The 42,141-nt window shown below is 70.1% G+C and carries 35 protein-coding genes and 2 pseudogenes; 14 read left to right on the forward strand and 23 right to left on the reverse strand.

Annotation, left to right across the window (positions count from 1 at the left end; genetic code table 11):
- Nucleotides 1-231: 231 nt before the first annotated feature.
- Entirely contained in the window at nucleotides 232-2,412 is a 2,181-nt protein-coding gene (locus ACIRQ9_RS37730; protein WP_404184448.1) for a right-handed parallel beta-helix repeat-containing protein, read from the reverse strand.
- A gap of 150 nt (nucleotides 2,413-2,562) precedes the next feature.
- On the opposite strand from ACIRQ9_RS37730, the gene ACIRQ9_RS37735 reads away from it, so the two are divergent.
- Complete coding sequence (locus ACIRQ9_RS37735) at nucleotides 2,563-2,706, forward strand: hypothetical protein (RefSeq protein ID WP_404184451.1); 144 nt, start codon at nucleotides 2,563-2,565, stop codon at nucleotides 2,704-2,706.
- 290 nt (nucleotides 2,707-2,996) lie between these two features.
- On the opposite strand, the gene ACIRQ9_RS37740 is transcribed toward ACIRQ9_RS37735, so the two are convergent.
- Nucleotides 2,997-3,980, reverse strand: coding sequence for an aldo/keto reductase (locus ACIRQ9_RS37740; protein WP_404184550.1), 984 nt, complete (start codon nucleotides 3,978-3,980; stop codon nucleotides 2,997-2,999).
- Between the two features lie 154 nt (nucleotides 3,981-4,134).
- Between ACIRQ9_RS37740 and ACIRQ9_RS37745 the strand changes: the two genes are divergently transcribed.
- From ACIRQ9_RS37745 to ACIRQ9_RS37780, 8 genes are all read left to right on the forward strand, one after another.
- Complete coding sequence (locus tag ACIRQ9_RS37745) at nucleotides 4,135-5,154, forward strand: zinc-binding dehydrogenase (protein WP_404184454.1); 1,020 nt, start codon at nucleotides 4,135-4,137, stop codon at nucleotides 5,152-5,154.
- Nucleotides 5,151-5,912, forward strand: coding sequence for an SDR family oxidoreductase (locus ACIRQ9_RS37750; RefSeq protein ID WP_404184457.1), 762 nt, complete (start codon nucleotides 5,151-5,153; stop codon nucleotides 5,910-5,912). The genes ACIRQ9_RS37745 and ACIRQ9_RS37750 overlap by 4 nt, the downstream gene beginning before the upstream one ends.
- Nucleotides 5,913-6,836: 924 nt before the next feature.
- On the forward strand, nucleotides 6,837-8,207 hold the full coding sequence (locus tag ACIRQ9_RS37755) for an ABC transporter substrate-binding protein (RefSeq protein ID WP_404184460.1): 1,371 nt from the start codon (nucleotides 6,837-6,839) through the stop codon (nucleotides 8,205-8,207).
- A gap of 1 nt (nucleotide 8,208) precedes the next feature.
- Nucleotides 8,209-9,162, forward strand: a complete 954-nt coding sequence (locus ACIRQ9_RS37760) for a carbohydrate ABC transporter permease (RefSeq protein WP_404184463.1) — start codon at nucleotides 8,209-8,211, stop codon at nucleotides 9,160-9,162.
- Nucleotides 9,163-9,164: 2 nt separating this feature from the next.
- Nucleotides 9,165-10,067: a carbohydrate ABC transporter permease gene (locus ACIRQ9_RS37765; protein WP_404184466.1), complete on the forward strand. Its 903-nt coding sequence runs from the start codon at nucleotides 9,165-9,167 to the stop codon at nucleotides 10,065-10,067.
- A gap of 31 nt (nucleotides 10,068-10,098) precedes the next feature.
- Nucleotides 10,099-11,280: a mandelate racemase/muconate lactonizing enzyme family protein gene (locus tag ACIRQ9_RS37770; RefSeq protein ID WP_404184469.1), complete on the forward strand. Its 1,182-nt coding sequence runs from the start codon at nucleotides 10,099-10,101 to the stop codon at nucleotides 11,278-11,280.
- Nucleotides 11,277-11,615: an L-rhamnose mutarotase gene (locus ACIRQ9_RS37775; RefSeq protein WP_404184472.1), complete on the forward strand. Its 339-nt coding sequence runs from the start codon at nucleotides 11,277-11,279 to the stop codon at nucleotides 11,613-11,615. Before ACIRQ9_RS37770 ends, ACIRQ9_RS37775 begins: the two co-directional genes overlap by 4 nt.
- Entirely contained in the window at nucleotides 11,612-12,448 is an 837-nt protein-coding gene (locus ACIRQ9_RS37780; protein ID WP_404184475.1) for an amidohydrolase family protein, read from the forward strand. Before ACIRQ9_RS37775 ends, ACIRQ9_RS37780 begins: the two co-directional genes overlap by 4 nt.
- On the opposite strand, the gene ACIRQ9_RS37785 is transcribed toward ACIRQ9_RS37780, so the two are convergent.
- The 3 genes and pseudogenes from ACIRQ9_RS37785 to ACIRQ9_RS37795 form a co-directional block, all read right to left on the reverse strand.
- The gene (locus ACIRQ9_RS37785; RefSeq protein ID WP_093508582.1) at nucleotides 12,433-13,215 is read right to left on the reverse strand and encodes a FadR/GntR family transcriptional regulator; all 783 of its coding nucleotides are present in this window, start codon (nucleotides 13,213-13,215) and stop codon (nucleotides 12,433-12,435) included. The genes ACIRQ9_RS37780 and ACIRQ9_RS37785 overlap by 16 nt on opposite strands.
- Before the next feature lie 695 nt (nucleotides 13,216-13,910).
- Nucleotides 13,911-14,466 (reverse strand): annotated as a pseudogene (locus tag ACIRQ9_RS37790) (IS5 family transposase); the annotation flags it as partial.
- Nucleotides 14,467-14,589: 123 nt separating this feature from the next.
- On the reverse strand, nucleotides 14,590-15,015 hold the full coding sequence (locus tag ACIRQ9_RS37795; protein WP_404184478.1) for a peptidase inhibitor family I36 protein: 426 nt from the start codon (nucleotides 15,013-15,015) through the stop codon (nucleotides 14,590-14,592).
- Between the two features lie 480 nt (nucleotides 15,016-15,495).
- Between ACIRQ9_RS37795 and ACIRQ9_RS37800 the strand changes: the two genes are divergently transcribed.
- Entirely contained in the window at nucleotides 15,496-15,942 is a 447-nt protein-coding gene (locus tag ACIRQ9_RS37800) for a DUF6924 domain-containing protein (protein ID WP_404184481.1), read from the forward strand.
- A 176-nt stretch (nucleotides 15,943-16,118) separates the two neighbouring features.
- Here the strand turns inward: ACIRQ9_RS37800 and ACIRQ9_RS37805 are convergent, their stop codons facing one another.
- The 3 genes from ACIRQ9_RS37805 to ACIRQ9_RS37815 all read right to left on the reverse strand — a co-directional run bounded on the left by ACIRQ9_RS37805 (nucleotide 16,119) and on the right by ACIRQ9_RS37815 (nucleotide 18,831).
- On the reverse strand, nucleotides 16,119-17,141 hold the full coding sequence (locus tag ACIRQ9_RS37805) for an LLM class flavin-dependent oxidoreductase (RefSeq protein WP_404184484.1): 1,023 nt from the start codon (nucleotides 17,139-17,141) through the stop codon (nucleotides 16,119-16,121).
- Nucleotides 17,142-17,254: 113 nt separating this feature from the next.
- Nucleotides 17,255-18,334, reverse strand: coding sequence for an MBL fold metallo-hydrolase (locus tag ACIRQ9_RS37810; protein WP_404184487.1), 1,080 nt, complete (start codon nucleotides 18,332-18,334; stop codon nucleotides 17,255-17,257).
- A gap of 47 nt (nucleotides 18,335-18,381) precedes the next feature.
- Nucleotides 18,382-18,831, reverse strand: a complete 450-nt coding sequence (locus tag ACIRQ9_RS37815) for a hypothetical protein (protein ID WP_404184490.1) — start codon at nucleotides 18,829-18,831, stop codon at nucleotides 18,382-18,384.
- Between the two features lie 368 nt (nucleotides 18,832-19,199).
- Here ACIRQ9_RS37815 and ACIRQ9_RS37820 point away from each other — a divergent pair, with 368 nt between their 5' ends.
- Entirely contained in the window at nucleotides 19,200-20,171 is a 972-nt protein-coding gene (locus ACIRQ9_RS37820) for a pirin family protein (protein ID WP_404184493.1), read from the forward strand.
- 12 nt (nucleotides 20,172-20,183) lie between these two features.
- Here ACIRQ9_RS37820 and ACIRQ9_RS37825 read toward each other — a convergent pair whose 3' ends face one another.
- The gene (locus ACIRQ9_RS37825) at nucleotides 20,184-21,095 is read right to left on the reverse strand and encodes an alpha/beta fold hydrolase (RefSeq protein ID WP_404184496.1); all 912 of its coding nucleotides are present in this window, start codon (nucleotides 21,093-21,095) and stop codon (nucleotides 20,184-20,186) included.
- A gap of 150 nt (nucleotides 21,096-21,245) precedes the next feature.
- Entirely contained in the window at nucleotides 21,246-24,017 is a 2,772-nt protein-coding gene (locus ACIRQ9_RS37830) for an AAA family ATPase (RefSeq protein WP_404184499.1), read from the reverse strand.
- A 553-nt stretch (nucleotides 24,018-24,570) separates the two neighbouring features.
- On the opposite strand from ACIRQ9_RS37830, the gene ACIRQ9_RS37835 reads away from it, so the two are divergent.
- A complete protein-coding gene (locus ACIRQ9_RS37835) occupies nucleotides 24,571-25,524 on the forward strand; it encodes a helix-turn-helix domain-containing protein (protein WP_404184502.1) in 954 nt (317 codons plus the stop codon).
- Nucleotides 25,525-25,620: 96 nt separating this feature from the next.
- On the opposite strand, the pseudogene ACIRQ9_RS37840 reads toward ACIRQ9_RS37835, so the two are convergent.
- The 12 genes and pseudogenes from ACIRQ9_RS37840 to ACIRQ9_RS37895 all read right to left on the reverse strand — a co-directional run.
- Nucleotides 25,621-26,118 (reverse strand): annotated as a pseudogene (locus ACIRQ9_RS37840) (sigma-70 family RNA polymerase sigma factor); the annotation flags it as partial.
- Between the two features lie 207 nt (nucleotides 26,119-26,325).
- Entirely contained in the window at nucleotides 26,326-27,159 is an 834-nt protein-coding gene (locus tag ACIRQ9_RS37845) for an alpha/beta fold hydrolase (RefSeq protein WP_404184505.1), read from the reverse strand.
- A 128-nt stretch (nucleotides 27,160-27,287) separates the two neighbouring features.
- A complete protein-coding gene (locus ACIRQ9_RS37850) occupies nucleotides 27,288-27,650 on the reverse strand; it encodes a DUF1275 family protein (RefSeq protein WP_404184508.1) in 363 nt (120 codons plus the stop codon).
- A gap of 87 nt (nucleotides 27,651-27,737) precedes the next feature.
- A complete protein-coding gene (locus ACIRQ9_RS37855; protein ID WP_404184511.1) occupies nucleotides 27,738-28,610 on the reverse strand; it encodes an alpha/beta fold hydrolase in 873 nt (290 codons plus the stop codon).
- A 47-nt stretch (nucleotides 28,611-28,657) separates the two neighbouring features.
- Nucleotides 28,658-29,179: a cupin domain-containing protein gene (locus ACIRQ9_RS37860; protein WP_404184514.1), complete on the reverse strand. Its 522-nt coding sequence runs from the start codon at nucleotides 29,177-29,179 to the stop codon at nucleotides 28,658-28,660.
- Between the two features lie 93 nt (nucleotides 29,180-29,272).
- Nucleotides 29,273-30,094: an SDR family NAD(P)-dependent oxidoreductase gene (locus tag ACIRQ9_RS37865; RefSeq protein WP_404184517.1), complete on the reverse strand. Its 822-nt coding sequence runs from the start codon at nucleotides 30,092-30,094 to the stop codon at nucleotides 29,273-29,275.
- Nucleotides 30,091-30,900, reverse strand: coding sequence for an alpha/beta hydrolase (locus ACIRQ9_RS37870; RefSeq protein WP_404184520.1), 810 nt, complete (start codon nucleotides 30,898-30,900; stop codon nucleotides 30,091-30,093). The genes ACIRQ9_RS37865 and ACIRQ9_RS37870 overlap by 4 nt, the downstream gene beginning before the upstream one ends.
- A 137-nt stretch (nucleotides 30,901-31,037) precedes the next feature.
- Nucleotides 31,038-31,829, reverse strand: a complete 792-nt coding sequence (locus ACIRQ9_RS37875) for an SDR family NAD(P)-dependent oxidoreductase (protein ID WP_404184523.1) — start codon at nucleotides 31,827-31,829, stop codon at nucleotides 31,038-31,040.
- Between the two features lie 339 nt (nucleotides 31,830-32,168).
- The gene (locus ACIRQ9_RS37880) at nucleotides 32,169-32,648 is read right to left on the reverse strand and encodes a cupin domain-containing protein (protein ID WP_404184526.1); all 480 of its coding nucleotides are present in this window, start codon (nucleotides 32,646-32,648) and stop codon (nucleotides 32,169-32,171) included.
- Between the two features lie 14 nt (nucleotides 32,649-32,662).
- On the reverse strand, nucleotides 32,663-33,658 hold the full coding sequence (locus tag ACIRQ9_RS37885; protein ID WP_404184529.1) for an alpha/beta fold hydrolase: 996 nt from the start codon (nucleotides 33,656-33,658) through the stop codon (nucleotides 32,663-32,665).
- 369 nt (nucleotides 33,659-34,027) lie between these two features.
- Nucleotides 34,028-35,107, reverse strand: coding sequence for a helix-turn-helix domain-containing protein (locus ACIRQ9_RS37890; RefSeq protein WP_404184532.1), 1,080 nt, complete (start codon nucleotides 35,105-35,107; stop codon nucleotides 34,028-34,030).
- Nucleotides 35,108-35,115: 8 nt separating this feature from the next.
- Complete coding sequence (locus tag ACIRQ9_RS37895) at nucleotides 35,116-36,078, reverse strand: helix-turn-helix domain-containing protein (protein ID WP_404184535.1); 963 nt, start codon at nucleotides 36,076-36,078, stop codon at nucleotides 35,116-35,118.
- A gap of 433 nt (nucleotides 36,079-36,511) precedes the next feature.
- Between ACIRQ9_RS37895 and ACIRQ9_RS37900 the strand changes: the two genes are divergently transcribed.
- Nucleotides 36,512-37,165 carry a hypothetical protein gene (locus ACIRQ9_RS37900; protein ID WP_404184538.1) on the forward strand — a complete coding sequence of 218 codons (654 nt, stop codon included), beginning with the start codon at nucleotides 36,512-36,514 and terminating at the stop codon, nucleotides 37,163-37,165.
- 49 nt (nucleotides 37,166-37,214) lie between these two features.
- Here the strand turns inward: ACIRQ9_RS37900 and ACIRQ9_RS37905 are convergent, their stop codons facing one another.
- Nucleotides 37,215-37,490, reverse strand: a complete 276-nt coding sequence (locus ACIRQ9_RS37905) for a WhiB family transcriptional regulator (RefSeq protein ID WP_404184541.1) — start codon at nucleotides 37,488-37,490, stop codon at nucleotides 37,215-37,217.
- Between the two features lie 600 nt (nucleotides 37,491-38,090).
- On the opposite strand from ACIRQ9_RS37905, the gene ACIRQ9_RS37910 reads away from it, so the two are divergent.
- Nucleotides 38,091-41,990 (forward strand): carboxypeptidase regulatory-like domain-containing protein, encoded by a 3,900-nt coding sequence (locus ACIRQ9_RS37910; protein WP_404184544.1) that lies wholly within the window; start codon nucleotides 38,091-38,093, stop codon nucleotides 41,988-41,990.
- Nucleotides 41,991-42,141: the final 151 nt, after the last annotated feature.

The following is a 42,141-nucleotide window of genomic DNA, read 5'->3' on the forward strand; positions in this document are numbered from 1 at the left end:
ATTGTATGGGGGGGGGGTGCCACCCCCCCGACCCCCCCCCCCGCGCGGTGTGGGAGGGGGGGGGGGGGGGGGCCCCCCCCCCCCCCCCACGGCCTGACGGTCGACGACAGGTCACTTGGCACTCTGCTGCTCATACGCCCGCCGCCAGAGTCCGTGAACCTGAACCGTCACTCTGCCGGCGCGTTCCAGAACTCCTCGCCGCGCTTGCCGTCGCCCCCCCGTGAGTGGCGTCTACGGCGTCGTTACGGCCGTGACGGTGCCGGAGTCGAACTGGTTGATCGCCGACTGCGTGACGTCGTGGGACGTGGAGAAGATGCCCGCATCCTGCTTCGCTGCCGCCGAGGCCAACGTCACGGGCTGACCGATCGCGACATAGTTGGCGCCGTCGTAGGAGTACGAGGCGCTGAACGAGGTGCCCGATCGGGTGAGCTTCACCCAGATGGGGCGGTAGATGTCGACGCCGGCGCGGGCGTCGGTGTCCAGGTACCCGTCGCCGTCGGCGTCCCACTCGAACACGACGCCGTTGCGGGCGGTGACCGCGACGACTGCGTACCCGGCCGAACTGCCCGCCTTGGTCATGTCGTTGCGGGCCATGACCCCGGACTTGGACCAGGCGTTGGCGTCGTTGACCGACACGACCCGGGTGGACACGCTCGAGCCGGCCGCGAACGAGCCGGACCGGTAGATCGAGCCGAACTGGTCGTCGTGCTGACCGCCGGCGCCCCACACGTCGGCGCCCGCCGCCGCGATCCCGAAGTCACCGAAGCTCTGGCCGAAGTACGAGCTGACGGCCGACGCTCCGGCAGTACGGAGGCCGGGCGCGACCGGTCCACCCGACGGGCACCCGGTGAAGCCGAACTGGTTCGCGTTGAGGGACGTCCGGTACTGCGGCGCGACACCCGCCTGGCAGATCACGTCCCGTGCGCCTGCGGGCCAGTTGGCGCCGGCTACCTTCACGTTGTTGATCAGCTGATTATGGTGCGCCGCGGCGTTCGGCGTCGAGGCTCCGCCCGAGTTGTACCAGTTGTTCTGGATGAGATTGTCGCTGGTGTTGTTGCGGAGGCTCGACGCGTTGGTGAAGAGGAAGGAACCGCCCTGGACCACGTTGTTCTCGTACGTCATCGAGCGCGAGCCCTCGTCGAGGTAGAGGCCGACTCCTGAGATGTTGAACAGGTAGTTCTTGTCGACCACGGTTCCCGGGCTGGCGGAGAGGTTGTAGACCGATCCGCCGTCGGCGAAGCGCGCCTTCGTGTTGTGCACGAGGTTGCCCTCGACACGGTTGTCCTTGAGCGTGGTCGGCGTCGTGTAAAGCGGGTTCCACTTGTAGTAGCCGCGGTCCACGTAGTCGTTCGACCCTCCGGCGTCGTTGATGCCCCAGCCGTAGCCGGTGTCGATGCCGTCGTAGGGGACGTTGGAGACCTCGTTGTGCAGGATGCGGGCGTTGGTGACGTAGGTGCTGAGGATGCCGCTGTTGTCCTTGTAGTCCACCCCCACGCGATTGATCGTGTTGTTGGCGATCAGGATGTTCTGGTTGGTCATCCTCGGGTCGCTGGGGTGGTGCGCGTCAGGCAGCACGCCGCCGACCGCGACGCCGTGCCCACTGTCCTCCGTGAACCGGTTGCCGACCACGTCGATGTCGCTGGCGCCCAGCCCGACACCGGTCGTCGTGGCATTGGCGTCGTTTCCGACGCCCAGCGCCGACTGGCCGAGGTTGGTGAACGTGTTGCCGGTGAACGAGATGCGGCTGGCAGCGGAGACCTGCACGGCGGCGGGCTCCTGGTACCAGCTGGTGCGCGCTCGTTCGAACATCTCGCAGCCGCGCGAGCAGCTGGTGAAGGCGTCGGCGGGGCGGTAGTCGTAGGCGCCCTTGATGAAGAGGCCGTTCTGCTGGTCCGCGTACCCGTCGGTCGAGGGGCCGAGCCAGGAGGTTCCGGAGAACTGGATGCCCTCGAAGGCAAGACCGGTCACGGGCTTGTCGTACGTCCCGCCGATGCTGATCAGTGTCTCCAGACGGGGCAGCTCGATGTCGAGCTGGTTGGGATCGACCCCGCTCGCCGGCTTGTAGTAGAGCTTCCCGGCGTCCGGATCGACATACCACTGGCCGACCTGGGTGAGGAAGCTCAGCGAGTTGTCGAGGTACCAGGTCGGACCGGCCAGGAATGAGTTCTGGACGGTGTCCCAGCCCCACGTGTTGTTGTTCCACGCCGGCTGGGCCATCGTGATCTCGGTGGCAGTGATGCTCTGAACCGGCGAGTAGCGGTTCGTGAAGTCGCCGAGGGACTCGAACTCGATGCGCCGCTGGTCGGGGAGCGTGGCGAGGTAGCTCAGGGCCGGGTTCTTGAGGGTGAGACCCGTCGCGGTGGGAGTGACGTCCGCGTTGGCCAGGCGGATGGAGGCGCGAGGGGCGATCACGCCGTTCACGTAGAGCTGGCGGGTGTCGAGGCCACTGGGTGTATGCGCTTCCCAGATGCCTGACCCCGCCTCGGACTTGGACCAGTCGGTGACCTTCGAGGCGCCTGTGATGACGGGGTGAGCGCCCGGGGCGGCGGTCCAGTGGATGGTGTGGTCGCCGCCGTCATCGCCGGGTCCGAACCGGAGGGGCTTGGAAAGGCGATACGTGCCGTCGGCAAGCTGAACGCTTACGTCACCCTGCTTGGCAGCCGGGCCGACAACATGCTGAGCCCGCTCGAGCGAGCACGGCTGTGACTGGCTGCAGTGTCCGGAGTCTTTCCCGTCCGGCGCCGCGAAGTACACCGTCCGAGGCGCGGCTTGCGCCTGGAGGGGAACGAGCGCTGATGCGATGACGGCGCAGACGCCGAGGGCCGCAAGGGTGCCCGCCCTGCGCCTCCACCGTCTGCTCACCGAGCGTGTCGAGTCTGACGTCGATGTCATGTTCGATCGCTTCCTGTGACTGGGGCGTTGATGCCCGCCACAGGGTTAGCATACGTATGATGTTTGCCACAAGATTCGTACGATGTTTACTTGGGGCCCAGGAACTAACCTGTGCGGGCGGGGTCCGGGACCAGTCCTGTGCCGTGCAGCTCCTCCCACAGCGCCTCCGGGATCACCGCCCGATACCGCGCGACGTTGCTGCGCACATGCTGCTCGGTGCGCATCCCGGTCACCACGGAGGTGACCGCGGGGTGGCGCAGCGGGTACTGGACGGCGGCGGCGGGAAGTTCCACGCCGTGTCGCTCACAGACGGCGGCGATGCCGGCAGCGCGTTCGACGACGGACCGCGGCGCCGCCCCGTAGTCGTAGTGCGCCGAGCCGTTCGCGGCCGTATTGCTCAACAGCCCGGAGTTGTAGATCGCCGCGGCGACGACGCCCACGCCGCGGGCGCCGGCGACAGGCAGCAGGTCGTCCAGTGCCGATTGGTCGAGAAGAGTGAACCGTCCGGCGACCATCACCACGTCGACATCGGTCCGCCTCACGAACTCGGCCAGCATCGCCGCCTGGTTCATGCCGGCGCCGATGGCACCGACGACGCCCTGGTCCCGAAGCTCGGCCAGAGCGGCGATCCCGCTCGACGATGCCGCCTGCCAGTGGTCGTCCGGATCGTGCAGATAGGCGATATCGAGCCGGTCCGTCCCGAGCCGCTCCAGCGACTCCTCCACGGAACGAAGGATCCCGTCGCGGCTGAAGTCCCAGACCCGCCTCTTCGTCGCCGGGACGACGAACCCGTCGTCGTCGAGTCGGTGAGCCGTGTCCGGGCTGTCCACGAGCAGACGCCCGACCTTCGAGGAGATGACCACGCCGTGCCGAGTGGTCGCACGCAGGGCGTCCCCCAGGCGGCGTTCTGACAGTCCGAGGCCGTAATGCGGCGCGGTGTCGAGGTAGCGGATCCCTCCCTCGGCCGCAGCTTCGACGGCGCGACACGACTCTTCGTCGGTCGTCTCGGTGAACAGATTGCCGAACTGGGCTGCGCCCAGGCCCAGTTCCGTGAGCTGGTGCCCCGTACGCAGGCCCCGGACGGGCAGCGTCTCTTCCGCGGACGGGTGGTCGCGTGGCGGTTGCTTGCTGGTCACGAGGTCGAGTTCTATCACGACAGCATACGTATGATGTTTCATGCTAGGCTGCGCAACCTCCGGGGGCCGGCGCGGCCTGCGACATGGCGAGGAGGAACCGATCGGTATGTTGGCGGCAAGCTACGTGGGTGCCCGCACGATGACCGTCGAGGAGCAGGAACCGGCTGAGCCGCGTGCGGGGGAGGTCCGCATCGCCGTGGCGTACGTCGGAATCTGCGGCACGGACCTCCATGTGTTCCACGGGGACATGGAAGGCCGGGTCAGCAAGCCGGCGACGATCGGACACGAGATGTCGGGCACGGTCGTCGCCCTCGGCGCCGGCGTGGAGGGCTGGTCGGTGGGCGATGCGGTGACCGTCATGCCGCTGGCCTGGGACGGCACCTGTCCGGCCTGCCGTGCGGGAAACGAGCACATCTGCCAGAACCTGGACTTCATAGGCATCGACAGCCCCGGAGCCCTTCAGGAGTACTGGAACGTACCGGCGTCGACACTCGTGCGGCTCCCCTCGGCGATCTCGCTGCGAGACGCCGCGCTCGTGGAGCCCGTCGCGGTGGCCGTTCACGACGTACGACGTTCCGAACTCGCCGCAGGCGACAAGGCGGTCGTCATCGGTGCGGGCCCGATCGGCGTTCTGATCGCGATCGTCGCCGCCGCGTTCGGTGCCGAGGTCGTGATCGCCGAGATCGACCCGACCCGCCGGGCCGCCGCCGAGGAGATGGGGCTGACCACGCTTGACCCCCTGTCGGTCGATCAGGTCGCCTGGGTGGAGGAGTGGACGAACGGCGCCGGAGCGGACGTCGTGTTCGAAGTCTCCGGCTCGGCCGCCGCCGTGCTCGGCGCCACCAGCCTGGCGAAGGTCCGCGGCACGCTCGTGGTGGTGGCCATCCATGCGCAACCGCGACCCATCGACCTGCACCGCGTGTTCTGGCGGGAACTGAGGTTGCTCGGTGCACGGGTCTACCAACGCCGTGACTTCGAGCGCGCCATCGAGCTCCTGGCCGAGGGTGCCATCCCGGCAGGGAAGCTCATCACGGGCACCGTCCCCCTGAGAGAGGTGGAATCGGCCTTCGGCCTCCTTGAGACCGGGCAGGCGATGAAGCTGCTCGTCGAGGTGAGCGCGTCATGAACCTGTTCGACCTGACCGGGCGCCTGGCCGTCGTGACGGGGGCCAGGCGGGGAATCGGATTCGCCGTCGCCGAGGCTCTGGCCGCCGCGGGCGCCGACATCGTCGGACTCTCCGCCACCCTCGATCCGGCCTCATCGGCTATCGGAGACCGCGTGCGCGAGCTCGGCCGTGAGTTCTCGGGACACCGGGTGGATTTCGCGGACCGGCGGCAGGTGACCCGGCTCGGCGAGGAACTCGCCGCAGGCGAGCGCCCGGTGGACATCTTGGTCAACAACGCCGGGACCATCCGCCGCGCTCCCGCGGCCGAGCACCCCCTCGAATGGTTCGACGAGGTGCTCGAAGTCGATCTCACGAGCACCTTCGCGCTCAGCCAGATTCTCGGACGGCGGATGGTGGAGGCGCAGTACGGGCGCATCGTCTTCACCGCCTCCCTGCTCTCGTTCCAGGGCGGTATCAATGTGCCGGGGTATGCGGCAGCCAAGTCCGGCGTGGCGGGACTGATCCGGGCGCTCTCGAACGAGTGGGCCGGACGTGGTGTGACCGTCAACGGCATCGCCCCGGGCTACATCGCGACCGACAACACCCAAGCGCTTCAGGACGACCCCGACCGGTCCCGCGCGATCCTCGAGAGGATCCCGGCAGGGCGGTGGGGAGCAGCGGAGGACATCGCAGGCGCTGCTGTCTTCTTGGCGTCGGACGCCGCGCGCTACGTCTCCGGGGCGATCCTGCCGGTCGACGGTGGCTGGCTCGGTCGATAAGGCTCTCCCCTTGCCCTGGCCCTCAGCCGACTCGGCACGCGGCGGTCGCGGTGGGACGAGTCGGAGTCGACGCCTTCGGCCGGCGGGTCGTTCGCGACGTGCGAGAGCAAGGCGTCGGCGCAAGGGTCATCGTCGGTCCCGACGCGCCGACCGGCCCGCTCTTCCGGGAGAGGCGCACCCGCAGCCACCAGGGTGCAGGGTGCGGTCCCACCGGCGCGCGCCGGATCGGCGCGAGCCGACGACGGCCTGGCCGCCACCCTCATCCCCGCTCCCGCGGGTCACCGCCGCCGCAGCTGCCTCAGTGGTTCGGAGTTCCCGGCAGCGGCAAGGCAGGCGTCGGCATAGTCCCGCGCCGCGTTCGGGGCCGAACGGTGGAGGCTGCAGGGTCGAGAGGGGCTGTGGCACGGGGGTCTGCGGGAAAGCGGCCATGGCGCTGCCGTCCGTCACGGTCTCGGACTGCCGGAGTACGTCCCGCGCGTCGGCTGCGCTGCCAATTCGATGGCTCCCACCGGTGATTCCCGCCGGAACATCCGCTCGAGCGAGGCGGCGGGCCATAAGCCAGGGCATCGGCTGACAGGACGCATCCGGATGTACACCCCGGCCCCGCAGCCGGCGCCGTCGGCAGCGACCGGACACGGCCACTCCCCGTCCGTCACGAGCGACTCCATCGCGCGTCGGCGGGGCCCAGTTGAGCGTCTCCTGATCGCAGTCGGCTTCAGCAGGGCCGAGTTACCGAGAGAACCTGCCTGCAGACCCGAAGGCCAGGGCAATCACAAGGCCGCCGTTCGCTGCGGACCCCACAAGATCTCACCGACAGCAACTGCTCAAAGTGATACGTATCGAGCTCGTGACAAACATAATACGTATGCCCTACAGTCCTCGACGCGGAGTCGTCAACGAAGTCGACAGGACAAGGGACATCTCATGGTCGGAATCCACACAGGGGTGCGTTCGCGCCGTAGAGCATCGGCCGCCGCCGTGATGGGCGTCGCGACGGCGCTCCTGACCCTCGCCGGTTGTGGGGGCGGAGGAAGCTCGGTGAACGGGGTGTACGGCTTTCCCGAGGCCAAGCAGGAGGCCTCCTCGACGATCACCGTCTGGGTGGACGCGGACCGACAAGCTGCCGCGAAGGCGTTCCAGAAGGCGAACCCGGACATCAAGATCAAGGTCGTCACCTATGACGGGTCGGCCAACGGGTCCAACTCCTTCCGGACGAAGATGCAGCTCTTCGACCGCGCCGGCAGCGGCTGGCCCGACGTCGTCTTCTCCAGCCAGAACAACGACGCGGCGTGGGCCAGCCAGAAGAGCGGCGGCAAGCAGGCGTTCGCGGCTGTGCTGGACAAGGGCCTGGTCCCGAAGAACACGCTCGGCAACTTCACCGAAGGCTCGCTCAACCCCTGCACGGTGGACGGCCGCCTGTACTGCCTGCGCAACGACCTCGCCCAGGCGGTGCTCTGGTACAACAAGCCCCTGCTGGACAAGTTCGGTTACGCCGTCCCTACCACGTGGGAGGAGTACCAGGCGCTCGGCGAGAAGGTCGCCAAGGAGCACCCCGGCTACATCGTCGGAACGGCCGGCGACGCCTGGACGCCCGAGGTGTTCATGTGGGGAAGCAAGTGCCAGGCCAATGACGTGCCCGGCCCCAAGTCCCTCACCGTGAAGACCGACTCGAACGAGTGCAGGCGGGCGGCCTCGCTGCTCGACACCCTCCGCGACAACAAAACCGTGCCGGTGGTCAGCGTGTTCACCCCCGAGTTCCTGAAGAAGTACACGGGCAAGGTGCTGATGATGCCGGGTCCGGCCTGGTACGCCGGCGCGATCTTCCACAACCCCCAGTCGCTCAACGTGCCGGCCGGCCAGCTCGGCGTCGCCGCGCCGCTGCCGTGGAAGGGCGAGAGCGGGGCGGTGACGGGCAACGTGGGTGGCGGAACCTGGTTCGTCTCCAGCCATTCGAAGAACCTCAAGGCCGCCGAGAAGTTCGTCCAGTTCGTCACCACCGCCGACGAGTACCAGGTCGATGTCGCACCGGGCTACCCGGCCTACGCGCCCGCCGCGCAGAAGTGGGTCGCCAAGCAGGAGGCGAGCAAGTACTACGCCACCCCGCTGCAGCCGGTCGTGACCGCGGCGTCGCAGGTCTGGGACGGCTGGGGCTACCCCATGTTCAGCCAGGAGGCGATCTGGGCGAAGACGATCACCCCGGGGATCACCGGCGGTAAGTCGATCGTGGATCTGCTGCCGACCTGGCAGACGGCCATCGAGAACCAGGCCAAGGTCAACGGATACAAGGTGAACTGACATGACCCTGGCTCCTCCGGGTGACCGGCCGGCCGTTGACGCCTCCGGGCGTCGGCGGCCGGGCCGGGGCGGCGGCCGGGCGGCCGGCCGCGCCTCCGCTCGCAGTCCGATCGGCTATCTCTTCGTCTCGCCCTACGCCTTGCTCACCGTCGTCTTCGGGATCGCGCCGTCGCTCTACGCCGTGGTCCTCGCCTTCACGAACGCCGACGGCGGATTCGCCGGCCTCGACAACTTCACCACGGTCGTCGGCGACTTCCGGTTCTGGCCGGCGGTGTCCCACGTGACCGCGTACCTCGTCCTCTGGCTGCTCGGGCTGGTGGTCTTCGTCGTCGGCCTGGCGCTGGTGGTCCACGCCATCGGCGTGCGATGGGTGACCACGACCCTCCGCTTCGTCTACTACCTGCCCGGCGCGCTCGCGGGCGCGTCCAGCGTCCTGTTGTGGCTCTTCGTCCTCGATCCGACCGCGAGCCCCGTCAGCGGTCTGCTCAAGGCGATGGGGTTCGAGAGCTTCGTGCAGGTGATCCAGCCCGGCCACCTCCCGGCGATCTTCGCGATCATCGCGTTCTGGACCGGAGCCGGCGGATGGATCCTCATCATGTACGGCGCGCTCAACAACATCAGCACCGAGGTGATCGAGGCCGCACGCATCGACGGCGCGAACGCCGTCCAGATCGCGCTGCGGATCCAGCTTCCGATGCTGCGCAAGTGGGTCGCCTACATGGGCGTCATGTCGCTCGCGGCCGGCACCCAGCTGTTCGTCGAGCCGCAGTTGCTCAGCCAGGCCAGCAACGCGGTGGTGCCGAACGACTACTCGCTCAACCAGCTGGCCTACCAGTACGCCTTCCAGCAGAACGACTTCAACGGCGCGGCCGCGATCTCGCTGATCCTGCTGGTCGTCGCACTCCTGCTGTCCTGGGTGTTCGTGACCCGCGGCGGCCTGTTCGAGAAGGAATGACCATGGCAGCACTCTCCGCCGCACGCCGCCGGCCGAGCCTCAGCGGGTGGAGCGGCCGGTCCATCACAGGCGTCCTGCTCGTCGTCTTCGTCCTGTTCTTCGCCGTCCCGATCGTCTGGCTGCTTCTCGCGGTGACGAAGTCATCGAAGACGCTCGTCGTCGCGGACCCGTTCTCGATCGGGTCGTGGTCGGACTTCGTCGCCAACTGGCACCAGTTGTTCGACTTCCAGGACGGTGCGGTGACGACCTGGATCGGGAACTCCGCGCTGTACGCGATCGGCGCCCTGGTGATCACGCTTCTCGTGAGCATCCCCGCCGGCTACGCGCTCGCGCTCACGGAGTTCAGGCTCCGGCAGGCGCTGCTGGTGCTGACGCTCGTCGTCATGCTGATCCCCAACACCGCGCTGGTGCTGCCCATCTTCCTCGAACTGAACAGCGTCGGCCTGATCGGGAGCCCGCTGTCGGTGATCCTGCCCATGTCGTTCTTCCCGTTCGGCGTCTATCTCACCTACATCTACTTCTCGACCAGCATCCCCCGTGACATCCTCGCCGCCGCGCGCATCGACGGCTGCAACGGGTTCCAGGTCTTCACCCGGGTCGCGCTTCCGCTGGCCGCCCCGATCGTCGCCCTGGTGGCGTTCTTCAGTTTCGTACAGAACTGGAACAACTTCTTCCTGCCGTTCGTGATGCTGCCCTCGAGCGACGGCTATCCGATCCAGGTCGGGCTCACCTCGCTCCTGGCGTCGACCCCGGCTTTCAATCCCAGCTCCGCGGGATCCGACTCCGTCCAACTGCCCACCCTGGCGCTGGGGACGATCGTGTCGATCCTGCCCGTCCTGGTCGTCTTCCTCTTCTCCCAGCGCTTCCTGGTCGCAGGCATGACAGCCGGAGGAACCAAGGAATGACCACTCGCACCTCCAAGGAGAAACACCGCCGATGAAGATCACCGGGTACCGCAGTCTGAGCACCGTTCACGACTGGGGCAGAATCACCGGGGACGTCAACGGTGTCCAGCCCGGCAACTCCACGCCGGTCCCCGTCCTCATCATCGAGACCGACAGCGGAATCGAGGGAGTGGGCCTCGGGGCCCATGCCGACATTGCCCGCGTCTTCCCCGCGATCGAGGGCGACGACCCGCGCTCGGTCATGGCGCTCTACGACAGCATGCTCGACTGGGTGTTCAAGGCCGGTCACTCGGGATCCACCTTCGGCACCGTCGGCGCCGTCGACATGGCCCTCTGGGACATCAAGGCCAAGGCCGCCGACGAGCCGCTCTGGCGGACCCTCGGAGCCCGCGAGCGCTTCGTGCCCGGATACGCTTCCGGTCTCGAGTACGGCCTGACCGACGAGGACCTCGCGGTCCTCTACGGCCGGTTCGCGGACCGCGGGTTCAAGGCCGGCAAGCTGAAGGGCGGCCGCGACCTCGACCGCGACCTGCCCCGGCTGGAGATCATGCGCGACGTCCTCAGCCGCAACTCCCGCCGGCCGGCGCTCATGTTCGACGCCAACGAGTCGTGGAACCACGCCCAGGCGGCCCGGTATGTCGCGGCCATCGAGGAGCGCGTGGACCTCACCTGGGTGGAGGAACCGCTGCGCCGATGGGATGCGGCCGGCATGGCCTCGCTGCGCGGAAAGGTGCGCGCTGCGATCGCCAGCGGCGAGAACCTGACGGGACTGGAGCAGTACCGCCCTCTGCTCGACGCCAACGCCGTGGACATCGTGCAGGTCGGCAACGTATGGGGGATCACTCACTTCCTCCGCGTCGCGACGCTCGCCCACGCCCACGACCTGCCGGTGAGCCCCGTCGCGTACAACGCGAACCCGGTGGCGCACGCCGCCGCCGCCGTACCGAACCTGCTGACCATAGAAGTCCAGGACCTTCACTTCCCCGTCGGTCTCGACGTCGACCAGCAGTTCGACGACGGCGGCATCGTCCTGGGCGATCGGCCGGGAATCGGGATCGTCGTCGACGAGTCCCGGATGTCACCGGCCGACGCCGCTCCACCCCGGCCCGCGGCGACCGGCCCGCACATCCGGCCCGAACGCGCCGGCCTGCGGCTGGTGGCCGAACCCGACGTGATCGACGACCCGACGCACCGCGGAGGCCGAACCCGATGACCCGTCGACCCGAGCGCAGGGCCTTCGTCGTAGGTGTGCGGCCCGACAAGCGCGAGGAGTACCTGGCGCTGCACCGCGCCGTCTGGCCGAGCGTCGAACGCAAGCTCACCGAGTGCAACGTGCGCAATTACAGCATCTTCATCTTCGGCGACATCCTGTTCGCCTATTACGAGTACGTCGGCGACGACCACGAGGCGGACATGCGGCGGATCGCCGACGACCCCATGTCGCAGGAATGGTGGACGCACACCGACCCGTGCCAGGTGAGGATCGCCAAGGAGCGTGATCCCGGGGCGCTGTGGCAGCCTGTCGAGGAAGTGTGGCACCTCGCATGAGTGCGGGCGTCGACGCCCATGTGCACCTGTGGAACCGGGCCGTGGACCCGCAGGACTGGATCGACCCGGAGACCATGGCGCCGATCGCACGCGACTTCGGAGCCGCCGATCTGAGCGGGATGCTGGACTCGACCGGTCTCGACGGTGCCGTGGTGGTGCAGTCGAGCAACAGCCTCGACGAGAGCATCCGGCTCGCCGGGCTGGACTCGCCGGCCGTCGCCGGCCTCGTCGCGTGGGTCGACCTCGCGGCGGAGGTCGGACCCCAGCTCGGCCGGATCCGCGAGAACGCCGCTGTCCCCGTCGTCGGGGTGCGGCATCTGGTCCACATCGACCCGGACCCGGAGTGGCTGACGCGCGAGGAGATCGGTGCGGGCCTCGCCGTCCTCGAGAAGGAGGGCCTCTGCTTCGACCTCGTCGTGCGTGAGTGGCAGCTCCCGCAGGCGACCCGCCTGGCCGCGCGCCACGGCGGACTCCGCTTCGTGCTCGATCATCTGGGCGGTCCGCCCGGGCCCGGGCAGGACAGGAGCAGGTGGGCGTCCCGGCTGCGGGAGCTCGCGCGGCAGCCGAACGTCGTCGCGAAGGTCTCGGGACTCACCTCGGGCCTCGCCCCCGGATCATGGCGCGCGAACGATCTCGCCGCACCGGTGACGATCGCCCTCGAAGCCTTCGGCCCCGGGCGTCTGCTCTACGGCTCCGACTGGCCGCTGGCCGAACTGGGCGGCGGAGCGGGGTCCTGGAAGTCCGCTCTGGAATCGCTGCTGGAGGGGCTTTCCCCCTCGGAACGCGCGCGGGTGTTCGGTGGCAATGCCGCCGACGTCTACTCGCTCTCCTGATCGATCGCCCGACCACGTTCCCTTGGCGCGTGGTCGGGCAGCCGACGACGCTCCCATGAGACGTGGATGTGATCGTGCATCGCCTTCTGGGCCGCGGCGACGTCCTTCCTCGAGATGGCATCGACGATCGCCGCGTGCTCCTCCAGCGTCAGTGCGACCGCGTCAGGGGGATCGATGCCCTGGTAGCGGCTGGACTCCACGGCTCGCTTGTACAGATGCTTGGCGATGTTCTCCGCCAGCCGGTTGCCGGAGATCTCCATGAGCGCGTAGTGGAAGACCACATCCGCCTGCCGGAAGGAGTCCGTCTCGGACTCGCTTTCACGCATCGTGGTCAACGCGTTCTCCAGCCTCCTCAACCCGTCTGCGCTGCGAGAAGCGGCGACCGCGCCCGCCATCGCCGACTCGAGGCTCGCGCGCACGATCGTCAGCTCGTCGAGGACACCGAGCGTCGCGTCGTTGTCGATCAACGCGGACAGCACCACCGGGTCGAGCATGTTCCAGTACCCCGGCGCCCGCACCTGGGTGCCGCGACCCTGGGAAACGATCACCAGGCCCTTCTCCTCGAGCCGCTTCACCGATTCACGCAGCACCGTACGACTCACGCCGAAGTGTTCGCTCAGCGGACCCTCCGGGGGCAGCAACTCGCCTTCCTTCAGCTGACCCGTCACGATGAGGTCGACGAGCTCGGAGACGACTGCCACACCCAAGCGGCTGGCGGGCAGGCGTCGCGGGAACAGACCGGTTGCGGGCTGCGACTCGGATGGCATAGGCATGACCCTATCGCTCAATCAATTTGCGGTCGAAGAGGTTCCTGGTCCACGACTCGTCGTCGACGTTCAACGTCCGGATCGCGGAGGCGTTCACGAGTACGGCCTCGAAGTCATCGGCACTGGCGCGCAGGCGCGGGAGATCCGGCGGCAACTCATTCGTGCGTTTGATCCCGGACCGGCCCGGCCCGAGCACGTCAGACCAGCAGTCCCACCACCGCGGCCGTCACCGTGAATGACGCGACCAGCAGCATGACCGCAGGCGGCCGGCCGACCCGGTCGCCGCGATCAGGACCCCCGCCGGCAGGTACCTGCCGCTCACCCGCTGCCGTGCCGAACAGCTCACGGCATCCGGTGCAGCTCTTCCGGTATCAGCCGGCCAATAGGCACCGGTCAGGTGGGCGAACACCGCATCGTCCCTCCGCGTACTCACTCCAGGACAACGACACACCCCGTCCCCGCGCTACGGCATCGCCGCGGGCCGGGCAGCGCAGCAGCATGGCCCGACCTGCACGGCTTGACTCGTGCGGGACGCCCGGGAACACCGCAGGGCCGTCCGTCGGGCGGCCCTGCGTCGCGCATTCCAGTCCGCTGGACCTGGTTCATTGTTCGCTCGTTCCCGCCGGATCCGGCGGCCGTCGGGCGAACGGCGGAGCGGCCGCCCTGATCGTGGTCTCCGCCCTGCTGGCTGGAGCGCGTCCTGCGGTGACGAGTACGGACAGCGGGCGGCAGCGGTCGTCGGCACTCAGATGAATCTTGCTGGTGAAGCCGCCGTGCGAGCGGCCCGGGCCCTCGTCTCGCTCACCACCTCCACCAGACGGCCGGCGAGGCTCTGCCACGGCGGCTCGTTCCGATGTTCCAGCACTTCGGCCCCTTTTGAAGCAGACGGCGCCGGCGGAGGGTCGGTCCGGGCACCGGCCGCGTGCTGAGGTGCGCGCACGATCGTGGAGTCCACCGAGACGTCCCCATCGATCTCGGCCACCGCGTCGGCCGCGCCTTGGACCTGCTGCAGCTGCCGTTCCCAGGTGCCATCGGCCGACCACAACCGGTGGCGCTCGTAAACGGTCTTCCACGGCCCGAACCGCTCTGGTAGATCACGCCAGTGCACCCCGGTCCGCACCCGGTGCAGGATCCCGTCGATCACCTGCCGGTGATCGCGCCACCGCCCACACCGACCGTTGCTCACCGGCAGGAACGGCCGTAGACGTCCCATTCCGCATCCGGCAGATCACCATGTTCTCCCCGCCCCATACCTTCAGAACGAGCAGGTCAGGCGAACGTCACATGATCGGCCGGACAGCTCCTAGTGGCACGGTCCCAGGCGGACGGCGGCCCGCTGTCTCTCGTGCGTGCCGCCGTCCGCCGCCACCGGCGTCAGCAGTTGTACGCGTACCAGACCGGCGAGAAGTTGTAGCTCGTGTATCCGTGGATCGTGCCGTTCGGCTCACGGCCCGGGATGGTGCCGATCACGGTGAACTGCCGGTTCTTGAACGCGGCGACCGTACCCACCGTCTGGTTGTTCCAGGCCGACCCCGCGCCGTTCCACTGGACCAGCCGGTAGTCGTTGCAGACGTACAGATCGAAGCGGGTGCCCTTGAAGTTCGGCTGCGTGTAGAGGCAGAGCCGCCCGAAGGCGCAGTCTCCGCCGTCCCCGCGCGCCGGTACACCGTCCACCCCGTCGACGCTCGCCTGTGCGTTGTCGTTGGAGCCCGCCGGCGCGGACCAGGCGGGACCGGCGAGAGTGCCGGTGGTGAGCGCCAGGGATGCTACGACGAGCGCCGCGCCTTTGCTGAATCTCATGGTGATGCCCCCTAGTTGACTGAAGTGCGGTCGGAACGATCCTGACCCTCCGGACACGTAGGCCACCAACACTTCGATGGTGATGGAAGCGTGGCGGAGTGGACGTGCGCGAAGGCGTCCAGCACCGGGCGAGGGGGCACGGACCGACGGCATGCCTCTACGGGCACGGAAGCTGCCCGTACGGCGATCCTCGCGCGCCGCGGTGTGGTGCATCAGCTCACAAAGCCCCTCTCATCGGGCACTTGACCGCAGGGCGACGTCCTTGCGCCGCTCATCTCCCGGTGGCGCCCGTGGCATCCTGTCGTACGGGCGAAGGCGGCCGCGATGAGCCGAGCTGAGCTGCGGGTTCAACACCGCGTGCTCTGCCGTCGCTCCGCTCGTCGGCCGGCCGTGGCACGCTCCGCGAGGTCCGTCCGAATGAGCGACGGATCGCCGCATCCGGTCCGGGCGGCCACCCCACCGTCCCCATCGAGGAGAGAGATGCCCAAGAGTCTGCCGCAGACGGAGAAAACCCTGCTGATCCGTACGGACTTTTCCGACCCGGCAGCGTGGCAGGCCCTCCGCACCGCCGCCACCACCCCGAACGAGGAGGACTTCGTGGCCAACGTCCACATCGTGGACGACCCCGCCTATAGCGATCTGACCACCGAAGAGATCGTCTCGCTGGCGCCTCCCGGCGGCTTCCTGATGATCGTGGCCGACAGGACCGCCCTGACCGAGCCCGGCATGCCCCTGCTCGCGGTGCAGCCGTTCGACGAGGACGACGAGGCCGGCGGGGACACGGCGGAGGGGGAACAGGGGCACGACGAACTACGCGTCGCGGTCGTGGGGTTGTCGGAGATCGAGAACAACATCTCGATCGGCAACATGGACTGGGAGGAGTTCGTCGACGCCGCCGACGAGGACGGTGTCTTCCGCGGCTTCTGATCCTCGGCGGACGTCGCCACGACGGGACGGGACACCCCGATCGTCATCGACGGCACCGGCCGGAGGCGAAACACCTCCGGCCGGTGCCGTCGTGTACGGCGGGGAAGAGCACGATCCTGTGTCTCAAGGCCGTGCGCGGCCGCACCGGGCCCCGCCACCGGGAGGGAAGCCCGCTGTCACCGCCAGCCGAGGGCCGGGGCGACGTGCGTCAGGATGCTCTCGATCACATGGGCGTTGTAGTCGACCCCGAGCTGGTTGGGCACGGTGAGCAGCAGCGTGTCGGCGGCGGCGATCGCCTCGTCCTCGCCGAGCTGCTTGACCAGGACATCGGGCTCGGCTGCGTAGGAGCGTCCGAAGATGCTGCGCGTGTGGGCGTCGATGTAGCCGATCTTGTCCGTGGAATCGCGTTCCTGGCCGAAGTACGCGCGGTCCCGGTCGTCGGTGAGCGCGAAGATGCTGCGGCTGACCGACACCCTCGGCTCGCGGGTGTGGCCCTCGGCCCGCCATGCCTGGCGGTAGGCCTCGATCTGCTTGCGCTGCTGGACGTGGAGCGGCTCGCCGCTCTCGTCGTCCTTGAGCGTCGAGCTCTGCAGGTTCATCCCGAGCCGGGCCGCCCAGACCGCGGTGGCGTTCGACCCGGATCCCCACCAGATCCGGTCCCGCAGCCCCTCGGAGTGCGGCTCGACGCGCAGCAGACCCGGCGGGTTGGCGAACATCGGATGGGGGTCGGGCTCGGCGAAACCGTTGCCCGTGAGGACCTCCAGCAACCGCTCGGTGTGCGAGCGTGCCATGTCGGCGTCGGACCTGCCCTCCTCGGGCAGATGACCGAAGTGCCGCCAGCCGTCGACGACCTGCTCCGGGGATCCCCGGCTGAGGCCGAGCTGGAGCCGTCCGCCGGAGATGAGGTCGGCCGCGCCCGCGTCCTCGGCCATGTACAGCGGGTTCTCGTACCGCATGTCGATCACGCCGGTGCCGATCTCGATCCGGCTGGTGCGTGCGCCGATGGCCGCGAGCAGCGGGAACGGCGAGGCGTACTGCCGGGCGAAGTGGTGGACCCTGAAGTAGGCGCCGTCCGCTCCCAGCTCTTCCGCCGCCACCGCGAGATCGATCGCCTGGAGCAGGGAGTCCGCCGCGGAGCGCGTCTGCGAGTGCGGCGACGGTGTCCAGTGGCCGAAGGACAGGAACCCGATCTTTTTCATGCGACTTTCAACAATCGGGGGCCGGTTTCATTCCCGGTGGTGGGAGCGAGGCGTTCCGCGGCTCGGCGGTGCCCGGCCCCGGGGCGGCGCCCCGGGGCCGGGCGGTCACGTCCCTAGGGGTGGACGCCGAAGGGGCCGAGGATGCCGGTGTCGATGCGGAGGGATTCGAGGAGCGTCCAGGCGTTGTCCTTGGTGAAGACGTCGGCGGCGGCCAGGACGCCCGCGTACTTGGCGGCGACGGGAGCGGCGGCGGTGTCGGCGACGGCGTCCAGGAACGTCTTGAAGATGGCCCAGGAGTTGCCCTGGGCGCCGTACTTGGCGAAGTAGGGCGCCGGGTCGACGGAGGTGATCGCGGACCGGGTGCTGGTGTCGAGGTCGTCCATGTACTGGATCTGCAGGGTGCCGTCGGCGCGGGTGCCCAGCCGTCCGAGGTGGCCGCCGACGAAGGTGCGCCACCGGTAGTCCATGGCGATGTGCTGGGCCTTGATCCAGTCGGGTATGTCCTGGGAGACGGCGAGGCCCTTGAAGGGGACCCAGCCGGGGTAGAGGACGTCGACCAGCATCAGCGTGTCGTATTCCGGTGCGTGGACGAAGATGTTGTCCGGCGAGTGGTTCGGCCCGTGGTACGCCAGGTCGAGGGTCTCCCCGCCGACCTTCAGCCGGTGCTTGTCGCGAAAGGTGGCCGTCGGCAGCGGCCGGTTCGGGTCGCCCGCGCGGGCCAGCAGCCGGGCCGTCTCGGCGTGGGCGACGCGGATGGTGTCGTGTCCGAAGATGCCCGCGGCGCCGATGTGGTCGGCGTGGGAGTGGGAGTAGACGAGGTGGGTGACCTTGCTGGGGCGGCCGTTCGCGCGGGTGACGTCGTTGATCGCGCGTCGGATGTTGTGGCCGATGGTGGGCGGCGCGTCGACGAGGACGACGCCGTGGGCGGTGGTCAGGAACATCGCCTGGTAGTAGGAGTCGGTCACCCAGTAGAGGTGTCCGTCGATCCGGCCGACGTGGTAACCGTCGGCGTTCGGGGCGGGGCCGGCGGAGGCGGCCGGTACCGGATCGAAATCGGGCAGACCGGTCCCGTCGGCGTAGGCGGGCCGGGCCAGGGCGCCGAGGAGACCGGCGGCGGTGGGCACGGCCAGGGCACCCGCCGCGCCCTTGAGGAAGAGGCGGCGGCCGGTCGGGGAGGTGGGTACGTGGGACATGAGGATCTCAGTGCCTTTCGCTGTGCGGGACGAGAGGGGGAAGGTGGTCAGGGGTGGCAGGGGCCCAAGGTGTCCGGCTGCCGGGAGGCGTGGCCGGCCCGGCCGGTCCGCGGCCGCCACAGGAGGTGCTCGGCGGATTCGGCGGCCGCGTCCCGGACCCCCTCGGGCTGGCGCAGCCCGGCACGACCGGGCCCGTGGTCCGTCCGGTAGCCACCGAAGTGCGCGACCGGACTCCCCTCGGGCCGGACGGGCGGCACGGGCGGCGCCACGTCCTCGAAGAAGCCGGCCGCGTGGACGGACCGGCAGCCCACCACGGTCAGCAGCGACTCGATCTCCCGGACCCCGGCGACGACGGTCAGCGAACCGTCGCGGACGGCGAGCGCGGTGGCGGCCGGGTGCCCCAGGGCGCCGGTGAAGATCTTCGCGTTGCGCAGGACGAGGTCCGCGGGCTGTTCCGGAGCGTCGGCTCGGATGCGGGCCACCGGCATGGATGTCATGGTCCCCCCCTCTGGACAGGTGCCGGCGGGGCCGCGTTTCCCCCCACGCGAGCCGCGAACGCCGACGACGTCAGCACAGCAGCGGACGAGCGGCGTTCGCATCGGGGCTCCACCCCAGCGGGATACGCCCGCCGGTGACCCTCGGAGCCTGGGGTGACCCCAGGAGCAGGGCGGGGTGCGAGGCGAAGTCGTGCAGGTCCGACCTTGACCGCTCAGGCCGCCGACCGCTCGGACCGTCACCGGGAGCCGCGGGATCGCGGCGCCACGTAGGCGGCTGGGCCTGATTCACCGGGAGGCGGAAAAGTTCTAATTTATACGTATTGTCACTATGATTCTGCCTAGACTCCCGGATGCGAGGAGGTGCCGACATGCCCGCCGTGACTGTCGAGAACCTGCTGAACCTGCCCAGGGTGACCGTTCCGGCCGGCGCCGAGGAACGTGCGGTCCGCGCGGTCACGACGGCGCCCAGCGGCTTCGAGGGCGAAGGCTTCCCGGTGCGCCGCGCGTTCGCGGGAATCGACTACGAACACCTCGACCCGTTCGTCCTGATGGACCAGATGGGCGAGGTGGAGTACGCGCCGGGAGAGGCGAAGGGCACACCCTGGCATCCACACCGAGGCTTCGAGACGGTGACCTACATCATCGACGGTATCTTCGACCACCAGGACACCCACGGGGGCGGCGGCAGGATCACCAACGGCGACACCCAGTGGATGACGGCCGGTTCGGGCCTCCTGCACATCGAGGCCCCGCCGGAGTCGCTCGTCCTGTCCGGGGGCCTGTTCCACGGCATCCAGCTGTGGGTGAACCTGCCCGCACAGGACAAGATGATGGCTCCGCGCTACCAGGACATCAGAGGCGGCACTGTCCGACTGCTCAGCACTCCGGACGGCGGTGCCCTCCTGCGGGTCATCGCCGGCGATCTCGAAGGCCATCAGGGCCCCGGCATCACGCACACGCCCATCACCATGGTCCACGTGACCCTGAGCCCCGGCGCACAGTCGAGGATTCCCTGGCGTCAGGACTTCAACTGCCTGCTCTACGTCCTCGGCGGACGCGGAGCCGTGGGCCCGGACCGGCACCCCGTGCGCACCGGCCGGACGGCGGTCTTCGGGCCCGGATCCGCGCTGACCGTCCGCGCCGACGAGAAACAGGACTCCAACGCGCCGGACCTGGAGGTTCTCCTGCTCGGCGGCCTGCCGATCCGTGAACCCATGGCCCACTACGGGCCCTTCGTGATGAATACCCGCGACGAACTGGAGACGGCCTTCGAGGACTACCGAAGAGGGCGGCTGGGCGTCGTTCCCGCGGTGCACGGGATGTCGCAGGACGGCATGTAGCGGGCCCCCGCGTCACGGCCCGCCCGCGCACTCCCGGCGGCGCGTTGCGGCCTGGAGTTCCGTCGCGAAGAAGTCGAGGTAGCAGCGGGCTAGTTCGTCCGGCGCCTCCAACGGAATGTTGTGCCCCGCCCGCTCGATCACCACGGGTGTGACCTTCGCCGCGACCCGGGCCATCTGCTCGCCGGGCTCCGCGGCGAGGTAGGCACGGCCCCCCACGGCCAGCACCGGGCATTCCAACGGCACGGCGAACTCGGGCCGGTTCTGCGCGGCATCGGTCTCGGTCGCGCGATACAGCTCGAACACCGCGTGATGGCCGCCGGGTTCCTCAAGGCCCCGGGTGTACTCGTCCTCGTCGGCGTCCGTGTACGCACTCGGGTCCCACATGATCCCCCGCATGAAGTACGTCCAGAAGGCGCGCTCCCGGCCGGCGAGGAGCAGTTCGGGGTAGTACGGCAGGCCGAAGAACGAGCGGTGCCAGCCGTTGCGGGGATCCTCGGCGGCGAGGGGCCCGAGGTCGGGCACCGGAAGACCGGGCAGTCTGGTCTCCTGGAAGACGAGCTGGACGACCCGCGGGCGGTGGAAGGCCGCCACGGCATAGGCGACCGCCGCGCCCCAGTCCTCACCCACGACCCGGTAGCGCTCGTGGCCCAGCGCCGCCATGAGCGCGGCGACATCGGCGGCCAGGGTCCGTGTGTCGTAGCCGGTGGCGGGACGTCCGGAACCGCCGAAGCCCCGCAGGTCCACCGCGACGACCGTGTGGTGCGGGGTGAGCAGCGGGATGACGTGGCGCCAGAAGAACATGGTCTTCGGGACGCCATGGATCAGCACGACCGCGTCGCCGCTGCCGCCCGTCGCATAGTGCAGGTCGACCCCGTTGACCCGGGGCCGGCCGTGGGTGAGCGGGATGCCGGCGTGATCCGTCATCCCCCGCGCTCCGGATCCTGCTGCCATCGCCGCCTCCTGGTGATCGTGTCGGCCGTCGGCACGGGTGGTGTCGATCCGTCATTCCACCGCGGCCGACGCACCCTTCGCACCGGGGGGCGGCCCCGGTCCGGGGCCGTCGCCCCGAACCGGTCACCGTCCGGCCGGTGACCGGTCGCCGGAACCGGCTTCGCCCAGCTTGCTCTCGATCTGCTTGCGCGACGTGATGCCGAGCTTGCGGAACACCCTGCTCAGATGGAACTCTACGGTCGATGTGGTGACGAACAACCGGGTGGCGATCTCCGCGTTGGTCAGTCCCGAGGCGGCGAGCGCCGCCACGTGCCGTTCCTGCGCGGTGAGGTCGAGCTGGGTGTCGGCGGTACGTCTGCGTGCCGTCTCCCCGGTGGCCTGCAGTTCCACTCGCGCCCGTTCGGCGAAGGGCGCGGCTCCCCACGACTCGAAGGCCTCGTACGCGGCGCGCAGGTGGACCCGGGCGTCGGCACGGCGCCTGCGGCGGCGCAGCCACTCGCCGAACAGCAGGCGCGACCACGCCAGATCCACGGCCACCGGGACCTTTTCGAGGTGCGAGATCGATTCCTTGTACAACTGCTCGGCCTCGTCGTCGTCCCTCATCAGGGCCCGGCACCGTGCGAGCAGCCCCAGCGCCCACGGCGTCCCCGCGAGCGGCGCGCGCTCCTCCAGGCGCCGCATGGCCGTGACGGCCGCCTCCCGGTTGCCGGCCCGCAGCCCGGCCTCGACCATTCCGGCGAGGTTGACGTCGCCGAGGGCCACCGGGTGATCGTCGAGGATGCCGAGCTGCGCGTCGAGTGCCTCCTGGTACCGCCCGTTGCCGATCTCGAAGATGCTCAGGGCCTGGCCCGCCCACCGGTAGGTCACGCCGGTGCCCTGGTCCTCGGACATGGCGCGCATCGTGGCCGCCGCCGCCCGCAGTTCGGCTTCCCGGCCGGTCCAGGCGTAGAGCAGGATCTTGTGGAAGTCTCCCGACCTGAAGTATCCGGTCGCGGACAGGTAGTCGTCCGCCTCGTTGTAACAGCTCTCGGCCGCGGCGAACCGGCCGTCCCAGATCTCCACCTTGGCGAGCGCGAGCAGTGCCAGGCTGAGTCCGTAGAGCGCTCCGCGGTCGCGGTCCGTCGCCACCAGCTTCTCCAGGAGTTCCCGCTTGGCCTCGATGTCCCACAGCTCGTCGCCCGCGATGCTGACCATGACGCTGAAGGCGTCCTGCTCCTGGAGCTCGTCGGCGGTGCGCAGCCGGGCGAGGGCCGCGGCCAGGGCCGGAGCTCCCTCCGCGTAGCCGTAGGCGATGGAGCGGGCCAGAGCCGCTATCAGCGGATCGGGACTCCAGGCGGGCAACTCGCTGTCCCGCCAGGCGTCCGCGGCGGCCTTCGCGACCTCGTGAGGGGTCGTCCCGGTGATCATCAGGCCACCGATGACGGTGGCCTGCACCGCCTCGCGCAGCAGGTCCCAGCCGGCCATCGGGTCGGTGGTACGGAGATCGGCCACCGCCTCCAGCAGCATCGCCGGCACCTCGCGCGGGTGCGAGCGGATCATCTCGACGGATGCCCGCAGCCGTGTCGCGTGCACCCGGGCCCGCGGTCCCGTCAGGTCGGGAGTGGCGAGTTCGACCAGTGTTCTGACCCCGGCCAGATTGCCGGAGGTGAGGTGGGCCGCCGCCGCGTGCAGGTAACGCTCCGCCCGCTTGCCCGGATGCGCGGTCATCTCCGCAGCCCGGGTGAGGACCAGAGCCTGCTCCGAGTATCCGCCGCGTGCCTGGGCCAGCTCGGAGGCGGCTTCCAGCTCGGCCGCCACAGCGTCGTCGGGACCGTCGGCCGCCTCGGCGCGGTGCCAGGCACGGCGTTCGGGGGCGCTCGTGGCGGCCAGCGCCGCCTGCACACGCCGCCGTTCCTCGGTGGACGCGGCCGAGTGGACCGCCGATCTGATCAGCGGATGGCGGAAGACGGCGGTGGTCCCGCGGGTCAGTATCCCCGCGTCCACCGCGGGCAGGGCCGACCGAGCCGACAGCCCGAGGGCGCCGGCGGCGCGCCACAGCGCGGCCTGGTCGTCCGTCGGAGTCGTGGCCATGAGCAGCAGCAGGGTCTGGGTCTCCGCGGGCAGCAGGGCCGCCGTTCGCCGGAAGTGCTCTTCCAACTGCCGGTTCACCGGCAGTGGTTCGGGCAGCGACGTGACGCCGGCCAGTTGTTCCGGCCCGAGATTCACCGCCAGTTCGAGGAGCGCGAGCGGGTTGCCGCCGGTGCCCGCGACGAGCCGCTCGGCGACCGCCTGGTCCAGGTGCCCGGTCACACCGGCGCTCAGCAGCGCCCTGGCCTCGACGTCCGCGAGCCCCTCCAGCCGGAGTGCGGGCAGAGCGCCGAACACGTCGAGGTCGCTGCTGCCGTCCCTTCCGGCGAACAGGATCCCGAGGCAGTCCGCGTACAGGCGCCGCCCGACGAACGCCAGGGTCTCCGCCGACTCGCGGTCCAGCCACTGCACGTCGTCGACGAGGCAGAGCATCGGCTCCACCGTGGCGGCGCCCGAGAGCAGCGTCAACGCGGCCAGTCCCACCAGATGACGGTCGGACGGCGGGGCGTCGGTCAGGCCGAACGCGGCGTTCAGGGCATCACGCTGGCGCTGCGGCAGAGCGGGCAGCCGGCCGAGGTGGGGCCGCAGGAGCCGGTGCAGGGCCCCGTAGGCGAGCCGGGTCTCGGCCTCTACGCCGACCAGCCTGACGACAGTCAGGTCCTGGGCGGATTCGGCCGCGTACTCCAGGAGCCGCGACTTGCCGACCCCGGCGTCGCCGTTGAGCACCAGGGCCCCGCCGAACCCGTCCCGGACCGACGCGAGGAGCGTGCCGATCGCCTCGCACTCTTGGACGCGGCCGACCATCGGCGGACCGGACTCACGACGCATGCCGGACCACACCATCAGCCTGCCTTTCCATGTGTTCCGAGTGCTGCGACCGGCTCAGACGCAGGGGTGTCGCGACGGACAGGCGTCCTTGTACGCGACGTTCACGGACGGGGACGGGTGTGGCGGGCACGTCTGGCTCCTACGGCGCGGTGTGGTCGATGGAGAAGGATCCGGGCCCGACGCCCCCCGCGCTCACCGTCCACGCGCCGTGCGACGGCGGCGGCTGTGGGAATGAACGCCCGTACCACCGGCTGGAGTTCGAGCTCGTGCGACGCGACGTACGATGGCATCCGCGACTCTCCCGGATCGGGGCCCGCTTGCCGGGCCGCGATACAACGCACCTTAGGAAACGGGGCGGCGGGTACGTTTGCTCATCGCGCACCGGTGCTGTGCGCATCGTGCACTCGCCCCTGGCGGCCCGACCGGGACGCGGGCGTCGGCACAACACGGGAACCGGGCTTCAGGGCGGCCGTCGGGGGTCCGCCGGGGTGCGGGCGTCCGGGGCCGGGCGTCGCCTGTCGGTGCTCGCGTCGTGGAGCCAGGGGAAGTTGGTATGAGCGTGGTGTTCTCGGTGCGGTCGCGTCCTGGCGGTGTGCGTCTGGAGCACTGGCAGGAGGAGGTCTTCCGCACTTTCGTCCCGCTGCGGATCACCCTCCCCGAGGACGAGCCCTTCAGCGGCAGGATCAGTACCGACCGGCTCGGTCGGCTCCAGGCGACCACCGTCGACTGCGACCGCGGCCGGGTCGACCGCACACCGCGGCTGATCGCCCGGGACAGCGTCGGCTTCGTGTACGTGGGTCTGCAGCGCAGCGGCCTCGCACACGTCGACCAGGACGGCCGCAGCGCCGAACTGGGGCCAGGAGACGTGGCGTTGTACGACACGACACGGCCCTACACCCTACGTTTCCCGCACCGCTTCCGGATGCAGGTGCTGCTGGTGCCCCGGGCCCTGCTCCCGCAGTCCGAGGGAGAACTCCACCAGGTGACGGCGACCGCACTGCACCAGGACGCCGGCCTGGGCCGGGTGATCCTGCCGTTCCTGCGAGGCCTGGCCGACCACGCCCCCGACCTCGCCGCCACGGCGGGCGACGCGCTGGCGGCCCAGGCCGTGGACCTCGTCGGAGCGCTTCTCGCCGAGCGGCTGGGCCACGACGCCCAGGACACCCCGGGGGGCGGCCTCGCCCTCCTGCTGCGCATCAAGGCGTTCATCGACCGTCATCTCGTGGACCCCGACCTGTCCCTCGCCTCCATCGCGCGCGAACACCGGATATCCGTCCGCTACCTCCACAAGCTCTTCGAGAACGAGTCCACCACCGCCGCCCGCTGGATCCAGCGGCGACGGCTCGACGCATGCCGCAGCGAGCTGTCCCGCCCTTCCCCGGTCCCCCCTACCGTCGCCGCGGTCGCACGGCGTTGGGGTTTCACCGACGCCGCCCATTTCAGCCGGGCCTTCCGGGCGGCGTACGGCACCTCGCCGAGCCAGTGGCGGGCCGGGCCGCGAGGGTGAGCCGGGCTCGCCGCGGGCCCCTGTGGCCTCGTCCGTCAAGCGGGAACGGAGCCGCCGCAGGGCGTAGTGCAGCCGGGACTTGACGGTGCCCGCGGGGATGCCCAGGATCCGGGCGGTCTCCTGCACCGTCCTGTCGTGGAGGTAGGTGTGCACCAGGACCTCCTGGTGCTCGCGCGAGAGATGGCGCAGCAGGGCCATGGCGTCGACCGACATGGCGACCGCCTCGGCGTGGTCGTCCTGGACGACCCCTCGGTGTTCCGCGCCCGGCGACTCGTGGCGGTGGTAGGCGCTGCGGATGCGGTCGATCGCCAGACGGCGGGCCACGGTGAGCAGCCAGCCGCGCGGCGAGCCGTCGTCGGCGAGGAGCTGTTCCGAGCGGAGCCAGGCGCGTATCAGGGTCTCCTGCACGATGTCCTCGGCCATGTGGCGGTCGTTCAACATGCGTTCGACGTAGGCGATCAACGGCTTGGCGTGTTCGGCCGTCAGGGCCGACAGCAGCTGCCCGTCGGGTGCGGCCCGATGCCCTTGACGGGCTTTCACGCGGGGTGCCGGAGTGGTCGCGCCGGCACCGTCTCCGATGATTCCGCTGGTCATGGAGTGGTCCTTGGCTGAAGGGGGTGGAGCCGAGCGGGGTCGGGAGGACGGCCGCGCCGATCCGTGGCGCGGGGCCCGCGCGGCTGCCGTGACCCGGCCGGGCGTCGGCGGTGCCGTCCCGGTGCGGGCCGCCGACGGGATGCGCCTCGCTGCGACCTGCACCGGGTCACGGCCGCCCTCGGGCGCGTGGCCGGGCCGTGAGTGCGACTACTTGCCCAGGAAGGCCAGCAGCGCCGCGTTGACCTCGTCGGCGTGCGTCCACAGCAGACCGTGCGGGCCGCCCTCGATCTCCACGTACTCGGCCGAGGGCAGCAGCGCGTGGAAGGGCCGCCCGGTGGAGTCGATCGGGAGGATCCGGTCGGCCGTCCCGTGCAGGATCATCGTGGGTACGTCGATCCTGGCGACGTCGGCGCGGAAGTCCGTGATCCAGGTGGGCACGCAGGCCACCGACGCGTACGCCGAGGCACCGGCCGCCACGTTCCAACTGGCCCGCACGGCCTCCTCGCTGATCCGGACGCCGAGCGTCTGGTCGAGGTTGTAGAACGCCTCGTAGAAGCCGGTGAAGTAGGCGTAACGGTCCTTGGTGACCGCCTCCAGGATGCCGTCGAAGACCGATCCGTCGACGCCGCCCGGATTGTCGTCGGTCTTGAGCAGGAACGGTTCGAGGGAGGCCAGGAAGGCGGCCTTGGCGACCCGCTGCGATCCGTAGGTGCCCAGGTAGCGGCCGACCTCGCCGGTGCCCATGGAGAAACCGACCAGCACCGCGTCGGTGAGGTCCAGCTCGGTCAGCAGCGCGTCGAGGTCGGCGGCGAAGGTGTCGTAGTCGTAACCGGTGGTCGGCTGCGAGGACCGGCCGAAGCCGCGCCGGTCGTAGGTGATGACCCGGTGGCCCGCGTCGAGCAGAGCCGGAAGCTGCTTCTCCCACGAGTGGCCGTCCAGCGGATAGCCGTGGATCAGCACGACGGGCTGCCCGCTCCCGTGGTCCTCGTAGTACAGCTCGATGTCGGTGGAGTTCTCCTGGCCGACGGTGATGTACGGCATGTCGGTTCCCTTTCGCGGGCTGGGTGGACCGGCGCGGTGCGCGCGCCGGAGTGGGAAGGAAGGTGTGAGAGGTGCCGATGCCGGCGGGACGGGCCGTGGACGTGACGGTCGCAGGAGAGCGGGCCGGATCAGCCCCAGCTCTGAGCGGCGGCGCGCCGGCGCAGGCGGCCGGCGGTCACCGCGCACGCCGCGAGGACCACCGCGGCGGCCCACAGCGGAACGGCGAGGCTGCCGTCTCGCAGCAGCAGACCGCCGGCCAGGGCCCCCGCCTGCATCGCCGGCAGCGATGCGACACGCCGCAGCCGTACCCCGCTCCAGGAGGCGCCGTCGGCTCCACCGACCGCGGAACCGAAGAAGACGACGTTGCCGGTCATGCTCACCACGAAGACATGCCCCAGCGCCAGATGGCTGACGGCGTCGACCGGAACGGTCCCGACGGTCAGGGCGAGGAGCAGCACCCGCAGCGGGCCGTGATCGCGGGCGGTGGTCATCGTAGGTGGTGCGAGGGAAAGGGCACGGTCGTTCCTTTCGCGGATCCGCTGCTCCGCCCGGTGCACGCCGGCCGGTTCACCGAGAGGTCATGAGGTGGCGTGTGCGGCGGCCTCGATGATGTGGGCGGTGTCGTCGGGGTGCGAGACGAGCACCGCGTGGGAGGCGCCCCGGATCACCTGGGCGTGGGAGCCCGCGCGCCGCGCCATGGCCTGTTCGGCGACCGGCGGTATGGCCCGGTCGGAGCCCGCGACCAGGAACCAGGAGGGGATGGTCTTCCAGGCGGGTGCCGCGCTGGGTTCGGCGAAGGCGGCAAGTGACACCGGACGCTGTCCGGCGGCCATGAGCCGGGTCGTGGCGGCGGGCACGTCGGCTGCGAAGACCCGTCGGAAATCGGCGGGGTTGACGTAGGCGTCCTGACCGCCTGGGTAGGGGCGGACGGTGAGCGCGGGCGAGAGCTGACTGCCGGGGTACTGGCCGAGAATGGACAGGCCCGTCTCGCCCTCGTCGGGGGCGAACGCGGCGATGTACACAAGGGCCTTGACGTTGGAATGGCCGGTGGCGGCATCGGTGATGACCGCGCCGCCGTAGGAGTGGCCGGCGAGGACGACGGGCCCGGGGATGGTGTCGAGGATGCTCGACACGTAGGCCGAGTCACCGGCGAGGCCGCGCAGCGGGTTCGCGACGGCGAGGACCGGGTAGCCCTGGCGCTCCAGCCGCGCGGTGACCGCGTTCCAGCTGGAGGCGTCGGCGAAGGCGCCGTGGACGAGGACCACGGTCGGCTTCGGCGTGTCGGGCCGGGCCGAGGCGGCCGCGGACGTCGCGGCGAGCGCCGGACCTGCGGGCACGGCCGCCGACAGCGCGGGCACGGCGAGCAGGGTCCCGACCGCCAGCGCCACGAGCGCCGGCCTTCCGCGCCGCCCGCCGTTCTCGCGCGATCCGGTGGGGGTGATGCCTGTCATGGCGTTCTCCTCGATGCTCTGTCCGCTCTCGCGGGAGTTCGCTCGCCTCAGCAGGCCGGCGGAACGCCGGTGAGACGCAGATGGAAGGGATCCGACGAGGCCATGACCAGGGCCTGATCGAAATCCGGGGGCAGATCGCCGGTCTCGGCCACCGGGGTGCCGTTGGCCCGGAAGAACTCCTCGACACAGGCCGGGCTGAACAGCACCCCGACCCGCGCCCCTTGGGGCGAACGCACCAGATAGCTGTGCGGAATGCCGCGCGGACCGTACGCGACCTGCCCGGCCGCCAGATCGTGGCGCTGGTCGCCGATGAAGAACGTCACCTCGCCGTCCAGCACGAACCAGACGGCGTCCTCGTCCTCGTGGACGTGGTGCGGAGGCCCGTGGCCGACCGGGCCGGCGAACTCCATGAGGCTGAACCTGTTGTCGGTCGCGCCGCCGGAAATCAGGATCCTGGCCCGGGCACCTAGGAACCAGAACGGCTCACGGTCGGGGGCCCGGCCCAGGGTCGGAAAGGACGGGCTCGTCATTCCTGTCCCCGACGGCGTCGCGAGCTGCTCGGGAAGCACAGCGTCGGATCGGTCATGTGATCTCTCCAAGGGGCGCGGAGGGCGGGCGAGGCGTCCCGGCGCCGAGGGCCGCCGTCGCGCCTCGCCCACCGGTCAGAGGGACTCGACGAGGCCGCCGTCGATGACGAAGTCGGCACCGGTGATGTTCGCGGCCCGGGAACTCGCCAGGAAGACCGCAAGATCGGCGACCTCGGACGGCCGGGTGAACCGGCCCGTCAGCGACTGCTGAGCCGCGCCCCGCGCCACCTCACCGGGGTCGACGCCCCGGGACCGGCCGACCGTGTCGGCGACACCGCCCGCTCCCTGCCACAGAGCGGTCTCCACCGGACCGGGACCGATGGTGTTCACCCGTACCCCGTGCGGCCCGACCTCCTTGGACAGGGCCTTGCAGAAGTTGGTCAGCGCCGCCTTCGCCGCGCCGTAGTCGATGACCAGCGGGTCGGGCAGCCGCGCGTTGACCGAGGAGACGGTGACGATGCGTCCCGCACCGGTGGTCAGCAGGTGCGGCAGCGCTGCCCTCGTAGCGCGGACCGCGGACAGGAGGTTCAGCGTCAGCGTCCACTCCCAGTCCTCGTCCGTCACCCCCAGGAAGCCGTCGACCCGCGGCCGCACCGCTCCGACGTTGTTCACCAGCACGTCGACACCGCCGTGCGCCGCGACGGCCTCGGCGATCAGCGTCGCCGGACCCTCGCGCGTGCCCAGGTCGACCTCCACGACGGTGAGTTCGGCACCCCGCTCCACGAACGCGTCGAGAGCGTCGGTGCGCGTGCGCGAACCCGCCACGACACGCGAGCCGGCCGCGAGGAAGGCCTCGACGACGGCCAGACCGATACCGCGCCCGGCACCGGTGACCACGACGGTCTGCCCGGCCAGGCCCGCGTCGTCACCGGCCGCCTGTGCGCGAGGGGAGGTCATCGTCCGTTCTCCAGCCCCTGCTCGCGCAGCCACCCGAGGACGGTGTCGGCGACCTCGCGCCAGCCACCGTCGATCGTCAAGGAGTGCCCGCGGTCGGGGAAGCTGAGGATGTCGGTGACGGCCTCGGAGTGCCGGTACTGCTTGAGCGTGGCCCGGGTGACGGTCTCCGGCACGGTGTGGTCCTTGCCGCCGGAGATCAGCAGCAGCGGACCGCGGCCGTTGTTCTGCGTGTCGACCTTGGCCGGCGAGTGCGGGTTGAAGTTGGCGGACGCGGCCTCGTACAGCGGCTTCCCGGGCGCCGGGATGGTCCAGCGCTCGTACAGGGCGGCCGACTCCTCCTCGGAGACGGCGTTGCCGAACGCGAACCGGAACTGCTCGGCGGTCAGCGACACCGAACGGTTCTTGTTGGCCGGGTTCTTGAAGACCGGGAACGTCGCCTTCAGCGCCGACAGCGGCAGCGGCAGGACGCCCTTGATCTGGGCGGCGTCGATGGCGACGGCCGCCGCCGCGCGGTCCTGGCCGAGCAGCTTCTGCGCGATCATCCCGCCGAAGGAGTGGCCGATCACGATGGGCCTCTCGGGCAGGTCCGCGATCAGCGCGGCGTAGTGCTCGACGACGTCGTCGATGCCGTGCCCGGCGATGCTCTCCGGGTTCTGACGCGCCTCCTCGACCGTGTCCGGGTCGCCGGGCCATCCGGGAGCGGACGGCTCGTAGCCCTCCTCGCGGAACAGGTCTATCCACGGCTGCCACGAGGTGCTGTGCAGCCAGAGTCCGTGGACGAAGACCACGGGAAGGTTGACGGACATGACGGAGCCTCTCCTGTTTGGGTCACCTGACCGGACCGGTGTCCACGAAACCGGGGACCGCGGTGGTTTCGCACCGGGGTCCCACCCCAGTGGTTCGGGGGCGAGTGCACGGGGGCCGGCCCGAGCACCTCCGGCCATCAGGGAATGATGCTGCTCACCACGCCGCCGTCGACACGCAGTGCGGCGCCGGTGGTGGCGGAGGCGGCGTCGGAGCCGACGTAGTGGACGAGGTTGGCGACCTCTTCGGGGCGGATGAGGCGTCCCAGGAGCGAGGTGGGGCGCTCCTCGGCGATGAAGCGGCGTTCCGCCTCTTCGAAGGGGACGCCGTCGCCGACCCGGTCGGCGATGAAGACCCGGACACCCGGAGTGAGGGTGGGGCCCGGCAGGACGGTGTTGACGGTGACGCCGGTGCCGGCGACCTCCAGGGCGAAACCGCGGGCGACGGCCAGCTGAGTCGTCTTCGTGGCGCCGTAGTGGATCATCTCCCTGGGCGTGTTGACGGCCGACTCGCTGCTGATGAACACGACGCGGCCCCACCCGCGCCGCACCATCCGGGGTGCGTAGTGGCGGGTGAGCCGGATGCCGCTGAGGACGTTGGTCTCGAAGTAGCGGCTCCATTCCTCGTCGGTGATCTCGAACGCCGGCCGCGCGTCGAAGATCGCCGCGTTGTTGACGAGGACGTCCACGTCCGGCACGGCGTCCGTCAGGGCGCGGACGCCGTCCGCGGTGCTGACGTCGGCGGCGACGGCGCGGACCTCGCCGTTGCCCGCGGCGGCGAGGACGCGCTCGGCGGCGGCATGGGTGCGCTCCGGGTCGCGGCCGTTGACGATGACCTCGGCTCCGTCGCGGGCGAAGGTCGTGGCGGTCGCCTCGCCGATGCCGGAGGTGGAGCCGGTGACGAGTACGGTGCGGCGGGTCGTGGCGTTCACGTGTGTCTCTCCTGGTCGGGTGGTGGTCGTTCGGTCGTCCGCGTCTCCCGGGTTGCACGGCCGGGCGGTGTACCGGGCGGGACAGCGACGGCACCGTCCGCGGCGGGGCGGTCCTCGTCGAGACGCCGGAGCACCGTGGTGACAGGCACATCCCGGGAGCGGATCGATCGGCTTGCGTAGGTGTCGCGAACGGGCGCGGCTCAACCGGACTCAGGCCGCCTCGGACCGAGGTCCTGGCTGCTCGCGCCGGTGCCCTGGTCTCCCTGATCGAGCGCCAGGCTCGGCCGGAGCCGCGCCCGTCGCGGAACTCTTCGCGTCCGCCTGGTGGGGCGGACCGGTTCAGAGGGTGGGCGGCGGCCCGGTGACCCGCAGGTTGAAGTCCGCTGCGGAGGCCACGACCGTCCCGAGATCGAATTCAGGAGGCAGGTCGCCGGCCTCGGCCACCGAGATGCCGTTGCTCCTGAAGTACTCCTCGATGCGGGCCGGGCTGAACAGGGCCGCTATCCGCGCCCCTTCGGGCGAGCGCACCAGGTAGCTGTGCGGGACACCGCGCGGCCCGTACGCGACCTGTCCCGGCACCAGGTCGTGGCGCTGGTCACCGACGAAAAAGGTCACCTCGCCGTCGAGGACGAACCAGACCTCCTCCTCGTCCTCGTGGACGTGGTGCGGGGGAGCGTGGCCGATCGGGTCGGCGAACTCCATGAGACTGAGCCGGTTGTTCGTCGTGGTGCCGGGAAGCAGAATCCTCGCCCGGCCGCCCAGGAACCAGAAGGGCTCGCGTTCGGCCGTCGGGTCGAAGGTCGGGAAGAACTGCGTCATCTTCGCCCCCGACGTCATCGCTGGTCGCCGAGGAAGCGCAGCAGCAGGTGGGTCATTTCCTTCGGGTGCTCCTCGTAGATCCAGTGGCCGGAGTCGGGGACGACGACCGGGGTGACGTCCTTGGCGTAGTGGCGGACCTGCGTGCCGACCTCTTCACCGAGGCTGCCGTCGGCGCCGATGGCGAGGACCGGCATGGTGAGCTTCTTCTTCCGGAGCCGCGCGTTGTCCGCGATGTCCTGCGGGAAGGTCCGGAACCAGGCGAAGGAGGCTTCCAGGTGCGCGTAGTCGCGGAGGTAGGAGGAGAAGACCCGCAGGTCGTCGTCGGTGAGTGCGTCCTTCTTCACCGCGATGCTCCGCATGAAGCCGGACGTCCAGGTCTCCTCGTGACCGCGGATCAGGCTCTCGGGCAGACCGGTCCGCAGGGAGAAGAAGCCGAAGTTCCACACGCCCGGACCCCTGTCCGTGAGGGCCGGGAACTTGTAGATGCTCTTGTCCGGGATCGGGGCCTCGCTGAGCACGAGCTTCTTCACGCTGTCCGGGTACTGGGCGGCGTAGGAGTACGCGACCATGGTGCCGATGTCGTGGCCGACGACGTTCACGTCGCGGTCCTTGCCGAGGGAGGCGAGGAGGCCGTGCAGGTGGGCGGCCATGGTCTTCTTGTCGTAGCCGGACGCCGGGGCGTCGCTCTCGCCGGCGCCGGGCAGGTCGGGCGCGATGACCGTGTAGTGCTTGGCCAGGGCGGGCATGATGTCGTGCCACTCGTACCAGGTCTGCGGGTAGCCGTGGATGAGGACCAGGGTGGGGCCGCGGCCGCCGATCACGTAGTCGATGCCGGTGCCCGCCACCTTGGTCTTGTGCTCGCTGAAGCCGGCGGGCAGCCGTTCGCCGGACGACGCCGACGTCGTGGGTGTGTCGGAGGCCGAGGCCGTGACGGTGACCGCGCCGAGGGAGACGGCGAGGGCGAGGGCCGAGGCCGCGAGGCCACGGGAACCGGACAGACGGAATCTCACTGACAGCTCCGATGGAAGGAGGAAAAGGGGAAACGGCGGGACTGGCGCCCACCGTGGGGTGACGGCCGGTGAGACGGATTCACCGATGGCCCGTCGACGGCGATGTCGGCTGACGGGCGGCGGCGAGGTCCAGCACGAGGTCGGGGACCTGTGACGCCCGGATGAAGCGGCCGACGCTGATTCGGGGTGTGTCCATGAAACCGGGGGCCGTGGTGGTTTCGCACCGGGGTGGCACCCCAGTGGATGCGGACCCGCAGGTCACGGGCGCGGGGCTCAACGCCGACGGCCCGCCGGGTGCCCGGCGGTCCGTTCGTCGGCGATGCCGACGCGGTTCCGCGCGTGGACGACTCGGCGGGCCTCGGGGGACCGTCAGGCGGCGACCGTACCCGTCTGTGCCACGGCTTCCTTGAGGAGCTTCACGCCCGGATCTCTCCACTCCGCCGGCGAGATCCCGTACAGCGACCGGAAGGCCCGGCTGAAGTGGGACGCGCTGGTGAATCCCCACCGGTGGGCCACCGCGGAGATGGAGCACTTCGTGGCGTCAGGCCCGGCCAGTTCACTTCGGCATTTCTGCAGCCGGCAGCGCTGAATCCACTGCCCGGCGGTGACGCGGTCGGCCTGGAAGAGCTTGTGGAGGTAGCGGACGGAGATCGAGTTGGCGCGGGCCACCGTCTGCGGGGTGAGGTTCGGATCGTCGATGTTCTGGGCGATGAACCTCTTGATCTCCAGCAGCCGGTCGAGCCCCGCCGCGGGCTGAGACCCCAGGCCCAGTTGTTCCTCGACCAGCAGACTCAGCAGGTCGATCGCGCTGCTCGCCAGAGGAATTCCGGTGGCAGCCGGGCAGTCCGCCGCCATGTCGACCAAGTGCGTCACGAACGCGGCGACCAGCGAACCCACGGCCGCGTCGGTCCTGACCGGGACCGCGACGACCTGTCGAGGGAGGTCGTCCCGCAGGCCCATGAGCCGGCGCGGAAGGACGAGGAACTTCGCGCGGAACGGGCCGGGAAGGTCGAGCGACACGGGATGCGTCAGGTCGTAGAAGACCATGTCTCCGGGCTTCATGACGACGCGCCGGTCGTCCTGTTCGACCGAGGCGGCGCCCTGCTCCACCAGGAGGACCGCCAGGAGGCCGTCGTCCGGGCCGGTGGGCCGCGCGGCCCGGCGCAGCCGCAGTCCGGTTCCCTCCAGGGCGGCGAGCCTCAAGTGGCCGAGACGGAACGTGCGGACGATTCCCGCGTGCCGCCCGTCGGACACCGTGGCATCGGTCAGGCCCAGCGTGCCGTGCAGCGCCTGGTGCCAGGGCCCTTCCCGCCGTGGCGCCACCTCGCCGTCACGGCGGCCGTGGGAGACGGCGTCGGGTGCCGTCATCAGCGAACGCGGCCCCCTGCCCACCGTCTCACGGCCGGCCGGGGCAGCGTGCACCGCACGCTCGGGAGCGTGAACCTGCATGGCCTTCGTCACCTCGGCCCCTTCCGTGCGGTCGCCTGGTATTCCCGAGGCGAAATTCCGTAGGCGAGTCTGAAGACGCGGCTGAAATGGGAGGCGCAGGCGAATCCCCAGCTGTGCGCCACCACGGCGACGGTCGGCGCGTTGGACATCGTCCGTTCCAGCTCCTTCCGGCAGCGCTCCAGCCGCTGTTGCTGGATCCACCGCGCCGCGGTCACGCCCTCCGTCTCGAAGAGCTTGTGCAGATACCTGAGCGACACCTGGTGAGCGGAGGCGATCTCGACGAGGGACAGGTCCGGATCGGCGAGACGGCGCACGATGTACTCCTTGACACGCAGGAGCATGGCCTGGATGGCGGCGGGCTCCTGGGGAGCCAGCCGGCCGTGTCTCTCCTGGATCAGGCATGCCAGCAGCTCGCAGGTCACCGCGGCGAGCCGGTCGGCCTGCGCGGGAGCGACCGCCTCGGCGCTTTCGTCGAGGCGCCGCAGATGCCCGGCGAGGAGGGCGGAGAGCGGCTCGTCCCTACCGAAGGACGTGGCGGTCACGGCCCGCAGTTCGGGATCGCTCACACCGAGAGCGGATCTGGGGAAGTGGAACGCGGTGAGGCTGAACGCCTGCCGCAGCGACTTGCCGAAGGGCCGCCGGGAATCCGACATCGAGAACTGCCCGGGGCTCACGACCGCGTCCCGGCCGTCCTGCGAGCGCTCGGCGGTCCCGCGGTGCATCAGGGTGAGGGTGACGGTCTCCTTGCCGTCCCGCGCGATCATCCGGGGCTTGCGGGCTACCGTCTGCGGTCCGGCCGTGACCGTCGAGACCTGCATGAAGCCCACCTGCCGGCTGACGATCGTCGCCGAAGCCGGCTCGGCCTCGTGCAGGTCGACGTCCAACGGGACGAACGTTCGTGACACGGCGTCCTGCCAGAAGTCGGCCCGGTCCGAGGCGGACAGCGGAGCAGTGGACAGGACCACGGACACGGCGACTCCCTGGCGAGATCATGCGGACGCGCAGCCGACGCGGCCGTCGGGCGCGAGCGGTCTCCGGCCGCCCGATCCAACGACGATCAGGCGGTCCGAGGGCTCACGGCGAGCGGTGTCAGCACATCGCACCTGCGCGGGAGGCACCAGGAAGAAGTGCAGGAACAATTGAGGAGACGCCGTGCGGCACCGGCGCCACGACGGCCGAGGCGCCTTCGTGCCCTCCGGAACATCGTCGGTGCGCCTTCGAGCAGTTCCTGCTTCCGGGCGTTGACGCTGTCCGGCGACCGGCCCACGATCACCGTCGAGTTGCGCGCGTCCCCCTCCATCTGCAATCTTGCTCGACCGTCGCCTGACGCGTGATCTCTCCAGAGCAGCCTGCGGCACCGTTCCGGTGTACCGGGACACGATGAAGAGCGTTAGGAGGTCGCCCGTGGGCACGCCCGGATTCCCGCGCCACACGCTCGATTCGGAAGGGCTGCCGGTCTGGATCCGCGACCTCGCCAGCGATGATCCGAACCACAGCCTGCACGTCGTACGGGACATGGGACCGGTCCGGGCACTGGAGGCCCTTCGCGTCGAGCCCGCTTCCATCCGGCAGTGCGTGCTTCCCGACAGGAAGCCGAACCGGTACACGTCCTTGCCGGCCGCGGGCTTCGGCGATGACACGGGCGACGCCGCCACCCTGCTGGCCGGCCGCCTGTGGCCATGGACCTTCGTCTACGACGACCTGGGATACACCTTCGACGGCACCGCCGACGTCCTCTCCCGCGGTGGCCGTCAAGCGGTCACGACGCTGTACACGATCAACGGGCACGCCAGTCTCCACTACGCGGTGGACGGCAAGGAGATCGTGGAAGTCGTCTTCGACGAACTCAGCCTGGACGAAAGGCTTCCCGGCATGCCCGCGGAGCTGGCGGCGGCGTTCGAGGCGGCCGGGATCGCCGACTGGGAGGACCTCGAACCCGGCGAGGTCGACAGTCTGATCGGCATGCGTGTCGCGTGCGCCATGGCGGGAGCGGTCCTGACACTGGACGACCTTCGGGACATGCACCTGGTCGTGGCGCAGCGGAACTCCGGCGACTGACTGCGCCCCGTCAGGAGACATGCCCGGCCCGGTCGTGGACGTGGGAGGCTCAAGTCCGGTCGGCGGCAACGGCTGTGGAACGGCGTTCGTTCTCGGAGTAGCCGCCCCAGACGCCGTACTCCTGGCGCGACGCCCGCGCGAACCGGCCACAGGGACCGCTGACGGGGCACTCACGGCACATGGTCCGGGCGGCTTCTTCCCGGCGTCGACGGGCTCGGCCTCTCTCGCTCTCCGGTGAGAAGAAGACCGAACTGTCCATGCCCCGGCATGCGGCGTCCTTCTGCCACGCCCACACCTGAAGAAGCGGCTTGGTGTGTGTATTCATGCTCACCCCTTTGAAGATCGTCCAGGCGGTCCTCCGAACCCTACGAACCCGTAAGCGGGGTGTGTGTCGCCGAACGCACGGACTCTTGACCAGGGAGGCACCGCCGACGGCGCCCGCCCCCACCACGGTGTGCGCGGACAGAACAACGTCGGTGCACGGACGGGCCAACGCGCAGGCCCGCGACTTCTAGGCTCCTCTGCAAGCCGACCCGGCCTCCTCGCGGCCGTGGACGACCGTCCGGCAGGTGCTGCCGGTGGCCGGCCCGGTGACGCCTGTCCGGAACCTGCCCAAGAGTGTTGTTGCTTGACCTCTCATCAATTGATCTGCGAAAACGTCTGTTGCGAACAAGAGTTCGCAGGTAACCGCTGGCCCACGGGTTGGTCCCAGGTACAAGCGCACAGGAGTCGCACGTTGCGAATATCTAGGCTGTTCACCGCGAGACCCTGGCCGAGACCCGTGCGCCGGGGTGTTGTCGCCGGCCTCCTGACGGCGGTGCTGAGCGCCGGTCTGCCGCTCGCGGCGACAGCGTCGGCGTCGGCGTCGGCGTCGGCGTCGGCAGAGTCTGGGACCAGCGCATCGGCACAGGACACCGCGCCGGGCGTGGAGCCCGTGTGCTCCGCGCCGAAGCCCGGCAGCGTCGGATGTTTCGCGCTCCGGCGCACCGACACCGTCGCCACGCACGGAGTTTCGGCCACGCCGCCTTCCGGCTACGGCGCGACGGACCTGCAGGACGCGTACGACCTGCCGGCGGACGGGGGAGCGGGACGCACGGTCGCCATCGTGGTGGCCTACGACGACCCCACGGCAGAGGCGGATCTGGCCGTCTACCGCGAGCAGTACGGTCTGCCCGCGTGCACGGCCGCAAGCGGCTGCTTCCGGAAGATCGACCAGCGGGGCGGCACCGACTATCCCAAATCCAACAGCAGTTGGGCGGGCGAGGCTTCCCTCGACCTGGACATGGTCTCGGCCTCCGCCCCTGCCGCGCACCTCCTGCTGGTCGAGGCGGACAGCGCCGACTTCCAGGACATCTTCGCCGCAGTCGACCAGGCCGTCGCACAGGGCGTCCAGTACGTCTCCAACTCCTACGGAAGCCAGTACTCCAGCCAGCCCGGCAGCGGCGAGTTCGCCGAGGAGACCACCGAGTTCGACGCCCACTACGACCACCCGGGCGTCGCGATGGTCGCGTCCACCGGCGACCTCGGATACGGCGTCTCCTACCCGGCCGCGTCGCGACACGTGACCGCGGTCGGCGGCACGTCCCTCAGGCCGAGCACGACCGCGTCGCGCGGCTGGACCGAAACCGCGTGGGCCCTCGCCGGGTCGGGATGTTCGGCGTACGAGCCCAAGCCCGGCTTCCAGACGGACACCGGCTGTGACACGAGGTCGGTGGCGGACGTGGCGGCGGTCGCCGATCCCTACACCGGCCTGGCGTTCTACCAGTCGTACGGAGGCAACGGCTGGGGAGTGATGGGCGGCACCAGTGCCGCCGCCCCCATCATCGCCGGTGTGTACGCGGCCGCCGCCGTCCCCGACGCGGGCACCTATCCGAACGCCTACCCCTACTTCAAGCGCTCCGCGCTCAACGACGTCACCAGCGGCTCCAACGGCACGTGCACACCGGCCTATCTCTGCACCGCGGGCGCCGGTTACGACGGACCGACGGGTCTCGGCAGCCCCGCCGGCCTGGCCGCCTTCCGCAACTACCCGCACGGTTCGGTGAGCGGCACCGTCACCGACTCGACCGGAGCCCCGCTGACCACGGCGACCGTCACGGTGGACGGCTACCGGACCACCGTGAACTCCCGGGGACACTATTCCCTCACCCTGCCGCCCGGCAGGTACGACCTGCACGCCGACGCCTACGGCTACCGGACCGGGACCTCAGCGGTCACCGTGGCGGACGGCGACTCGATCACCCGGGACCTCTCGCTGGACGCCGCGCCGTCCCGGACCGTCACCGGCAGGATCACCGACGGTTCCGGCCACGGATACCCGCTCTACGCGTCGGTCACCGCCCAGGACGTGCCCGGCGCGCCGGTCTTCACCGACCCCTACACCGGCGTCTACAAGCTGAAGCTGCCAGAAGGCCACGACTACACGCTCAAGATCGTCGCCCAGTACCCCGGATACCAGACCGCGGCGAAGACCGTCAGGGTCGAGTCCCCGATGCGACCCATCGACGTCGCCCTCCCCGTGGACCGTGAGCGGGACACGTTCGCGGGCTACGACGTGGGCACCGTAGGACGCACCGAAGCGTTCGACGCGACCGATTCACCGCCAGAGGGCTGGAGCGTCGTCAATGCCCCCGACACCACGGGTGGCTGGCAGTTCTCGGACCCCGCGAACTACACGAACAAGACGTGGGGCAGCGGGGGCTTCGCCCTGGCCGACAGTGTCCACTGGGGCATCGGCAAGCATCAGGACTCGTCACTGGTGAGCCCGGTCTACGACTTCAGCGACTACACCAGGCCGCGGATATCCGTCGACATGGACTACTTCGGCTCGAACACCCAGACCGGCATGGTCGACATCACCACCGACGGGGGCGCCACCTGGACCAATCTGCGCACCTACGCCAAGGTCGACCAGGTGGGGCACGTGGACATTCCGATCGCCGCCTGGTCCGGAGCCAAGTCCGTCCAGGTGCGGTTCCGTTTCGTCGCCGGCGGTGACCGCTACTGGGAGCTGGACAACCTCTTCGTCGGCGACCGCCCCACGACCCCGGTACGCGGCGGGTTGGTGGCCGGTGTCGTCACCGACGCCAACACGGGAGCCGGCGTCCTCAACGCGCGAGTACGCAGCGCCGACGGTCACGGTCAGACCGGCCTGACAGCGGCCACTGCGAACGACCCGCGGCTGGACGACGGGTTCTACTGGCTCTTCTCCGACGCTCCCGGCAAACGGCCCTTCACGGTGACCAAGAGCAAGTTCGCCACCGGGACCGAGACACCGCGCGTGGTGCCGGACGGTGTGACCGAGGCCGACCACAGGCTCAGGGCCGGAAAGCTCACCGTCAAGCAGGCAGCCGTGGACAGGACACTGACCTCGGGGCACAGGACCACGGCGAAACTGACGGTGAAGAACACCGGCACGGCCCCCGCCACGTTCACCGTCGGCGAGCAGGCCGGCAGTCCCGAGTCGTCCCCGGCCGACGGGGCGGCCTGGCAGTCGGCGGCGGATCTGCCGGTCGCCACGACGGACAACGCGGTCGCCGCGCACGACGGCCTGCTCTACTCCGCGTTCGGCTACACCAGCGGCACCACCTACAACGCGGACATGTACGTCTACGACCCGGGCAGCGACACCTGGTCGCAACTGGCCGCCGCGGCCGACGGACGCGACGCACCGGCCAAGGGATTCATCGGCGACAAGTTCTACGCGGTGGGCGGCTGGCGCAACGACGGCACACCCGATCCCAAGCTGGAGATATACGACCCGGCCTCCGACACCTGGAGCACCGGAGCACCCACCCCCGAGCCCTATGCCGCCTCCGGAAGCGCCGTCCTGGACGGCAGGCTTTACGTGGTCGGCGGATGCGGTGTGCACACCTGCGCCAACACGGACGTGTACGCCTACGACCCCGTCACCGACAAGTGGTCGGCCATGGCCCCCTACCCGATACCCATCACCTGGACCGCCTGCGGCGAGATCGACGGCATGCTCTACTGCGCCGGCGGCCAGACGGTGGACGGCAGCACCACGAAACACGGCTACGTCTACGACCCGGTGACGGACAGCTGGTCACCGATCCCGGACAGGCCGCAGGCCGAGTGGGGGGCGAACTACGCGGCGGCGAACGGCATGCTCATCACCGTCGGCGGCCGGATCGCCACCGGCGTCACCAACAAGGTCTACGGCTACGACACGCGAGCAGGCGCCTGGACCGCACTGCCCAACGCCGTTTCCGCGATCTATCGCGGTGGTGCCGCTCCCGGCTTCTACAACGTCGGAGGCGAACGGTCGGCCTACTCGGCACCGGTCGCCACCGCCAGCGTGCTCCCCGGATTCGACCAGGGTGACGGAACGGACGACGTGACCTGGCTCGGCCTCCACGGCGGGCAGGCGACGCTGCCGCCGGGAGCGACCGCCACCGTGACCGTCTCGCTCGATGCCACGGGTGCCGAGGTCACTCAACCGGGCACCTACGCGGCCAGGTTGGCCGTGAGCACCGACACGCCCTACCACGTCGACGCGGTCCCGGTGACGATGACCGTCGACCCTCCCAAGGGTTGGACCAGGTACGCGGGCACCGTACTCGGTGAGGACGATGAAGGCGCCCCGGCTCCCCTCGCCGGAGCCACCGTCCGGCTCGTCGGCAAGAAGTCGACCCACACCCTGTCGACCGCCGTGGACGGAACCTACTCCTTGTGGCTCGACGCTCGTGGCGGTCCGCTCACGGTGACCGCCTCGATGGAGGGCTACGCGTCGCAGACCATCCGGACGACATCGGCGGAGCAGGGTTCGAGACTCGGCGACTTCACCCTGAAGAAGTCCCCGTGACCCCCGCGCCCGTGCCCGGATGAGAGCCGGGGGGGGGGGCCCGCCCCCCCCGGGGGGGGGGGCCCCCGGCGGCGCCCGGCGCGGGGGGGGGGGGGCGGGGGCCCCGAGGGGGGGCCCCGCCGGCCCCCCCCGGACGGCGCGGGGGCCGGGG

The organism is Streptomyces sp. NPDC101237 (assembly GCF_044767465.1).
In the GTDB taxonomy this organism is placed as follows: Bacteria; Actinomycetota; Actinomycetes; order Streptomycetales; family Streptomycetaceae; genus Streptomyces; species Streptomyces gramineus.

Excerpts from the sequence above, each read along its gene's own strand:
- ACIRQ9_RS37745 (WP_404184454.1), top strand. The coding sequence starts at position 4,135 with ATGTTGGCGGCAAGCTACGTGGGTGCCCGCACGATGACCGTCGAGGAG.
- ACIRQ9_RS37750 (WP_404184457.1), top strand. The coding sequence starts at position 5,151 with ATGAACCTGTTCGACCTGACCGGGCGCCTGGCCGTCGTGACGGGGGCC.
- ACIRQ9_RS37755 (WP_404184460.1), top strand. The coding sequence starts at position 6,837 with ATGGTCGGAATCCACACAGGGGTGCGTTCGCGCCGTAGAGCATCGGCC.
- ACIRQ9_RS37760 (WP_404184463.1), top strand. The coding sequence starts at position 8,209 with ATGACCCTGGCTCCTCCGGGTGACCGGCCGGCCGTTGACGCCTCCGGG.
- ACIRQ9_RS37765 (WP_404184466.1), top strand. The coding sequence starts at position 9,165 with ATGGCAGCACTCTCCGCCGCACGCCGCCGGCCGAGCCTCAGCGGGTGG.
- ACIRQ9_RS37770 (WP_404184469.1), top strand. The coding sequence starts at position 10,099 with ATGAAGATCACCGGGTACCGCAGTCTGAGCACCGTTCACGACTGGGGC.
- ACIRQ9_RS37775 (WP_404184472.1), top strand. The coding sequence starts at position 11,277 with ATGACCCGTCGACCCGAGCGCAGGGCCTTCGTCGTAGGTGTGCGGCCC.
- ACIRQ9_RS37780 (WP_404184475.1), top strand. The coding sequence starts at position 11,612 with ATGAGTGCGGGCGTCGACGCCCATGTGCACCTGTGGAACCGGGCCGTG.
- ACIRQ9_RS37785 (WP_093508582.1), bottom strand. The coding sequence starts at position 13,215 with ATGCCATCCGAGTCGCAGCCCGCAACCGGTCTGTTCCCGCGACGCCTG.
- ACIRQ9_RS37795 (WP_404184478.1), bottom strand. The coding sequence starts at position 15,015 with ATGAGATTCAGCAAAGGCGCGGCGCTCGTCGTAGCATCCCTGGCGCTC.
- ACIRQ9_RS37800 (WP_404184481.1), top strand. The coding sequence starts at position 15,496 with ATGCCCAAGAGTCTGCCGCAGACGGAGAAAACCCTGCTGATCCGTACG.
- ACIRQ9_RS37805 (WP_404184484.1), bottom strand. The coding sequence starts at position 17,141 with ATGAAAAAGATCGGGTTCCTGTCCTTCGGCCACTGGACACCGTCGCCG.
- ACIRQ9_RS37810 (WP_404184487.1), bottom strand. The coding sequence starts at position 18,334 with ATGTCCCACGTACCCACCTCCCCGACCGGCCGCCGCCTCTTCCTCAAG.
- ACIRQ9_RS37815 (WP_404184490.1), bottom strand. The coding sequence starts at position 18,831 with ATGACATCCATGCCGGTGGCCCGCATCCGAGCCGACGCTCCGGAACAG.
- ACIRQ9_RS37820 (WP_404184493.1), top strand. The coding sequence starts at position 19,200 with ATGCCCGCCGTGACTGTCGAGAACCTGCTGAACCTGCCCAGGGTGACC.
- ACIRQ9_RS37825 (WP_404184496.1), bottom strand. The coding sequence starts at position 21,095 with ATGACGGATCACGCCGGCATCCCGCTCACCCACGGCCGGCCCCGGGTC.
- ACIRQ9_RS37830 (WP_404184499.1), bottom strand. The coding sequence starts at position 24,017 with ATGCGTCGTGAGTCCGGTCCGCCGATGGTCGGCCGCGTCCAAGAGTGC.
- ACIRQ9_RS37835 (WP_404184502.1), top strand. The coding sequence starts at position 24,571 with ATGAGCGTGGTGTTCTCGGTGCGGTCGCGTCCTGGCGGTGTGCGTCTG.
- ACIRQ9_RS37845 (WP_404184505.1), bottom strand. The coding sequence starts at position 27,159 with ATGCCGTACATCACCGTCGGCCAGGAGAACTCCACCGACATCGAGCTG.
- ACIRQ9_RS37850 (WP_404184508.1), bottom strand. The coding sequence starts at position 27,650 with ATGACCACCGCCCGCGATCACGGCCCGCTGCGGGTGCTGCTCCTCGCC.
- ACIRQ9_RS37855 (WP_404184511.1), bottom strand. The coding sequence starts at position 28,610 with ATGACAGGCATCACCCCCACCGGATCGCGCGAGAACGGCGGGCGGCGC.
- ACIRQ9_RS37865 (WP_404184517.1), bottom strand. The coding sequence starts at position 30,094 with ATGACCTCCCCTCGCGCACAGGCGGCCGGTGACGACGCGGGCCTGGCC.
- ACIRQ9_RS37870 (WP_404184520.1), bottom strand. The coding sequence starts at position 30,900 with ATGTCCGTCAACCTTCCCGTGGTCTTCGTCCACGGACTCTGGCTGCAC.
- ACIRQ9_RS37880 (WP_404184526.1), bottom strand. The coding sequence starts at position 32,648 with ATGACGCAGTTCTTCCCGACCTTCGACCCGACGGCCGAACGCGAGCCC.
- ACIRQ9_RS37890 (WP_404184532.1), bottom strand. The coding sequence starts at position 35,107 with ATGCAGGTTCACGCTCCCGAGCGTGCGGTGCACGCTGCCCCGGCCGGC.
- ACIRQ9_RS37905 (WP_404184541.1), bottom strand. The coding sequence starts at position 37,490 with ATGAATACACACACCAAGCCGCTTCTTCAGGTGTGGGCGTGGCAGAAG.